Raw genomic sequence first — 57,671 nt, 5'->3', positions numbered from 1 at the left:
TCCAGCGGCCAACTGCCCAGCAGCACCTGGTACAGAATCAGCTCATCGCCAGCGCTGGGTATGTCGGCATCGCTGCGCAAGGGCGCGGCGAGGGTGCGCCAGTGCTCTACCTGCTCGACATACCATGGCGCGCACTCGCTGAGCACCGCCAGGCGCGCGCGGGTATCTTCGCCGCGCTTGTGGTCGTGGGTGGCGGTGGCCAGCAGGTTCTCCGGGAACGCCTGCAGGCGCTGTTGGTTGACCGCGTGAAATGCCTCCACCGGCGCGCTGAACTGCTCGGTGCTGAAGCCCACATCGTTGCGCGACAGCAGCACCACCGAGCGATAGAACGCGGTGTCTTCCACGGCCTTGGCAGCGGCCGGCGAGGTCAATTGCTGGAAGCGCACGCACGCATGCTTGAGGATCTTGCGTTCACGGCCCACCGGGCGATTGCGCCACGGCTGGCCGCCGAGCCACTGTTCAAGATGCTCGAGCACCGGCCAGTCGCTTTCGTTCAAGGTGCTGCGCGCACCGTCCATGGCCTGCTGGAAGATCTTGTCGTCGGCGGCGCTGCGGCCACGGGCACTGATGTAGGTGCGGTACACCGGGAAATGCACGATCAGTTCCTGCAAGGCCCGGCGAATGGCGCCCAGGGTCAGGTCGCGGGTCATTACGTCATCGCGCGCCACCTGCAACAGCGCCTGGGCCACGCTTTCGAAGTCGCCGCCCAGCGAGCCATTGAGGATCTGCTGGCGCGCCAGCCGGGCTTCCTCGATAAATGCCGAAGGCCGCTCGCTGTGACGCGTCCACAGCTCGGCCAGCGGTGCAAAGCCTTGCGGGTCGTGTTGCAGCAGCGACAGCTGGTTCATGAACTCGTAGCCGGTAGTGCCGTCCACTTGCCAGTCTTCGCGCACGGTTTCGCCGTCGCCGAGGATCTTCTCGACAAAGATCGGCAAGTGCCGGTCCGGCGCCAGTGAGTCCACGCGGCGACGCAGCTTGCGGCAGTAACCGCGCGGATCGGCCAGGCCGTCAATGTGGTCGATGCGCAGGCCGTCCACCAGCCCTGCGCTGATCAGCTCGAAAATCTTGCCATGGGTGGCTTCGAACACGGCCGTGCGTTCCACCCGCAGGCCGCCCAGCTCGTTGACGTCGAAGAAACGCCGCCAGTTGATATCGTCCGCCGCCGTGCGCCAGCTGGCCAGGCGGTAGGCCTGTTGTTCGAGCAGTTGGTGCAGGCGCTTGAAGCCGTCCGGTTGACGGCTGTCGAACGCGGCCAGACGCTGCTCGATGGCCGGCAGCACCTCGGTGGCCCGCTCGGCCAGGGCCTGCTTGAGCCAGGCGGCTTCGGCGTAGGCGTCGTCCTGATGGGCGAGGGCGCTGAAACGCTCGGCGAGCGGTTTGAGTGGCTCGTCATTGCCCAGGATCATCGCGTAGTCGCGCGGGCAGATCGGGAAGCGGTGCTCGTAATGCTCGACGTAGAACGCACCGTGCGCGGCGTCAAACAGCAACTTCAGGGTGCCGGTCTGCAGGGCTTCGCCGTAGTCGCTGCCCAGAAACGGCATCAGCAGCTGGCCCTTGAGCAGCGGGTCCGGCGAGTGCCACTGGATGTCGAAAAATTCGCTGTAGGGGCTCAGGCGCCCCCATTCCAGCAGGTCGAGCCACCAGGGGTTATCGGCACCGCCAACGGCCATGTGGTTGGAGACGATATCGAGGATCAGCCCCATGTCGTGCTCGCGCAGCGCCGCGACCAGCCGGCGCAGGGCCGCTTCGCCACCCAGTTCCGGGTTGACGCTGGTGGGGTCGACCACATCGTAGCCGTGCATGGAACCGGCGCGCGCGCTCAGCAGCGGCGAGGCGTACAGGTGGCTGATGCCCAATCGGGCGAAGTACGGCACCAGCGGCACCGCGTCATCGAGGGTAAAACCTTTATGGAATTGCAGGCGCTGGGTCGCGCGCAGGGGCAGTGCTTTCATCGGTCACGCTCATAGGCTTGGTTGCGCGCGACGGCCAGCAGCTCGAGGCGACGCGCGGCGCCGGCGTTGTCGAGCAGGCTCGCGGCCTCGCCCGGCAGGCGGCGGCGCCAATTGGGATGGGTATCGGTGGTGCCGGGCAGGTTGGGTTGTTCTTCGATGGCCAACGCATCCTCCAGAGGCAGCAACACCAGCGGCGCACGGGTGTGCCCCAGGTAGCGCACGCTGGCGTCGATCATGTGGTCGGTCTCGTTGCGGATCTCGTCGACGAAGTTCTGCGGGTCCTGGCCCAAGGCCTGGCGCAGCGCCTGGCGTTCACGCAAGCGATGCTCGCTCCATTGCTCCACGGTGGGCGCGTCGATCAGGCCGAGCTGAACGTTCCAGTCGATATCGCGGCTGTGCCACCAACCATTGAGGGTGGGCAGGTCGTGGGTGCTGGTGGTCGCCAGGGCGTTGTCCGGCCAGTCGAGAATCGGCGTGAACCGGCCCTCATGGTTCTGTTCGAACAACAGCACGCGCATGCCGAGGATGGAGCGGCTGCTGAGTTTTTCCCGCAGGCCGTCGGGCACCGTGCCGAGGTCTTCGCCCAATACGATGGCCTGGTGGCGGTGCGATTCCAGCGCCAGCAGGCGCAGCATGTCGTCCACCGGGAAATACAGGTAAGCGCCTTCGCGCGGCGAGGCGTCCATGGGGATCACCCACAGGCGCTGCAGGCCCATCACATGGTCGATGCGCAGGCCGCCGGCGTGGGCGAAGTTGGCACGCAGCATCTCGATGAACGCACGAAAGCCGTTGCGCTTGAGGCCTTCGGGGGAAAACGCGGAGATGCCCCAGCCCTGGCCGGCACGGTTGAGAATATCCGGCGGCGCGCCCACGGTGAGGTCGGCGAGCAGTTCATCCTGGCGGCTCCAGGCCTGGCTCCCGCCGCCGTCGGCGCCCACGGCCAGGTCGGCGATCAGACCGACGCCCATGCCGCTGCCACGTGCGGCTTGTTGCGCACGCGCCAGGCAGCGCGCGATCAGCCATTGGCTGAAGGCGTAAAAGCCGATTTCATCACGGTTGTCTTCGGCAAATTGCGCCAGTGCCGGGCTCTGCGGCGTGCGCCAGTCCTCGGGCCAATGGCGCCAGTCGAGGTCTTCGCCGGCAGCGGCGCGCGTCGCTTGTACGGCTTCAAAGCGGCAATGGTTTTCCAGGGCTTCGCCACCGGCCTGGCGAAAGCTCAGGAAGTCGGCGTGCTGCGGGTGATGGCCGTGGCGAAAATCTTCATACAGGGCGCGCAGCAGGCGTTGTTTGGCCTTGGCGGCGGCCGGCCAGTCGATCAGGGTTTCCTGTTCGAGCCGGTGCAGTTCTTCGTCCAGATCCAGGACCTCAATCGCGTTACGCACTTCCCGTTCGCCAAGGATGCTGGCGGGCGATGCGTAAAGGCTGTTGAGAAACAAGCGGCTGGACGGCGAGTAGGGGCTGTAGCTGCCGGTGTTGGCGCTGAACATCGCGTGCATCGGGCTGATCGCCAACGCATCGGCGCCGCGTTCGGCGGCGGCGCGCACCAGGTTTTCCAGGGCCAGGGTGTCGCCGAAACCGCCATCGCCGAGGCGCCGCAGCGAATACAACTGGGCACTGAGGCCCCAGGCGCGGGCAGGGCGGGTGTCGACTGCTTCGGCCACGCTGTAGCAATGGCGGGGCGCCACGGCGAGGGTGAATTGCTGATCGGCGATATGCACCTGGTGATACCCAAGAGCGATCACCCCCGGCAGCACGGCGTTGCCGTCCAGACGCAGTTCCAGGGCGTCACCCTGTTCCAGGTTCACGCGGCAGGGCGTGTCGGGCGCGAAGAAGTGCGCCAGGTCGAGGCCGTCGCCGCTTTCAACGGTGAGCAGGGGCGGCAGGTGTTTGTCGTTTTGTGCCTGTTCCAGTTCATGCAGGCTGGCGTCGATCTCGGCATCGTTGTCGGCCGGGTGACCGAGGCCTTTCAACACGGCACGCAGGGCATCGGCGCTGACGCGTTGCGGGCGGCCGTTTGCGTCGATCCAATCGACGGCCAGGCCCGCGCGGCTGGCGAGGATTTCCAGGTTCGCTTCGCTCAAGGGTGCTCTCCAACAGGGGATAAGGTGACGCGCGCGCTGCAGGGCGGCAGTTGCGCATCCTGGCTGGCCGGCGTTTGAAAGATAACCGGGCCTGACGCGGCGCAGGCCAGCGTCGTGGTGCCCAGGTTCAGGTCGATCTGCAAGGTGCTGCCATCGCCCAGACGCCAGCGCGCACTGACGGCGGCGTCGGCCAGCACCTGCGCGCCCAGGGCGACGGCGCCGGGCAGGTGCGGCACGATGTGCCGGTGGCGCAGGCGCAGCAGGTGGCGATACAGCTCGGCCTGTTCGTTGTCGGCAAAGCTGGGGGTCGACTGGGTGAAGGTCGACAGCGCATTCGGGTCGGGAATGCGTTCGCGCCGCTCGGGGTCATGGAAGGCGGCGAAATCGGCAAATTCGTTGCGCCGGCCTTCGCGCACGGCTTCGGCCAGGTCGCCATGGTGATCGGTGAAGAACAGGAACGGCTCGCTGGCGTTGACTTCGTCGCCCATGAACAGCAGCGGAATCATCGGCGACAGCAACAGCAGGGCCGTGGCCGCTTCGAGCGCCTGCGGCGAGCAGAGCTGGTGCAGGCGCTCGCCGAGGGCGCGGTTGCCGATCTGGTCATGGTTCTGCAAAAACGCGACGAAGGCGGTCGGTGGCAGATCGGCGCTGGGCTCGCCACGGGCATGGCCGTGGCGCGTGGTGTGGCCCTGGTAGATAAAGCCTTCGCCCAGGCAGCGTGCGAGTTTGGCGGTCGGGTCCTGTGCAAAGTCGCTGTAGTAGGCGTCGGTTTCGCCGGTGAGCAATACGTGCAGCACGTTGTGGAAATCGTCATTCCACTGCGCATCGAAATCCTGCCGCAACAGGCTGGCCTGATTCAGCTCGTTTTCCAGCATCAGCCACACGTGACGGCCGGTGTCCACCTGCTGACGCACGCGGTGCGCCAGTTCCTGCAGGAAGTCCGGGTTGTCGATGGCGTGCACCGCATCCAGGCGCAGGCCGTCGAAACGGTACTCCAGCAACCACATCAGCGCGTTATCGAGGAAGAAGTCCCGCACCTCGCGGCGATTGAAGTCGATGCCGGCGCCCCAGGGGGTGTGCACCTCTTCCTGGAAGAAGCCTGCGGCGTATTGGCCCAGGTAATTGCCGTCCGGCCCGAAGTGGTTGTAGACCACATCGAGGATCACGGCCAAGCCGTGTTCGTGGGCCGTGTCGATCAGGTGCTTGAGCTGTTCGGGGGAACCGTAGGAGGATTGCGGCGCGTAGGGCAGGACCCCGTCGTAGCCCCAATTGCGCTCGCCGGGAAACTGCGCCAGAGGCATCAGTTCGATGGCCGTGACACCCAGCTCGGCCAGGCGCGGCAGGTGTTGCTCAACCGCAGCGTAGCCGCCCAGTGCGCCCACGTGCAGCTCGTAGATCACCGCTTCGTGCCAGGGGCGGCCCTGCCACTGGCTGTGTCGCCACTCATAGGCGAGCGGGTCGACCACCAGGCTCCAGCCGTGTACATCGTCGGCCTGTGCCCTTGAAGCGGGGTCGGGTACTTCCATTTCCCCATCGATGTTGAAGCGGTAGCGTGTCCCCGCAGGGCACGCCACTTCTGTCTCGAACCAGCCATCTGCCTGGGGCAGCATGGCAATGGATTTACCGTGTTCCAATTCAACGCTGACATAAAACGCGTCTGGCGCCCACAGGGCAAAACGCGTGTGTTGCGCGTCCAGCATGATTGCGCCGTGGGGCCAGGTTTCCAGAGTCCGTAACGGCATCTACAAAAACCTCCCTTTGATTATTTAGCGGATTTCCCCAGTGCTTTAGCCACCAGTTGCTCATAGAGTTCGGCGTAGGGTTCCACCGCCTGGCTCCAGTTGAAAGGTCGTGTCATGGCCCGGCAACGCATGGCGTTAAGCAGGTCCGGGAAAGCGAATACCTTGAACGCGCGGCTCAGGGCTTCCTTGTAGCTGTCGACGGTCGATTCATTGAACAGAAAGCCGGTCACACCGTTTTCGATGGTGTCGGCCAGGCCGCCGGTGTTGCGCGCTACCGGCAGCGAACCGAAACGCTGGGCGTACATCTGGCTCAGGCCGCACGGCTCGTAGCGCGACGGCATCAGCAGGAAATCGCTGCCGGCGAACATGCGGCGCGCGTCGGTTTCGTTGAAGCCGATGCGCACACCGATCTGGCCCGGGAAGCGCAATGCCAGTTCGCGCATGGCGTTTTCTTCTTCCGGCTCGCCGCGACCGATGATCGCAATCTGACCACCTTGCTCGACGATAAAGCTGGCAACGGCCTCGGTGAGGTCCAGGCCTTTCTGGAACACCAGACGCGAGACCACCGCAAACAGCGGGCCGGTGGATTCGCTCAGGCCGAACAGGTCGCGCACTTGCCTGGCATTGACCGCCTTGCCTTCCCAGTCGCCGATGTTGAAGTTGTGGGTCAGGTGCGGGTCGGTGGAGGTTTCCCAGCTGTCTTCGATCCCGTTGGGAATGCCGCTGAGCAAGCCTTGCTGGGTCTTGCTGGCCAAAAAGCCATCGAGGCCGCAGCCGAATTCAGGGGTGGTGATTTCTTCGGCGTAAGTGGCGCTCACGGTGGTGATATGGCTGGAATACGCCATGCCGGCCTTGAGGAACGACATCTTGCCGTAGAACTCCATGCCTTCCTGTTGCAGGGCGTGGGGCGGAATGCCCAGCTCCGGCGTCGAGGCCAGGCTGACCACGCCTTGATAGGCCAGGTTATGGATAGTGAACAGGGTCGGGGTGCGTGACCCGCGCCAGTGCATATAGGCCGGAGCCAGGCCGGCAGGCCAGTCATGGGCGTGCACCAGGTCCGGGCACCAGTGAATCTGCGCGAGGTTGGCGGCCATGTCAGCGGCGGCCAGACCCAGGCGGGCGAAGCGAATATGGTTGTCCGGCCAGTCGCGGCCGTTGTTGGCGCCGTAGGGAGTGCCTTCACGCTCGTACAGTTCGGGGCAGATCAGTACATAGATGACCAGGCCATCCTTGAGGTCCATGCGCCCGATCTTGCACGGCGGCAGCGCGGCATGGCCACCCAGCTCGCCGACGATGTGGATGGGGTTGTCGCTTTCCATCACCTGCGGGTAACCGGGGATCAACACGCGCACATCATGCAGATGCGCCATGGCGCGGGGCAGGGCAGCGGAGACGTCACCCAGGCCACCGGTTTTCACCAGGTCGGCAAACTCGGAGGTGACAAACAGCACTTTCTTGCGATTTGGATTTTGACTCACGATCGGCCGCACAGTGCCGGGCAGGTCGGCCAATGACGTAGGCCCCCCTACCGGCTGACTAAAACGCTCTCCCTGAGTTACAACTGCGGCACTGATCATAATGCACTCCCCTTGATGTTGGTCGGCTAATAGCCCGCTGCCACTAGCTCGAATTGGCCGCTTCCTGCGGCCAGGCGCACAAGCGCTATACAAACTGGCAAGGCGTATGCCAGCTGCACGGTTATGTCGAAAAGATTGGATGGACGGCATCTGGCGGGAACCGCTGAACACGCCCTACCTGAAACTTGACCTATGGCAGAGTTTGAAAGTTTCGATTTTTTGCGGGGTTTTTATTTTGAAACGGACCCATGGGTCATCAGTCTAGGACATAACCCAGACACCGTAGGGATTTTGGGAAGATTTTGTAGGACAAAAGACTTGTAACAGGCTGGCGGACGGATATAAGCCGACGGCCGGTAGGGCTGACGCTGTGCAAAATGGGCGTTGTGGTTGCTAGATGCAGGCTGTTGTGGACCACGCTGTTGTGGCGAGCAGGCTTGCCCTGCGTCGGAGTGCGCAGCGCTCCCTCAGCGATCACACATTTGCAGAAGGGGCTGCTGCGCAGCCCAACGCAGGGCAAGCCTGCTCACCACAGTGGCCTGCTCATTCCGAATCAAGCCAGAGCTGCCCTGCAATGGTGCGGCGGACGGTTATGCCAGCACGCGAACGGGCGCACCTTCAGCCCAGGCCAGGATGTTTTCGATCATCTGCTGGTAGAACTGCCGGTAATTCTGCTCGCTGACATACCCAACATGGGGCGTCGCCAGCACATTGGGCAAGCGCCGGAAGGGGTGATCGACCGGCAACGGTTCCTCGCCATACACATCCAGCGCCGCCCCGGCCAGTCGCCCGGCGCTCAGGGCTTCGACCAGCGCCTGCTCATCCACAATCGGCCCGCGTGCGGTGTTTACCAGTCTGGCCGTCGGTTTCATCCAGCCCAGCGCCTCGGCGTCCACCAGCCCGCGGCTGCGGGCACTCAGCACCAGGTGCACGGTGAGGATATCGGCCTGCTCGAACAGCTGGCGCTTGCTCACCCAGGTCACGCCGACTTCGGCAGCGCGCTCGGGTGTGAGGTTTTCGCTCCAGGCGATCACGCGCATGCCGAACGCCTGGGCAAACCTGGCGACTTTCTGGCCAATGCTGCCCAGGCCGAGAATGCCCAGGGTCTTGCCGTGCAGGTCGCCGCCCAGGCCGACCTGCCAGTGACCGGCCCGCAGCGAAGCGGCTTCGGCAAGCAGGTTGCGCGTCGAGGCCATGATCAGCGCCCACGTCAGCTCCGGCGCCGCATGTTTATAGCTGTCGGTGCCGCACACCGGGATGCCCAGCGCCTTCGCGGCGGGAATGTCGATGGCGGCATTGCGCATGCCGCCGGTCACCAGCAGTTTGAGGTTGGGCAGGCCTTGCAGCAGCGCCTGGTCGAAGGCCGTGCGTTCGCGCATCAGGCAAATCACGTCGAAGGCCTTCAACCGTTCGATCATCACCGCGGTGTCCGCCGGGTAGTCATGCAGGAAGTGCACCTGCCCGACCTGCGCCAGCGCCGACCAATCCACCACGCCACTGGCCACGTCCTGCCAATCATCAATGACTGCGATCTGTACCGACATTCACGAGTGCCTCGAAAAAAGTTGGATTAAAGGCTGTTCAACCCCTGCAACAGCGCCTTGTGAAACCGAGCCGGTTCTTCCATCTGCGGCGCATGGCCCAGGCCCGGGAATTCCACCAGTGTCGCCTTGGGAATCAGCTTGGCCACTTGCTTGCCCAGCACGGTGTAATCGCCAAGCTTGGCCTTGACCTCGGGCGGGGCCACGTCCTTGCCGATGGCGGTGTTATCGGCCGTGCCGATCAGCAACAGGGTGGGCATCTTCAGGTTTTTGAATTCGTAATACACCGGCTGGGTGAGGATCATGTCGTAAATCAACGCCGAGTTCCATGCCACTAGCGTGTGCCCCGGGCCGTTGCTCAAGCCTGCGTACATGTCCACCCAACGCTCGTACTCCGGCTTCCAGCGCCCGACGTAATAGGTGTTGAGCTGGTAGTTGCGAATCCCCTCGGCACTGACTTTCAGCTCACGCGCGTACCACTGGTCAACGCTGATAGAGGGCACGCCCAGCGCTTTCCAGTCTTCCAGGCCAATCGGGTTGACCATCGCCAGCTGTTCGGTCTGTGCCGGGTACATCAGTGCGTAACGGGTGGCGAGCATGCCGCCGGTGGAGTGGCCGATGATCGTGGCCTTTTTCACGCCGAGCTGTTCCAGCAGTTGGTGGGTATTGGTGGCCAATTGCTGAAAACTGTATTGATAGTGCTCGGGCTTGCTGGAGGTGCAAAAGCCGATCTGGTCCGGGGCGATAACCCGGTAGCCGGCATCGCTCAAGGCTTTGATCGAGCCTTCCCAGGTGGCGCCGCAGAAATTCTTGCCGTGCATCAGCACCACGCTGCGGCCATTGGGTATGCCGTTGGCCGGCACGTCCATATAGCCCATCTGCAGGGCCGTGCCCTGGGATTCGAACTCGAAGTGCTTGAGCGGATAGGGGTACTGGAAACCTTGCAGTTCAGGCCCGTAGGTGGCGGCAAAGGCTGAGGCCGCGCCAGTGGCGAGCAGGCCGGTGATGAACATGTCGCGGATCAGAGGCATGAGCAATACTCCAGAAAAGGTGTCCGGATGCTGTTTACAGTGGATTAAGCAGGAATTAATACCCAGTGCAGCGTCACGGCAGCGAGTACACCATACCGCAGGCTTTTGGCGAGGGTGACCAGCAGCAGGAATCGCCACAGCGGCTCGCGCATGACGCCGGCGACGAGGGTCAGTGGGTCGCCGATGATCGGCACCCAACTGAGCAACAGCGTCCAGTGCCCCCAGCGTTGATAACTGTTACGTGCTTTTTCCAACTGCCTGGCGTTGACCGGAAACCAGCGCCGGTCCTTGAAATGGTCCACCCAACGGCCGAGCAGCCAATTGACCACTGAACCCAGCACATTGCCCAGGGTGGCGATAACCAGCAGCCACCCCAGTGCGTAGTCACCGCTCAGCAGCAGCCCGACCAGCACGGCTTCCGATTGCAGCGGCAACAGCGTGGCGGCGCCAAAGGCCGCGAGGAACAGGCCGAGGTAGCCGATCAAGTGCGAGGATTCATCGTGGGTTTCACCGTGGAGGGGTCAGGCATTCTCCAGCCGTTGCTTGAGCCGGTCCAGCGCAAGCGCCGACAGCTCGACCATGCGCGCATGCAAGGTGGCCAGTTGCAACTCGGTTTCGTAGGTGAGCACACGCTTGAACAGCGTGCCGTCGCGATAGGGTTGCAGGAAGTAGTGGATGGAACCGTCGACCGCCACCGAAGTAAATGCAGCCTTGAACTCGCCAGGGGGCTGGGCGATTTGCACGCGGTAGCTCAGGGGCACACGCACGCCGAGCAGGTCGATCATTTCGCCAAAGCGTGCGCCGGCGGCGAGGGAACCACGGGTGCCGGTGTCAGCGCTGAGGGAGGTAGGGTGCCATTCGTGCCAGTGATCCGGCTGGGTCACATAGTCGTAGACGGCGTCGATAGGGGCCTGGAGAAAGCGTTCCTGACTGATCCGCTCCAGACGGACCGAGCAATCGGCAGTGCGCATGGCACACCTCCTGTGTGGCGAAATCCTTGAGCTGTCAGAATAGTCCCACTCCCGCGCTGTGCACGGGAGTGTTTCATAAATTTATCACTGCACCTTGAAACGCCCCATCAGGCTGATCACTCGGCCATTGGCCTCCAGCAGGCTCTGGGTATTGGTTTCGGTGGCATGGCCGCTCTCTACCAGCTCTTCGACCATCTGTCGGATCTGCACCATGCTGCGGTTAATCTCCTCGGTCACTGCGCTCTGCTGCTCGGCGGCCGTGGCGATCTGGGTGCTGAGGTTGTTGATGTGCGCCACCGAACCGGCCATCTCATCCAGCCCGGTATTCACCCGCGCCGTGGCGTCCGCCGCCGACTGGCAGCTGGCCTGGGTATTTTCCATGGCCGCCACCGACGAGCTCACGCCGCTGGTCAAGCGGGCGAGCATTTCATTGATCTGCGAGGTACTGGCCTGGGTGCGTGCGGCCAGCGCCCGGACTTCGTCGGCCACCACCGCAAAGCCACGACCTTGCTCGCCCGCGCGCGCCGCTTCAATGGCCGCGTTGAGCGCGAGCAGGTTGGTCTGGCCGGCGATGGCGCCGATCACGCCGAGGGTTTCGGTGATGCGCGCCGCGTCCTGGCGCATGTTTTCCACGCTGTGGGTGGCGCTGGACACTTCGCCGATCAAGGCGCTGACGCTGGTGGATGCTTCGCCCACGACCACGCGGGAACGGTCGGCGTGTTCGTTGGCGCGCTGGGTGAAGGCCGCGGTTTCGGCGGCGTTTTGCGCGACGGTGTCGGCGGTGGAGCTCATTTCGGTGATGGCGGTGACCGTCTGGTCGGTCTCGCTCGCATGGCGCACCAGGATCTGGTTGGTGTGGGCCGAGGTCCGCTGCAATTGCTCAAGGCCCGACGACATGGCGCCGGTGGCCTGGGTCACTTCGCCGATCATGTTTTGCAGGTAGACGATAAAACGGTTCACCGAGTGGCCGATGGCGCCCATTTCGTCTTCGGCGCGGATGGTGATGCGCCGCGTGAGATCGGCATCGCCAGCGGACAGCGCGTCGATGTTGGACGTCAGCGACTTCATGCGCTGCACCAGTTGGCGGATCGCGTAGGCGGCCAGCAGCACCAGCAGCAACACCATGGGGATTTGCAGCAGGGCCAGGCTGCCGAGCACGTCATCGCGTTGTGCGGTGATCAGCGAGGTGGGCAGGGCGGTCGCGAGGAACCACGGTGTGCCCTCGATCGGGCGCATATAGAAGGTGCTGGCCACGCCGCCGTTGTCGAACTCGCTGCGCTGCAGGCCTTGCTCTCGTTGGCTCAGGGCCTTGCTGACCTGGGTGGCAAACGCCGAGGTGCCGGTCAGTTCGCTGATGTTCTTCAACACCACCGGGCTGCTGAAACGGGTGCTGTTGCTGATGATCTTGCCGTCGGCCTCGACGATCAGCATCTGCCCGCCGATGTCTTTTTCCTTGGCGGCCACCAGGTCGTTGAAGAACCCCAGGGTCACGTCGATGGTGGACACGCCATAGGCGGCGCCATCACGCTGGATCGCCATGGCGCAGTTGGTACGCGGCTCCTGGCTGGCGTCGTCCTTGTAGGCAGCGGCCCAGGCGCATTGGCCGGGCGGGGAGGCGAGGCCGCCCTTGTACCAGCTCTGATCGTAATAGTTGGGTGCAGGGTCGCTGTTCCAGAAGGTATTGACCGCCAGCTTGCCCGACGCATCGCGGTGCCAGAACGTACTGAATTTGTTGCGCCCCGGCGCGCGCTGGTTGGGCAACGGCCAGATGCCGCCGCCAAACACCTTCAGCTCGCCGTACTGGTCCACCAGGCCGGGCAGAACCTTGTCGATGGCATCGCTGTCGAGCAGGGGTATGGTCTGGGTGATGCTGCGTTGCTGGGCCTGGACCTTGTTCAGTTCGCCCTGGATACGTTCGGCCACTTGCGCGACACGGTTGAGCACCACCTGTTCTTCGGTATGGCGCAACGTGGGTGCGACCAACTGGCCGATACCGACCACCGTCAACACGATCAACACCAGAACGAACAGCAGCAGAAACAGGGTATAGCGGGCTTGGATGGAGCGCAGTGGGGGCATGGGGTCGTCCTTACGAAGCGTTTATTGTTGACGCGGCTTTTTTGGAGCTTCGTAGGGGTATCGGCTTGGTCTGTAGGAGCTTTAGGTACGATGGTGCAAGAAAATTCGTACCTTCCTCGCCGCCATCAGCGCGTCAGTCAGACAAGCCAAAGTTTTTCAGCGCCTGTAATATCCGGCCTCGGTGCAACATTCTTAACGTTTCAGGAACCCGTCATGACCCAAAAGCAACGCTTGAAGTACTCGATTCTGATCTCCCTGGTGGTACTGGGCTCGATGTTCGGCCTGTCCTACCTGCAGAACACGGGCGTGATCAGCGAAAAAACCTTTCAGTACCTCGCCATTGCCATCGCGGTGGTCGTGGTGGTGATCAACGGCATCATGCGTCGCAAGGTCAAGCCCAACTTCTGAGTGGAGTCAGGCGCGGCCTTCGAGCACTTTGGCGGCCTCTTCGTGGAGGCTGTAGCTCTTGTCGGCATTGAGGGTGATCACGCCCTCGCTGCACAGGCGCTTGAGCACCTCGCGCACGCTGAGAAACGACAGCGGGATGCCCAGCTCCAGCAGGTGGCCGTGCACCCCGCGCACGCCCAGGGTGCGCTGGTTGTCGGCGGCGGTGAGCAGGGCGTCGATGACCTTCAGCCGAATCAGGCTGGTACGCAGGCCAAAACATTTGAGCAAATGGCGAATACGCTGGTTGCCTTGCTGTTCGGGTGTCTTGCCGAACGCTTGGGTGCCGCTGCCGAACTTGGCATCGGTGGCCGATGAATGTCCATCCGTGGTCACTGGCGGGTTGTACATGCAAAAACTCCTTATCAGAGCCTGATCAGGAAAATGATGGCGCTCTTAGGTAATAAGACGAACGAGCGAGCAAAATCATGAAGTGGCGAATGTAGAAATTTTGTCGGTATCGGTTTTGTCACAAGGCAAACACACGGAATAAAGCGCTCCGGCGGCTAAATTGTGCACGGTCTTTTGCGTTCTTACGGAGGGGTGGTTACCCCCCGGTGAGGGTGTTCAATTTGACTGTGGAGTCTGCGTGATTATTACCAATGGGTTGTCCAGGGTGTGCATGGCGGGTCTGTTGCTGGGGGTGAGCCTGGCCGCATCGGCACGGGAGCAGGTGACGCAGGCGTCGGCCGATATCCGCCGCACCACCTACGGCGTGCCGCACATACGCGCCACCGATGAGCGCGGCCTGGGCTTCGGTATCGGTTACGCCTACGCCCAGGACAATCTGTGCCTGCTGGCCAATGAAGTGGTCACGGTCAATGGTCAGCGCGCAAGGTTCTTCGGTCCCGATCAGGCGACCCTGGAAGAGCGCAACAACCTCGCCAGCGATGTGTTCTTCACCTGGCTGAACACGCCGGAGACCGTCGCGGCGTTCTGGAAAGCCCAGAGCCCGGAGATCAGACAGCGTATTGAAGGCTACGTGGCCGGCTATAACCGTTATCTGCAAGAGCAGGGCGCGCCGGCGCAATGCCAGGGTGCCTGGGTGCGCCCGCTGGTAGCCGACGACCTGGTGAAGTTGACCCGCAGGCTGCTGGTGGAAGGCGGCGTTGGTCAATTCGCCGAAGCGCTGGTGGGTGCGACGCCACCCCAGGCCACCGCATCCGTACAGCCCGACGCCAAGGCGTTTGCAACGGTAGCGGCCAATCAGCAGCGTTTCAGTCTGGACCGCGGCAGTAATGCCGTCGCCGTGGGCCGTGATCGCTCATTCAACGGCCGTGGCATGCTGCTGGCCAACCCGCATTTTCCGTGGGTGGGCGGCATGCGTTTCTATGAGATGCACCTGACCATCCCCGGCCAGTTGGACGTAATGGGCGCCGCACTGCCGGGCCTGCCGGTGGTGAATATCGGTTTCAACCAGCACGTGGCGTGGACGCACACGGTGGACACGTCCAAACATTTCACCCTGTACCGGCTGACGCTCGACCCCAAGGACGCTACGCGCTACCTGTTGGACGGCAAATCCGTGGCCCTGAAGAAAACGTCGGTCACCGTGCAGGTCAAGCAGCCGGACGGCAGCCTCAAAACGGTGAACCACACCGTTTACAGCTCGCCGTTCGGCCCGGTGGTGCAGTGGCCCGGCAAACTCGATTGGGACGCCAGGTACGCCTTCAGCCTGCGCGACGCCAACCTGGATAACGACCGCGTGCTGCAACAGTGGTACGCGATGAACCGCGCCGACAGCCTCAAATCCCTGCAAACCTCGGTGCACAGCCTGCAAGGCATTCCGTGGGTGAACACGGTCGCCGCCGATGACCAGGGCCAGAGCCTGTACATGAATCTGTCGGTGGTGCCCAACGTCAGCGCCGCCAAACTGGCGCAATGCAGCGACCCCCGCGCCGGCCTGCAAATGATCGTACTCGACGGCGCCCACAGCGCCTGCGCCTGGGACATCGACCCGCGCGCGGCGCAGGCGGGCATTTTCCCGGCAGAGCAGTTGCCACAGTTGCAACGCACCGACTACGTGCAGCATTCCAATGATTCCGCGTGGATGGTCAACCCCAAGGCGCCATTGAGCGGCTTCTCCCCGGTGATCAGCCAGGACTCCATCGGCCTCGGCCCACGTGCGCGCTTCGCCCTCCAGCGCCTGCATGCCCTGGAGAAACAACCGATCAGCGTCACCGACCTGCAAGGCCTGGTGATGGACAACGAGGTGTACCTGGCCGGCCAGGTCATGCCCGACCTGCTGGCGTTCTGCGCCAAACAGCTGGGCGGCGACGCCGACGCGCTGCAACCGCTGTGCAGCAGCCTCAAGGCCTGGGACCAACGCGCCAACCTCGACAGCGGCGTGGGCCTGCTGCACTTCATCAACCTGATGGAACACCTGCAGCAAACCCCCGATGCCTGGCGCGTTGCCTTCGACCCCGCCAACCCCCTCACCACCCCGCGCGGCCTCGCCATCGACCGCGCGCCGGTGGCCAACGCCCTGCGCGAAGCCATGCTGGCCTCGACCGCAGCCGTCGGCAAACTCGGCGTGAGCCGTTGGGGCGACGTCCAGGTCTCCGGCCAAACCCCGATGCACGGCGGCCCGCAGGAACTCGGCATCTACAACGCCATGCAAACCGTACCCCGCGCCGACGGCAAGCGCGAAGTCGTCAGCGGCACCAGCTACCTGCAAATCGTCACCTTCGACGACAAAGGCCCGCAGGCACTCGGCGTGCTCGCGTTCTCCGAATCGAGCAATCCCGACTCGAAATATTCAAACGACCAGACCCAGGCATTCGCCGAGAAAAAGCTGCGCCCACTGCCGTTTACCGACGCCCAGATCCAGGCCGACCCGCAGTACCAGACCCAGCACATAAAGGAGTAGGGCAGGCGCGCAACCCCTTGATGCGACGCGAAATATTTTCCAAATCAAGGGGTTGCAGGCATGGGTAAATCGGTACATAATGGCGCCCATCGAACGCAACGAGGCGTTAAAAACCTCAATGTATTCAATAGGTTATAGTGAGTTATAGTTGTTCGAGTAGAGGCAGGCCCTTATAGCCCACTCAAGTTTTTATGCGGTGAATGTCGGTGGTAAAGGTATTCATCGTTTGAGGCCGAGTAGCAAAATGGTTATGCAGCGGATTGCAAATCCGCCTACGCCGGTTCGATTCCGACCTCGGCCTCCACTCTTGAAAACCCCGTAGATTAACGTCTACGGGGTTTTTTATTGGCTGGAAATTGACCCGAAGTCCTTGCGCCTTGCGCGTGGAACTAAAAAGCGGCGCCTGGTTAGAGTGCGCCGCCAAAGATTTGGTCCACTTATCCGCGAGCTTGCGAATCCAGCGGGATCGACTGAAAAGCCCCCTCCATACCTTTTTGGGCGGCGCCCAGCCACTGCTCAACTTGTTTGAGTTCCAGGTTGAATGTTTCACAAGCCTGTTTGACCGTTATCTTCTGACTCAGGATCTCGATCACAAGTGCCACCTTGTGCTGGGTCGTCCATTCCCTTGAATCGGCAGGAAGGCTTGGACCCGAGGGGGCGCTGAGGCGGCGGATAATCCGGCCACCATGGCGGGAAATCGGCGCTTCGAAGAATCGGTACATGAACATTGCTACCGCAATGGAAATAGCGATCCAGCCAAATCGCCACAATTCTGCGGTCCAGGCCGGCAGCTGCAGATAGGCTTGGGTGGCTTTAGAACCCACTATGGTGAAAATCCCCCAGTGGAACAGGTAGAGGCTGAATGAGCAGTTACCCGCGCTGTTCAGCATGGACACCGGGATTGCAATGGCTTTGTTTGTGCTGTGCAACCAGCCGCGCTGTTCAGTATTCAATAAAGCAACTATCAGGAGACTGGATGCCAGCGCGACCCCGACAACAATAAAGTACAACTCACCCGAGCCCAATGCCGCTGATGGCGCATTGATGATTCCTGCAACCGTGGCAATGGAAAGAGTGAAACCTGCCGCTGGATGAATCCATGCCAACTGTCGTTGATACAGGTAGAGCGCGATCCCTGTCGCAAATAGCAGTTGAAACGGCGAAAACAAGTGGTGCCCCAGTGCGCTGACGAGCCAGGGATGACTTGGAGAAATGGAATACAGGACAGCGCCGATACCGAACAGCAGCAGAAGGGTGAGCATCAATATCCTGTGGCTGTAGCGAATCAGCACCAAGGCCGAGACGAAGTAGAATAAAATTTCGAATATCAGCGTCCAACCTACTGAATTTATAGGCTTTATCGTGCTGGGTAATAACAGTAGCGAGTTGATATAGGACGTTATATTAAATGGAGTTCCGTATGAAAAAGAGACGTTGAATATATACACGCCAATTAATGCGAAAACAAAGGAAAGCCACCATATCGGATAGATCCTGATGATGCGCTTGCCTAGAAAAGGAAAGAGCTTGAATTTCTCTCCCGACGTGACGTGCGTAATAATAAAACCGCTGACTACAAAGAATAGATAAATCGCCCAATGCCCACGGGTATAGACGAAGGGTATATCAACTTTGTACCCGTCCGGCATCATGTCTATTGCGATATGAGAGTGAAACAAAACAACGAGTAGGGCGGCTATGCCGCGCACCATTTGAATGGAAATATACTGACTTTTTTTCTGTGCGATCATTTCGCTATTTTCGTCCTGTGGTATCCAGGCTGGAATCGTTCCAGGGCCCGCCTTGCGTAGCCCGGCAGTGTATAGAGGTCTGACAACCGCAGCCATCCAAACAGCCGAGATCGACCGAATGCAGATCCAGCAGCCAGCACTGCATTCAACAGATCAAAAACAAGCCAAACCTCGCTGATGAAACGTTTAACCCCCCGACAAAATGCACACGCAAGCGCTTGCGTAAGCAAATGTATCTGACTACAGTCGGCCCCACTCGATTACAAAAATAATAAATCCAGGAGCTCATCAATGAGCCTTGAACCCTTGCTTGAGATGCAGGGCATCAGCAAAACCTTCAACGGTTTGCGCGTGCTCAACAGTGTCGGCCTGAAGGTCTTCCCCGGCGAGATCCACGCCTTGATGGGGGAGAACGGTGCCGGAAAGTCCACGTTAATGAAGATCCTTTCCGGCGCTTACCAGGCCGATCCCGGCGGTGAAATCCGCATCGACGGCCAGCCCGTCCCCACCTTTACCCCCGCGACCGCCAAAGCCCTCGGCATTGCCGTGATCTACCAGGAACTGAGCCTGTGCCCGAACCTGAGCGTGGCCGAGAACATTTACCTGGGCCGTGAACTGCGCCGGGGCTGGACCATCGACCGCAAGGGCATGCAGGTCGGCTGCGTCGAGGTGCTGCAGCGCCTGGGTGCCGAGTTCACGCCAGCCACGCCGGTCAGCAGCCTGTCGATTGCCGAGCGCCAGTTGGTGGAGATTGCCCGTGCGCTGCATGCCCACGCCAGGATCCTGGTGATGGACGAGCCGACCACGCCGTTATCGTCCCGCGAGACCGACCGCCTGTTTGCGTTGATCAAGCAACTGCGCAGCCAGGGCCTGGCGATCATCTATATCAGCCATCGCATGGCCGAGATCTACGAGCTGTCGGACCGCGTTTCGGTGCTGCGTGACGGCCAATACATCGGCGAGCTGACCCGCGATGCGCTGTCGGCCGAGGTGCTGGTGAAGATGATGGTGGGCCGCGATTTGTCCGGCTTTTACAAGAAGGAACACGCCGCCTACAACCCCGGCAACGTGGTGATGCGCGTGCGTGACATGGCCGATGGCAAGCGTGTGCGCCATTGCAGTTTCGACCTGCACGCCGGTGAAGTGCTGGGCATCGCCGGGCTGGTGGGGGCAGGGCGCACCGAGCTGGCGCGGTTGATCTTTGCCGCCGACCCGCGCACCAGCGGCACCCTGGAAGTGGTGGGCAAAACCGTCACCCAACTGCGCAACCCGGCCGATGCGATTCGCGCAGGCGTGGTCTACCTCACCGAGGATCGCAAGGCCCAGGGCCTGTTCCTCGACATGAGCGTGGCCGACAACATCAACGTGTGCGCTTGCGTGCCGGATGCCCACGCCGGCGGCGTACTCGACCGTACGCACGCCGCGCAACGCTCGAATGACGCGATCAAGTCGCTGTCGATTCGCGTGGCGTCGGGCAAGGTCAGCGTGGGCTCGCTGTCCGGCGGCAACCAGCAAAAGGTGCTGCTGGCACGGCTGCTGGAGGTCAAGCCCCATGTGCTGATCCTCGACGAGCCCACCCGTGGCGTCGATATCGGCTCCAAGTCCGAGATCTACCGCATCATCAATCAACTGGCCCAGGCCGGCGTTGGCATCGTGGTCATTTCCAGCGAACTGCCGGAAATCATCGGCACCTGCGACCGCGTGCTGATCATGCGCGAAGGCCAGTTGGTGGCCGAAGTCGGCGGGGCCTCCGGCCACGCCATCTCCCAGGAACGTATTATTGACCTCGCCACCGGTGGCGATCAGGTGGTGGCGCATGGCTGAAGTGAATGTAGCGACAACGACAGGCAAGGCAGAACGGGTTCGCGAGCTGATGCGCACCGTCGGCATGCTGCCGGTGCTGGTCCTGCTGCTGGTGGGCTTTGCCCTGGCCAGCGAAAACTTTCTGACCCTGCAGAACCTCTCGATCATCACCCAGCAGGCCTCGGTCAACGTGGTGCTGGCGGCGGGCATGACCTTTGTGATCCTCACGGCGGGCATCGACCTGTCGGTGGGCGCGATCCTCGCAGCGTCCGCCGTGGTGGCCTTGCAGGCGTCAATGTCGCCGCAGTTCGGCATGTTCGGCATCGCGGCGGGCGTAGGCTTCGGCCTGTTGCTGGGCCTGGTCAACGGTGGGTTGATCGCCTTCATGCGCCTGCCGCCGTTTATCGTCACCCTCGGCGCGCTCACCGCCATGCGTGGTCTGGCGCGCCTGCTGGCAGATGACAAGACGGTGTTCAACCCCGACCTGCCGTTCGCCTTTATTGGCAACGATTCGATCCTCGGCGTGCCCTGGCTGGTGGTGATCGCCGTCGCGGTGGTCGCGCTGTCGTGGTTCATCCTGCGCCGTACGGTGATGGGCGTGCAGATCTATTCGGTGGGCGGCAACCCGGAAGCGGCGCGGCTGTCGGGGATCAAGGTGTGGAAGGTGCTGCTGTTCGTCTACGCCATGTCCGGCGCGCTGGCCGGGCTCGGCGCGGTGATGAGCGCCTCGCGCCTGTTTGCCGCCAACGGCCTGCAACTGGGGCAATCCTATGAACTGGACGCGATTGCCGCGGTGATCCTCGGCGGCACCAGTTTTACCGGCGGCGTCGGCACCATCGGCGGCACCCTGATCGGCGCGCTGATCATCGCTGTGTTGACCAACGGTTTGGTATTGCTGGGCGTCTCGGACATCTGGCAGTACATCATCAAAGGCATTGTGATCATCGGCGCGGTCGCGCTGGACCGTTATCGCCAATCCGGTGCGCGCACCTGAGTTTCCTCACACAACAATCACAAGAGAGACCCGCATGAACCTCAAACGCCTGTTTCCCGTAATGGCCCTGGCTGCCCTGATGTCCCAAGCCGTCGAAGCCCGTGAGCTCAAAGCACTCGGCATCAGCATGGGCTCGCTGGGCAACCCGTATTTCGTGACCCTGGCCGATGGCGCCACCGCGCGGGCCAAGGAGCTCAACCCCAACGTCAAGGTCACCTCGGTGTCGGCTGACTATGACCTGAGCAAGCAGTTTTCGCAGATCGACAATTTCATTTCGTCCAAGGTCGACCTGATCCTGATCAACGCCGTCGACCCGTCCGCCATGGCCTCGGCGATCAAGAAAGCGCGTGACGCCGGGATCGTCGTGGTGGCGGTGGACGTGGACGCCAAGGGCGTGAACGCCACGGTGCAGACCGACAACGTCGAAGCCGGCAGGCTGGCCTGCCAGTTCCTGGTGGACAAGCTTGGCGGCAAGGGCAACGTGATCATCCAGAACGGCCCGCAGGTCACCGCCGTGACCGACCGCGTCAAAGGCTGCAAAGCCGCACTGGCCGGCGCGCCGGATATGAAAGTGCTGTCCGACGACCAGGACGGCAAGGGCTCGCGTGAAGGCGGGTTGAACGTGATGCAGGGCTACCTCACGCGCTTCCCGAAAATCGACGGCCTGTTCGCGATCAATGACCCGCAAGCCATCGGCAGTGACCTGGCGGCCAAACAGCTCAAGCGCAGCGGCATCATCATCACCTCGGTGGACGGCGCGCCGGATATCGAGAACGCCCTGAAAACCGACACCCAGATCCAGGCGTCCGCCAGCCAGGACCCGTGGGCCATGGCGCAGACCGCTGTGAACGTGGGCAATGACCTGCTCAACGACAAGGCCCCGGCCGAAGCGGTCACCCAGCTCACGCCCAAGCTGATCACCCGTGACAATGTCGGCAGCTACAGCGGCTGGTCGAGCAAACGTTGATTGGTTGAGGGGAACCGCGCCGTGGTCACCATGGATGACGTCGCAAGCAGGGCGGGCGTGTCGACTTCGACGGTGTCCCATGTGCTCAACGGCACCCGCAAGGTCAGCCCGGCCACGGTGCTGGCGGTGCAGCAGGCAATCCAGGCGTTGGGGTACATCCCCAATACCCTGGCGCGCTCGCTCGCGCGGTCGAGCACCAGCACCATCGGCGTGGCGATTTCGGCGCTGTCCAACCATTACTTCAGCGAAACGGTGCACGCGATTGAAACCGAGTGCGCCAAGCATGGCTTCATGATGCTGTTCGTCGACACCCACGATGACCCGGAGCAGGAGCTGCGGGTGATCACGGCGCTGCACCATCGGCGGGTCGACGGCATTGTGCTGGCGCCTTCGAACGGCTCGATGGCCCTGGAATACCTGCGCGCCAACCGGATTCCGGCGGTGCTGGTGGACCGCATGATGAGCGGGCAGTTTGACCAGATCGGCGTGGAGAACACCCAGGCCACCCAAGGGCTGATTGCCCATCTGATCGAACACGGCCATCGTCGCATCGGCTTTATCGCCGGGCGTCCGGGTTTCAGCACCACCGATGAACGTGTCGAAGGCTACAAGGCGGCGTTACAGGCGGCGGGGTTGCCGTTCGATCCGCAACTGCTGGTCAACGGCGGCTCGAATACCGAGCCGGCGCGACTGGCGACCGTGCAACTGTTGGCCCTGGATTCACCGCCCACGGCCATCATGGCCGGCAATAACCTGATGACCCTGGGCGCCATGCATGCCCTGCGTGACGCCGGGCTGCAAGTGCCGACGCAGATGGCGCTGGTGGGGTTCGATGATTTTGACTGGGCGGATTTTTTCGTGCCGCGCCTGACGTTGATCGCCCAGCCGGTGCAGGCGCTGGGCACGCGCGCGGTCAACCTGTTGCTGCAACGCATGGCCACGCCTGGCGCGCCGCCGCAAAGCGTACGCCTGACGCCGAGCCTGCAGGTGCGCAATTCATGTGGCTGTCATTGATTGGAATCACGTGCGTATGAGCAGTCCTGTTTCTCTCGGTATTGACCTGGGTACATCGGAACTCAAAGCCATCCTCATGGATGCATTGGGCAACGTGCTGGCTCAGACAGGCGTGCGCTTGAGCGTGTCGCGCCGTCATAGCGGCTGGTCCGAGCAGTCTCCGCAAGACTGGTGGCAGGCCTGCTTACAGGCGCTGGGCAGCTTGCGCACCCATGAGGCCTTCGGCCGCGTGGCCTGTATTGGCCTGTCGGGGCAGATGCACGGTGCGGTATTGCTGGGGGACGATAACCGCGTGTTGTACCCGGCGATCCTGTGGGACGACTCCCGCGCGGTGGCCGAGGCCGAGCAACTGGGCGCAGGCTTTGCCGACATCACCGGCAGCCTGCCGATGGCCGGGCTTACCGCGCCCAAACTGCTGTGGCTGCAACGGCACGAACCCGAGGTGTTCAAGGCGATTGATTGCGTGCTGTCACCCAAGGATTACCTGCGCCTGCGCCTGACAGGCGAGCGCATCAGCGATATGTCGGATGCGGCAGGCACGCTGTGGCTGGACGTCGCGCAACGCCAATGGTTTGCGCCGATGCTTCACGCCACTGGTCTGACGCTGGCACACATGCCCCGGCTAGTGGAAGGCGGCGCAGCCAGTGGTGTACTGAATGCCAGGGGGTTGGGCCTGCCGCCCAGCGTGGTGATTGCCGGGGGCGGCGGCGATAACCCGGTGGCGGCGGTTGGCATCGGTGCGGTCAATGCCGGTGACGGCTTTATTACCTTGGGCACCAGCGCGGCCATCGTCGCCATCACCGACCACGCCGCCGGCAACCCGGCCAGTGCCGTGCACAGCTTCTGCCACGCTTTACCCAACCGCTGGTACACCATGGGCGCGATGCTTGCCGGTGCCAGCTGCCTGCGCTGGGTGACACGCCTGACCGGTACCGCGGATGAGCAAACACTGTTGGACCTGGTGCAGGCGCAGTTGCCTATCACCGAGAGCGTGCCGCTGAGCACCCCGCTGTTTTTGCCTTACCTGGCGGGTGAACGTACGCCCCACAACGACCCGTTGCTGCGTGGCGGTTTCATGGGCCTGGGCCATGACTGCACACCGGCGATGCTGGGGTATGCGGTGATGGAAGGGGTCGGTTTCGGCCTGCTGGACGCGTTGCATGCAGTGCAGTCGAGTGGTGCGGATGCCAGCGCATTTGCGTTGGTAGGCGGCGGGGCGCGTAGTGAATACTGGGCGCAGTTATTGGCCAATATTCTAGAACGGGAGATCTACACCTTACACGGCAGTGAACTGAGCGCGTGTATTGGCGCGGCGAAACTGGGGTTTATGGCGAAAGGGCAGAACGCAGAGTTGTTGCAGGTGGGAATGCCTGTAAAAACACGATACTTTCCCGATGTGGCTCAACGTTCACTCCTGCAAATCCGTTATCGACAGTTTCGGGGGCTCTTGGCCGCTGCCAAAAAATTATCTGCCTGAATGGTTTTTATAGGCTTGATACAATGATATCTCATGGCTATCATTCTCGATGTGTTGGCATTTGGATTAGGGAAAGTCATGGGATATTTTGTAACGGTCACCTTTGATTTGAAGGCTGTAGGTACGTCACCCAATGGAACAAATGTTTATAAGAAGATTTCTAGGGACCTAGACGACCTTGAATACTCAAAGGTCGTTTCCGGGAAGAAGAAAAAAACTCTTAAATTGCCTTCAAATATTTATGTTGTAGAGTTTGAAGATAAATTCAAAGATCGCACGAAAGTTATTGAATTTGTCGAGTCAGAGCTGAAAAAAATCTTTAAGCGTCACACCGTTGCAGGGAAGTACTTTATTTTCGCGGGGAAAGACTGGGCGTGGAAAACAGGGAAGTTCAGTCGCAGAACTGCAGAATGATGATCACCTCTCTCAGGTTGTCGGGCCGATAGTACAAGGAGAACGAGTGATTAAAAAAATGGATTGGTTTGACATTAATGTCGATGATGAACGGCTGAGTGAAAAATTCAAATTTCTTCTGGATGTTCCCTATGCGGCAGAGAGGACTATATTATCCTCATGGATAAAAAAGTTCTTGGTCAAGGACGGCTTGAAAAAAACAATAAATGAATTTCAGACTACCTTCCACACGGTATTTTGGGAGATTTATCTTAACGAGCTTTTTCTCGAAGAGAACATCGCAATACTGCCGGGCGCAGTATCACCTGACTTTCATCTAAAGAGAGGGAGTAGCACGTTTTTTGTTGAGGCCGTGGTTGCAAATATTGCCAACGGGGCAAGAACAGAAGAGGAGCGAACTACAGAGGAAATATATGGCGTAAACGAGTATCCGGAAATAATGGATGAATCCATTGTGAGAATATCTAATGCCATATCTTACAAGTTAGGTGTTTTCAAGGAAAAGTACAAGGCGCAGGTAACAAATAACTCGTTTGTCGTGGCCGTCGGAGATTTTGGTCAGGTTAACTACGGGCAGTCCTACTACTTACCGATGCTCGCACTACTGTACAATGCCTACTATGATCCAGAGGATACGCAGAATTTATTGATTCTAGGTGAGGATACTTATGGTAAGGAGTATAAGTATCTCGAGTCGTTTATTAAATCAAATGGCTCGCCGTTGACGCTGGGTTTGTTTTCCGGGAGGGAAAATTCGCATGTTTCAGCAGTGATTTATTCTTGCATGTTAACCCTTGGTAAGCTGTCCAGTTTGTGCGAGAGTCATAGTCCACTTGAAAAATACATAAGGGTCACCAAGGAGAACTATTATGGTACGCTTGACATCTCCCGGTACAGCGGAAGTTCTCCTGATGAAACGCTCGGCGATGGACTTTTTGTCTTTCACAACCCTTTCGCAACGAACAAGCTAGATTCAGAAATCCTACAAGGCAAAGGCATAACGCATGTCTTTTTTGACCCTGAAAGTGGAGAAATAGAGATTGATACGAAAGGGGGAATGACATTAATGCGTAGATATGTATGCATGAAGGCCGATGCGCCTTTCTTGATCCCTGACTTTGATGAAATCAATTGGATTCCGGTACGCCGCTCCGATGCTGAATCCTCATAAGTCAGTTGCGTTGTATCTCGGCTTGGCTGAGGCCAAGCCATCTTACAAACCACGCTGTCATTCTTGAGCGTTCGGCACTTTCACATCGGTGGGTGCTGTTCCACCAACTCCCGTAGCACCTTTAGCGTCGGGTTTCCATCTTCAGCACCTCCGCCTGCTCCCAGCAGATCCAGCCTTCATTGAGCTTATCAATCATGCGCATACGCGGTAACGCATGTCGGGCGCCTTGTGCGCGCAGCAGGAAAGCCCGGCTCCCGACGGCAGCAGGATAAACACACCCATCGCGCCCTTGAACGCCTCGGTCAACGACTGGGCACCTCCCATATGAGCCAGTGTGACCTGGCAACCCAATTCTGCCCAATAACCCGCCTTGTTGGCATCGCGAACCAGCCCGCGTACGGGTTGTTTCGCGTCAAGTAGGTTACGCGCAAGGGCACCGCCTACCGGTAATCACGTACATGCGCTTTAAACCTGGCGTCCCAAACGGTGGAACACGCATAAAAATCGGCCAGTGTTGACGAGAATACTTATCTCGTCATTGCACTGACTGGTCATTTGGCCTCCATGATGGTTATTCCGTAGCTTCTTGCCTATGGGATGAGGTGCGTGTCAAACCATTTCAAGAGGTAATATGACATCGGGTGTTCATATGGAGACAGAATGTATACACTCGGGTTTTTGAGTTTGCATTATGAATCATCTGCACTCGGGTCATATTCTGGCGACTAAGAAAACAGAGTCATTTTCACAGTATCCAGCGTTTAAGCAAGCACTGCTCACTTTTATTGAAGACTCTTTCAAACTGCACAGAGGCACCATTACTCTTGATAAGAAAGGACGTATGAAGGGGGCGCTAGCCATTTTCAAAAAATTTAACGCCAGTGAACTTCACGTCCATAATATTCGGTTTCCAGGCGGTATTGACGGTGCACGGCTGTTTGATATTTTTGAATGCTTTGGTCGCCTTCAGTTTACCCAATGTTCATTCGGCGTGCGAAATATACTTTTGAAAAGTCCCAAAGTTTCTTTTTTTGATTGTCAGTTTTCCGCCAAGTATGAAGTTTTAGATATGCACTTGAGAAAAGATAAAGCCTATGGTGATTGCTTATACCAGAAGTGTAGGTTTTTAGACGAGGTGCGCTGTGGTAGTCATGAAAAAAAAGAACGTTTGGTCATAAGTCATCCGCTCTTTGCAAACTGTAACTTCAAGGGGAGAGTGACCTTGGAGAATGCTGAGTTAAGGGGCTATTTTTTAGACGGTGATAGTCAGGACTTGTCTGTGTTATCAAATCTGCGAGCCAAAAATTGCATATTTCATAGCGGCTTTTATGTTAATCGCCAAAAAACCCAACACATGCTTCTCCGTTCATGCGTGTTCAAGGGCAAATTTGAACTCAAAGAAAACTCTATAAGGAAGGTGGTGATAGTAAACTGCAATTTTGAGAAGGTTTCGGATTTTTATAAGACCAGTGTAGTTGATTTTACCTTGCGTAAAAGCGTATTTGATACATTTGCTGGCTTCGAGGAGTGTCAATTTGGCAGCCCTAAGAGCGTGGAGCTTAGCGCGGGCCGTAACCCGACTGCAGCAGCTTCAGCAAACTTTACCTATGTGACTTTTATGCAGTTTGCAAGTTTTCGCGGTGCGACTTTTCATACTGGGTTGGACCTTGAAAAAATAAACACTATAGAGCAGCCAAATTTCCACCGCGCCAAGGTGAGTTATGATGGAACGCCAAGGGAAACGTTCAGGATAATAAAGCATGCGCTTGACAGCCATGGCGCTCACATTGAGGCCAATTACTTTTTTGCACTGGAAATGAAAAGAAGACAGAAAGAACTTTCAGAGGGTCGAGGGTCCAGGCTGGATAAGTGGGTATACCTAAGTAATCAGTGGGCGTCAAATTTTGGGCAAAGCTATGTAAGGCCTTTGATCTGGATCGCGGCTCTTGCTTTGCTGTTTCATTGGTTGACGGTAAAACAAAAAGAAAACTATCTGTATAGTCTCTACCCAAGTGCCAATGGGGCGATAGAAAACATATCTGACTTTTTGAATGATGTTGCCGCCGGTGTAATTCCGTTTAAACAATTTTTACATCCAGGAATGGAGTTTGTCAGCCTTATCTTTTATGTGGGGTTTGCCGTTTTAATTTGGCAGGTAATAGTTTCACTAAAACGTTTGATTAGGCGCTGATGGGTTAGAGCTGATCTGTGAACACCAAGACGTTGTTGAGCGGTCGTCGGGGGGCGCACGTGAATGCGTGAGACCAATTATTAACCGGCCAGCGGCGGCAAGCGCCGTTTTACCGGGGTTTTCTTGACGATGGCCGTGTTGGTTTCGGCATAGGTGTTGAGCCGATCAAGCAGGGTGTCCAGCTGTTCCATGGTGCGCACATGCAGGCGGGCGATGAAGCAATCGTCGCCGGTGACCTTGTCGCATTCGGTGAATTCCGGGATCGCCTGGACCTGGCGCTCCACCTCCTGCAATTTGCCAGGCAAGGGGCGAATGCGCACGATGGCTTGCAGCAGGTAGCCGAAGTGCCGGGCGTCGATATCGACTGTGTAATGGGTCAAGACACCGCGCTCCTCGAGGCGACGCAGGCGTTCGCCGACACTGGGGGACGACAGCCCGGTGATGCCGGCCAGGGCCTTGAGGGACAGGCGCGAGTCGTCCATCAAGGCGGCGATCAGTTGCTGGTCGATAGTGTCAATCATGCTGTTCACCTAATAAGAACAGGTAATTCCGCCGTCTGGCCTTTTTTAGTCGCTGGAGCGGCTGCGCGCCAGCTTGCCATAATTGAGCCTCACTTGAGGAGCTGCAAACATGGACGCATCCATCCGTCGCGGGTCGTGGGAAATGGTCGCCGCCATGCTGATTTCGGGCACCATTGGCTGGTTTGTGCTGGTGTCTGGTGTGTCGGTAATCGAAGTAGTGTTCTGGCGCTGCGTGATCGGTGCGCTGACGCTGCTGCTGGTGTGTGCGCTGCTTGGCTACCTGCGCCTGGATCTGCTCAGTTGGGCCAAGCTTGGCCTGGCGGTGCTCAGCGGCGTGGCCATTGTCGGCAACTGGCTGCTGCTGTTCGAATCCTACTCGCGTGCGTCCATCGCCATCAGCACGGCGGTGTACAACGTGCAGCCGTTCATGCTGGTGATGCTGGCGGCGGCGTTTCTCGGCGAGAAGATCACCGTGCAGAAGCTGGCGTGGTTGAGCGTGGCGTTCCTGGGGATGCTGGCGATTGTTACCGCCCATGGCGAACAGCAGGGCGGCGGGGATTACCTGGCCGGTATCGCACTGGCGCTGGGCGCCGCGTTTCTGTATGCGATTGCGGCACTGATCATCAAGCGTTTGAAGGCCGTGCCGCCGCATTTGATGGCATTGATCCAGGTGACCACCGGCGCAGTGTTGCTGGCGCCGCTGGTACCGTGGAACAACTTGCCCGTGGCAAACACTGCCTGGGCTGCGTTGATCACCCTAGGCGTGGTGCACACCGGCTTGATGTATGTGCTGTTGTACGGGGCGATCCAGAAATTGCCGACCGCCATCACCGGGGCGTTGTCGTTTATCTACCCGATTGCGGCGATTTTTGTGGACTGGATTGCCTTTGGTCACCGCCTGGGCTGGCTGCAGTGGCTGGGGGTGGCGGCGATTCTGCTGGCGGCTGCCGGGTTGCAGCGAGGCTGGTGGTGGCCACTCAACCCAGGTCGGAGCGAGCTTGCTCGCGAAGAACGCCAACGGTAACGCTGGCGTTCTGGTTAAACGCGGTGTTTTTGCGTTTTTCGCGAGCGAGCTCGCTCCTACAGAGGTGTTAGTGCGTGCCTTGGAAGATGATGTTTTCCGGATTGAAATGCTCCACCACGCTGCCCGGTTGCGGCAACCCCAGGATATGCCCCTTGATCTTGCCAACGACGTGCATTTCGCAGGGCTTGCAGTCGAACTTCAACGTCAGCACTTCATCACCGTGTATCAACTGCATCGGCGCCACTTTGGTTTTCACACCCGTCACGCCCTTGGCCTGTTTGGGGCACAGGTTGAACGAGAAACGCAGGCAGTGCTTGGTGATCATCACCGGCACTTCGCCGGTTTCTTCGTGGGCTTCGAAGGCGGCGTCGATCAGCTTCACGCCGTGACGGTGGTAGAAGTCGCGGGCCTTCTGGTTGTAGACGTTGGCCAGGAACGACAGATGCGCTTCCGGGTACACCGGCGGCGGTGTGGTCTCGGCCTTGCGCCCGCCACGAGGGTGCGCGGCAACACGGGCAGCGGTGAGGGCTTCGATCACTTCACGGCGTAAGGCCTTGAGTTGCGAGTTGGGGATGAAGAACGCCTGCGGTGCATCCAGCGCGATATCGGTGGCGTGGTACTCGGTGGTACCGAGCTGGCCGAGCAGGTCACGCAGGGTGTCCAGCGCCTGTTCCGGCTTGTTGGCCACGCCAAACGGGCCGGGCAGGGTGATGCTGGCGCGGATGCCTTCTTCGCTGGTGGCAGTGACTTCAAGCTGCTCTTCGCGCAGGCGCGCCACCCAGGCCAGGCCGATACGGCGTTCGGCCGAGGTCTTGAGCAGGGCCTGTTGCCAGTTGTGGTCCAGGTTGCGGTTCAGCGGATGGTGCGGGCGCAGTTGATGCAGGCCGGCGGGCATCTCGTTCGGCTCGACGCGGTAGCGGTAGCGCTTCTGCCCGTCTTCCTCGAACTCGCCCTTGGGCTCGGCGATGTTGGCGCGAAAGCCCACCACTTCACGCTTGACCAGCACATTGAGTCCGTCGCCGTTGGACAGCGGTTCATGGGTCACCACCTGCAAGTCGCGCTTGCCGGCCTTTTCCACGGTGCCCACCGGCAGGCCGGTGAAGGTCGGGGTGTCGAAGGCGCCGATGTCGATCTTGCGGTCGCTGACAAAGTAATCGGTGCTGCCCCGGTGAAAGGTCTTTTCCGGATCGGGCAGGAAGAAATGCACGGTACGCCCGCTGGACGCGCGCGCCAGATCGGTGCGGTCTTCGAGCACATCGTCCAGACGCTGGCGGTAATAGGCAGTGATGTTCTTCACATAGCCCATGTCCTTGTAGCGGCCTTCGATCTTGAACGAGCGCACGCCGGCTTCGACCAGGGCGCGGATGTTGGCGCTCTGGTTGTTGTCCTTCATCGACAGCAGGTGTTTTTCAAAGGCCACGACGCGGCCCTGATCATCCTTCAAGGTGTACGGCAGGCGGCAGGCCTGGGAGCAGTCGCCACGGTTGGCGCTGCGGCCGTTCTGCGCGTGGGAGATATTGCACTGCCCGGAAAACGCCACGCACAAAGCGCCGTGGATGAAGAACTCAACGGCTGCCTCGGTCTCGTCGGCAATCGCGCGGATTTCCTGCAGGTTCAGCTCGCGGGCCAGCACCAGCTGCGAGAAACCGGCCTGATCGAGAAATTTGGCGCGGGCCAGGGTGCGGATATCGGTCTGGGTGCTGGCGTGCAGCTCGATGGGCGGGATATCCAGCTCCATCACGCCCAGGTCCTGCACGATCAACGCGTCGACGCCGGCGTCGTAGAGCTGATGGATCAGCTTGCGCGCGGGCTCCAGTTCGTTGTCATGCAGGATGGTGTTGATCGTGGTGAAGACGCGCGCGTGGTAACGATGGGCGAATTCCACCAATTGAGCGATATCGCTCACCTCGTTACAGGCGTTATGGCGGGCGCCGAAGCTTGGCCCGCCGATGTAGATGGCGTCGGCGCCATGCAGGATGGCCTCGCGCGCGATGGCGACATCGCGGGCCGGGCTGAGCAATTCAAGGTGATGCTTGGGCAAGGACATAGTTTTTTTAGTCAGGCTTGTCACGGTTGAGGCGCGCATTGTAGCCGTGAAATGCCTGACCGGCATCTACCGCAGGGCTGTCAGGCCTTGGCGGCCATGGCGGTGACTTCCACGCGCATGCCTTTGACGGCCAGTTCAGCCACGCCGACTGCCGCACGCACCGGCCATGGCTTGGCGAAAAAGCGCGTGTACACCGCGTTGAAAGCGGCGCGGTCGGCCATGTCGGTGAGGTAGATGGTCAGGTGCATCACCCGGTCCATCGAACTGCCGGCCTTCTCCAGCGCCACTTTCAGCGCTTGCAGGGTGCATTCGCTTTGCAGGGTGATGTCGCCCAGTTCCAGGCTGCCGTCGGCGTGGGTCGGGATCTGGGTGGACACCAGGATGCCGTTGAAGCCGATAACGTCCGAGGAAATCGAGTCGGCGTCGGGATCAGGGGTGAAGGACAGGTCGTGATTGGCCATGGGCGCCTCTTGTTGGCAAAAAAACAGAGGCGCCATGGTCCCTGAAAAGCCCCGCCGGGGCAAACCCGGGCAGCCGTTGCAGGCGCTTATTTTGACGTCAATAAATAAACAGGCCAGCCGCTTAAAGTCGCGTATTTCGCGGCCGATAGCGGCATTGATACAACTGTTTATCCGCGCGCTGAGGGCACGTCATGTTCAACAAATCACTCAAGACAGAACTGGCGGCCAGGACGGCCGAAGTCACCGAGTACAAAGGACTGATTGCTGCGCTCGAGCGCTCCATGGCCGTGGTCGAATTCGATCTCAACGGCAAGGTGCTGCGCGCCAACGAAAACTTTCTGCGGACCCTGGGCTACAGCGCCGCGCAATTGGCCGGCAAGACCCACCGCGATTTCTGTCTGCCGGCGCTCACGGGCAGCCCGGCCTACGCCACGTTCTGGCAGGACCTCAGGGCCGGCAAGTTTGTGTCGGGCACCTTCAAACGGGTGGACGCAAACGGCAAGGTGATCTGGCTGGAGGCCAGCTACAACCCGGTGCTGGATGAGCGTGGCCAGGTGCTCAAGGTGGTCAAGTACGCCCTGGACGTCACCGCCAACGTTGAGCAGGAGGCCGCCACCCGCAGCAAACTGGTGGCGCTGGACCGCGCGATGGCCGTGATCGAGTTCGACCTCGGCGGCCAAGTACTCGACGCCAACCCCAACTTTCTCAACGTGATGGGCTATTCACTGGCAGAACTCAAGGGCAAGCATCACCGCCTGTTCTGCGAGCCGACGTTGATCAACAGCAACGAATACACCGACTTCTGGCGTCGGTTGAACAACGGCGAGTTTTTCACCGGCCAATTCAAGCGCCTGGGCAAGCATGGCCGCGTGGTGTGGCTGGAGGCCAGCTACAACCCGGTGTTCGACAGCGACGGCAAACTGATCAAGATCGTCAAGTTCGCCAGCGACATCACCGAGCGGGTGGAGAAGTTCGAGGAAGATTCACGCGGCGCCTCCCGGGCCTATCACATCTCGTCCGAAACCGAGCGCTTCGCCGAGCACGGCACCCAGGTGATTCACGACACCGCCACGGAAATGCGCCGCATCGCCGAAAACATCGGCGCTTCCGCCAAGCTGGTGGGGCAGTTGGGCGAGCGTTCCGAGCAGATCACCGCCATCGTCAACACCATTCGCGGGATCGCCGACCAGACCAACCTGCTGGCGCTCAACGCCGCCATCGAGGCCGCGCGGGCGGGGGACCAGGGCCGTGGGTTCGCAGTGGTGGCCGATGAGGTCCGGCAACTGGCCGGGCGCACCAGCCGCTCCACCGCCGAAATTGCCGAAATGATCGGCATGATCCTCTCGGAAACCCGCGATGCGGTCTCCAGCATGAATTCCACTCAGGAAGGCGCGCAACGTGGCGTCAGCCTGGCCGACCAGGCCGGTTCGGTGATCCTGCAGATCCGCACCAGCACCAGCGACGCGGTGCAGGCGGTGAGCATGTTTGCCTCGAAACTGGACGAGTCGGAGGTGATTCCGAAGACCGCCGTGGGCTGGATGGGCTGATCAGCGTGTGCCAGTGAGGGCGCCTAGACCGGCTGCCTCACCGCGCGGCGTACCCATTCCACCTCGTCGCGCAGCTCCAGCACCTGCCCATGAAACCGCTCCAGCGCGGCATTGTGGCCAACGCTGATGAGGATCGTCTGCGGCAGCGTTGCCTTGAGCAACTGGTAGCAACGCGCTTCGTTGGCCGCGTCCATCGCCGCGCTGCTCTCGTCGAGAAACAGCACCGCCGGCCGCGCCAGCAGCGCACGCACAAAGGCGCAGCGCTGTTGCTCGCCGATGCTCAGGGTCTGCGCCCAGTCGCGCTCCTCGGCCAGTTGCGTGCCCAGGTGCGCCAGGTCGAGCTGGTCGAGGAACCGCTGTACCACCGCGTCCTGCTCGGCCGGTGCGGGGTTGGGGTACCAGAGGGTTTCGCGCAGGCTGCCCAGGGGCAGGTAGTTCTTTTGCGAGAGGGTGAGGGCGCGCTCACGGTCATAGGCGACCGACCCCGAGGCATGGTGCCAGAGCCCGGTGAGGGCGCGAATCAGGGTGGACTTGCCATAACCGGACGGCGCGCGGATCAGCAGGCTGTCGCCGGGCTTGAGCGCAAGGTTGAAGCCGCTGAACAGACGGCGGCCGTCCGGCAGCCAGATGTCCAGGTTGCGCACCTGCAAGCCGTCGTGCTGTTGCGTCAGCACGACGGCGGAATCGACCTTGACGTTATCCAGACGCTTCTGGAACCCGTGCAGCCGGTCGATCACCGACTTCCATTCGGCCAGCTCCGGGAATACGCCCACCAGGTAAGCCACGGCCGCATGCACTTCGCCAAAGGCGGCGCTGATCTGCGTCAGACGGCCAAGGGTAAAGACCCCGGCAAAGAACTGCGGCGCCATGATCAACATCGGAATCACCGTGGCGCTGCGCAGGTAGAACGTCGAGTAGCCCATGATCAGCTTCTGCTTTTTCACCAGCACCCAGAAATTCTGCAGGGCGGCTTCCAGGCGCTGATTGAAGCGCTGGTTTTCCACCGCTTCGCCACGGTATTGGGCCACCGAATCGGCGTTCTCCCGCAGGCGCATCAACGAAAATCGAAAGTCGGCCTCGCGCCGCTGCTGCATGAAGTTCAGGTGAGGCAGGGCGCGACCGAGCCAGAAGGCGAAGCCGGTGCCCGCCAGCGCATACACCAGCGCCACCCACACCAACAGGCCGGGAATCACCAGGCCGCTATCGCCCAGGGGAATGCGGATCAGGTCGGAGGCCTGCCAGAGGATATTGAGGAACGAAAACAGCGACACCACGGCCGTCAGCAGCCCCAGGCTGAGCTTGAGCGACTTGATGATGAACAGGTCGATGTCTTCGGCGATGCGCTGGTCGGGGTTGTCGACCTCGGTTTCGCTCATTTTCAGCTTCTGGTAGCGCTGGCTGCCCAGCCACTGGTCGAGCGTGTTGCGCGTGGCCCAGCGCCGCCAGACGATGGTCAGCTTCTGCTGGAAGTGAAACGCCCCCACGGTGAACACGGCGAGGGCCACCTGCAGCAGGATGAACTGCCCCGTACCGAGCATGAAACCCGGGTAGTCCTTGGCCTGCAGCGCATTGTAAAAATGCAGGTTCCAGAAGTTGTTGAGGATATTGACGCCCACCAGGCACAGGTTCATCAGCACCGTGCCCAGCAGCAACCGCAGGGCCGGGTATTTCTGTTCCGAGGTCCAGAACGGTCGTGCCAGGCGCCAGAAATTGCGAAGTGTATGCATGGGGGCTGAAGATGTCCGGTCGTTGGCGACGTTGAGTTTGCAGGGGAGGGAGGATAGGATCCGCCAATGCTAATCGCTTGCATTCATAAGGGAAAGCCACAGGAGCATCGGTATCGAATTTCCAGAATGGCTCAAGCAGGCGTGGCCGCCGATTCAGCGGGTCATCCAGCTTGACGCGAATGACCAGCCTTTTCTCGCGCTGAGCCGCGTCGCCGAGCCGGCGTTGCTGCAGCCGGTGCTGGCCGAGTTCGCCCTGCGTTACCCCGGCGTCAACAACGCGGCGGTGGTGTCGCAGTGGTCGATGAACTACATGAGCATCGTGGTGCCGGCCACCCTGGCCTGCGTGCTCACCCGCGAGCAGGCCATCGACTTCTGGAGCGACGACAGCGTGTTGCGCCTGGACGCCGGTCAGCCGCTGGCGTTGCACTTTGCCACGCGCTTGCCAGCCCTTGCCGCCGCCGAGCGGGCCGACTACTTTTCGCGCTGGGTGCACGAGCACCTCGCGCCCCTGTTCGCCACCCTGGCGCTGGCCGGGGGCCTGGCGCCGAAGATCCTGTGGGGCAATTTTGTCGCGATCTGGGACGGCGCCTTCGCCCGGCTCGACCCGGACCTGTCCCGCCCAGGCTTTGCCGAAGCGCACCGCTGGCTGGAACCGGTCAGCGTCAACCACGGCCGCCTGAAATTGCGCGGCCTGCAACGCCAGGTGCCGTCGCCCGCCCCCGAGATTTGCCCGCAGCTGCCGCTGCGTCGGCATTGCTGCCTGCACTATCAACTGCACCCGCTGGTGGAAGGTGAGCCGCTGGTGCTGTGCGAATCCTGCCCCAAACTGCACCGTTTGCCACTGGCCGAGCAGGTCAGTTACCTGCACTCGCTCTACGACTGAGCTTCCAGCGCCACGCCGGCTGCCAGCGGCGCCTCACTCAGGCGCCCGTGTTCGATGCGCAGCAGGCGGTCGGCGAGGCCGAAATACGCGTCGTCATGGGAAATCACGATCACCAGCTTGCCCCGTCCACGCAGGTCGGCCAGGATCCGCGTGTAGAAAAAGTGCTTGAACACCGGGTCCTGATCCGCCGCCCACTCATCGAACAGGTAGCACGGTCGGTCATCCAGATAGGCACTGAGCAACGCCAGGCGCTTGCGTTGCCCGGTGGACAGCGCCAGCGTGGTCAGGCGGCCCTGTTCGATCTGCACTTTGTGATCCAGTTGCAAGTGCACCAGGTAATCCTGCGCCTGCTGCACCAGCTTCGGGTTGTCACCGTCGAACAGGTTTTCGAATAGGCAGAAGTCGGTGAAAATCGCCGAGAAGTGCTGGCGAAAATGGTGGTTGTCAGCGCTTGAAGACACTTGCTCGTCCAGCATCACCTCACCGCTCTCCGGGCGATACAGGCCGGTCAACAGCAGCGCCAGGGTGGTCTTGCCGCTGCCATTACCGCCAGCGATGAACACCACTTCGCCGGCCTTCAAGGTGACGTTGATCGGCCCCAGGGTGAAATGCCCGTCCTCGCGCTCGCGGTAGTAGGTGTGGGTGACGTCACGGCACACCAGGTTGCGCACACGCGTCGGCGCGAAGGTTTCCAGGCTTTCCTCGGCGCTGTGCATCTGGCCCTCGAGCGCGCGGATCTTGTTCAGCGCAACGCTGGCGCGGCCCAGGGTCGGCACCGCGTGCATCAGTTCCGATAGCGGCGTGATCATGTACAGAATCGCGAGGATATAGCCCGTCACCAGGCTCACGCTCAGGTCGATAAAGCGCGGCGCCACGAACAGCACCACGCCGATCAGCAGGTAGAACACCGCGTTGCCCCAGTTGAGCACCACCGCGTAAATGCTCATCCCACGCACGAAGTCGCGCCGGTATTGCTGGCTGGTCGGCAGCAGCAGGCGGCTGAAAAAGTGCTGGCGACGCGGATGGTTCAGCTGCAGCTCCTTGCTGCCATCGGTGAGCAGCCGATAGTGCTCGAACAACTGGTCCTTGAGCTCGCGCGCGCGGGAGATCGAGGTCAGCGCCTTGCGCTGCGGCCAGTTGAAACTCAGGCTGCCGAGCACGATCAGCAACACCGTGAGGCCCAGCAACGGCAGGCTCAACCAGCCCAGGTAACCGAGGCAGGCGAGGATGATCCCGCCGTTGACCAGCAGCACCGGCACCAGCTCCACCGCCTGGCTGATGGTTTGCGTGTCGTCGGTCAGCACCGCCAGCAGCCGGTGTTTGCCCAGGCGCTGCAATTGCGCGTAGGGCGTGTCGATCAGTTTGGCGCTCAGGTGCAGGCGCATATCGTTGACCGCCGCCTGGCCCAGGCGCAGCAGGCTGATGTCGGAAATGATCCGTGACACCGCCACCAGCAGCACCAGCGCGCCGAAGTACAGGCCGTCCATCGGGCGCAACTGGTCGAACACCGTGAGGCTGTGGTTGATCATCGCGATCAACCCGGCCGCCGCGAGGCCGCAGGCCAGCCCGGTCAGCGTTGCCACCAGCAGGGCGCGCCACGAGCGCTTGGCCATGAGTATCAGCAAATCCATTCAAACTGCTCCGTCTGTCGCCAGGGCCGCAAGGCCGGCCGCCAGCTGTTGATGCACCGAGGGTTGCGCAAGGATGTTCAAGTGCTGCGCCTGCGCCACTTCACGGGTGTACGCGCCGCTGCTCAACTGTTGCCACTGCGGGTCGACAAAATCCGCCGCGCCCAGCGTGGCGTCCGCCCACCACACCTGTACCGGGCAGCGCAGCCGTGGCGGCTGGAAGCTGGCGAGCAGCTGGCGGGTCTGTTGCTGATGGCCAAGCCGCGTGTGCAGGTGTTCCCAGCTGTCGCCGTCGAGCTGCAGACCTTGCTGCTGCGCCCATTGCGCGAGGGCGGGCAGGCGCTGCGCGGTGGGCAGGGCAGCCAGTTGCGCGGTCAACTCGGCCGTTGCCGGCGCCGGTAAGCCGCGCAGTAGCGCCTGGCTGTTTGCCGTGAGCGCCTGCGTGGCGTCGGCCAGCAAGGTCTCGATGCTGTCTTCATCGGCGCTGCGCGCGTACTGCGAGTCGAGGATGCCGAGAAACGCCACCTGTTCGCCGCACCGCTCCAACTGCGCTGCAGCGGTGATCGCCAGCAGCCCGCCGAGGGAAAAGCCCAGCAAGTGATAGGGCCCGTGCGGCTGCTGAGCACGCATGTGCTCGATATAGCGCGCCGCGAGCCCTTCGATATCGCCGCCGTCCACCGTGTCGTCGTCACCCAGTTTTTGCAACCCCCACAGCTGCCAGTGCGGCAGATGGGGCAGCAGCGCGCGGTAATCCTGCACATGCCCGGTGGACGGGTGAAAACAGAACAGATTCGCCCCCGCGCCCGGTGCCGACAGGCGCACCAGTGGCGACAGCTTGAATTCGGCCTGCACCAGTGCGGCAAAGGTCGCCACGCTCGGTGCATTGAACACCGCGTTCACCGTAACCGGCGCCGCCAGTACCGTCTGCAGGCGGCTGGCCAGGCTGACCGCCGCCAACGAATGCCCGCCCAAGGCAAAGAAATCATCTTCAATGCCCACCCGCTCCAGGCCCAGCACCTGCGCCCAGGTCTCGGCCAGCAGCGCCTCCAGCGGCGTGCGCGGCAATGCACCGCCGACGCCGCCCTGCACCTGATCGGCCCATTGCTGCAGGGTCTTGCGGTCGAGCTTGCCGTTGCCCATCAGCGGCAACGCCTCGACGATGCGCAGGCTCGGCAGCATGTAGTCCGGCAGGCGGTCCTGGGCCTGGCCATGCAATTGCGCCACGCTCACCGAGTGCCCCGGCGCCAGGGTCACGAAGGCAAACAGCTGCTGGCCCAGTTCGCCCTTGGGCAGGCACTCCACCGCCGCCTGGGCCACGCCCGGCAGGCCGGAAAGCTGCGCCTGGATCTCGTCAAGCTCGATGCGAAACCCGCGCACCTTGACCTGGCGGTCGCTACGGCCGGTGATTTCCAGGCTGGCGTCGTGGCGATAGCGCGCACGGTCGCCGGTGCGGTACAGCCGCTCGCCGTCGCGCTCGATAAAGCGCTCGGCGGTGTGGGGCGCGTCGAGATAGCCGCGCGCCAGGTGCGGCCCGGCGATATACAGTTCGGCGTGCCGCCCCGGCGCCGCGAGTTGCTGCTGTTCATCCAGCAGATACAAACGCATGCCGTCGAGCCGATCATCCAGCGGCAGGCGGCGGTAGTCACAGGCCGGGTCCAGCCTGTGCATGGCCACGCCGACGGTGGCTTCCGTCGGCCCGTAGTGGTTGAACAGCGTCAGCGTCGGCGCGAACTGGCGGATCGACTGCAGCAGGCGCCGCGAACAGCTCTCGCCGCCGAGGATCAGTTGCCTGCGCGGCAGCACGGCGGCGCTTTGTGCGTGCATCAGCCAGGCATCGAGCAGCGACGGCACGATTTTCAGATGGTCGACCGGGTACTGCGCCTGCCAGGCGGCCCAGGCCTGGGCGTCCATCGCGGTGGTCTTGTCCAGCAGGTGCAGTTCGCCGCCGCTGAGCAAGGCGGGAAACAGCAGGGTGTAACCCAGGTCGGCGGCCAGGGAGGTGACCACGGCGCTGCGCTCACCGGCTTGCAGCTGCAGGCGCGCGGCCACGCTGGAGACATAACTGGCCAGTTGCGCGTGCTCAATGATCACGCCCTTGGGCACGCCGGTGCTGCCCGAGGTGAACAGCACATAGGCCGCATCCGTGGGCAGCACGTCGTCGCCCAGGTCGGTCATGGGCGCCTGTTGCCACACGGCGGTGTCGCGCAGGTCGAGGCTGCCCATCGACGCCAGCAGCGGCGCGCTGCCGGCGGCCCCGGTCAGCACAAAGCGCGGCTGCGCCTGTTGCAGGATCGCCAGGGAGCGTTGCGCGGGCTGGTGCACGTCCAGCGGCACAAAGGCCGCGCCGCTCTTGAGCACGGCGAGCATCGCCAGCACCATCGGCGCCGAACGGTCGAGGTACAGCGCCACGCGGTCCTCACGGCCGATGCCCTGGCCGCGCAGGTAATGCGCCAATTGGTTGCTGCGCGCGTGCAGCTCGGCGTAGCTCAGGTGCTGGTGCGGATCGCGCAGGGCCAGGTGTTCGGCAAAGCCTGCGGCGCAGGCGTTGAAGCGCGCCGGCACGCTGGCGAATGGCGGCGTGACGCGCTGATGGCGTGCCGCGAGTGTCGCCGCAAAGCCCGGCGCCGCCAGCGACAGTTCGCCCAGCGGCGTGGCGGGGTGGGCGAGGGCGTCCAGCAGCAGCGATTGCAGTTGTTCCAGCAGGGTTGCAGCGGCCCGGGTGCTGTAACGATTGGCCTGATGGCAGAGCGTCAGGCGCTGATCTTCGGCGATCAGCAGCAGCTCCATGCCGGCCGGGATTGCACACACTTCCAGCACCTTGAACGGGCTGGCGGGCGCATCCAGCGCCGGGCTCCACTGGAAACCATAAGGTGACGCGATGTCGGCCGGCGAGTATTCCTGCCATTCGCCGACGTCCTCACAACGTCTTTGCAGCGCCGCCAGGGCCTCGCCGAACGGACGCTCCAGCGCCGGCTGCCACGGCAGCGGCAGGGCCTTGGCGAACAATCCCCAGCAGTCGGCCAGTTCTTCGTAGTCGTCACGGCAGTCATGCACCCAGTTAAGGGTGAGAGCCGGGCTGTCAGTGGCGCTCAACCGCTGCAACAGCACGCCCCAGGCGGCCATCAGCAGGTGTTCGGCGGGGGCGGCCTGGGCGTGCAACGCAGCGCTCAACGCGGGGTCGAGCATCACGCAGGTGGTCAATGGCGTGTCGGCCTTGTCGTTGCGCACTTCGCGGTACAGCAGCTCGGTGCCGGCCTGTTGGCCCAGGGCCAGATCGGCCCAGTACTGGCGTCCCTGCGCCGCGTCGTCATCCGCCTGCAGGTCGTGAATCCAGGCGCTGTATTGGGTGTAGGTCATCGCCTCGGCGTCAGCCAGCGGCGGCTGCGCCAAATCCAGTGCCTGCGCCGAACCCAGCGCCTGCGCCAGGCGCAGCAGCGTGCCACGGTCGGCCGCCAGCGCGGGCAGTTGCACGGTCACCCGTTGCACCTCGGCGTCCAGCGCCTGCACGTCGATGCTGACCACGCTTGCGGCGGCGACGCGTTGCAACGGCACCTGCATCCCCGGCTCGGGCCGAGTGTGCAGGCGCAAGGCGTCATGCACCTGCGCCAGCGCCGCCAGCCGTTCACGCAGTTGTGCCAGCGCGGTGGCGCCACGCACCCCCAGCACCAGGCGGGCCGGCGGCGCATTCGCCAGCCATTGGCTGCGTTGCTGTGGCGACAGGGCGAACGCTGCCTCGTGGTTGCTCATGGCTGTTCCCCCAGTTGTTCGCGGTTCATCATCTGCCCCATGGCCACGCAGATTTTGCGCTCGCCTTCAAACGGGTCGCGGGCATGGGCCACCAGCATATTGTCGAGCATCACCATGTCGCCCTTGTGCCAGGCAAAGCGCACCGCACAGGCCTCGTACGCGGCGCCGATCACGTCCATTACCGCGTCTTCGATCACGCTGCCATCGCCGTAATACACGTTGCGCGGCAGGTTGCCGGCGCCGAACAGGTTGATCAGGTTGCTGCGCACCTCCGGCTCCAGGCACGCGCTGTGGTGCAACTGCACCTGGTTGAAAAACGACGCTTCGCCGGTGTCCGGGTGCGCCACAATCGCCGGGCATTGCTGGGCGATCTTCAGGTTGTCCGCACCCAGCCACTCCCACTGCATGCCCGCTTGGCGGCACTGACGCTCGACCTCTTCGCGCTGCTCGGTCTTGAAGAAGTCCTGCCAGCGCACGTCCAGCTTGTCGGTGAAGTGCCGCACATACAAAAGGCCCAGGGCCTTGAAGCGCTCGACGATGTCCGGCGGCAACTGCGCCAGCACCTGGCGGCAGTCGACGATCGGCGTGCAACCGCCCCGTGGCGCCGGGATCTCGCAGAAGAACCACTGCTTGCGCGGCCATTGCGCCATGTGCGAGCTCTCGTTGTGGAACAGGATCATGTGCTGTTCCGGGTACGGTGTGGAGTGGTAGATATTCTTGCCGGATTTATTCTTCGGCAGGTCGCCGTAGGTGCCGTACAGGTCCGGCTCGATGGCCTGGGCGAACTGCTCGAAAGCGGCGGCATCCGGCAGATTGAACCCGCGAAACAGCAGGCCGCCGTGGGTGCGCAACTGCGCATTGATCCACTCGCGCGCCTGCACCGCCCAGTGCACCGGGTCGAGGTCTGCCAGCAACGGTTCGATCACCAGCGGCAGCGGTTGCGCCTCGCCCAGGGTGCGGGTGCGCACCTGTTCGTGGGCCAGTTGGCTGACGGCGGTGGCGCGGGTGTTCTTCAGCTTGCTCATTTTCGACTGCTTGCGCTCGCTGCGCGCTTGGGTCTCATCGATGGCCGCCGGGGCGTCCGCGTGCAGGCGCCACGTCCAGTCCTGCAACGTCAGGCTGTCGAGCAGTTGCGCAAAGCCTTGCTCCAGGCGTTCAACGGTGTGCGCCTGCAACACACTGGTGCGATACACCCAGCGCACCTGCAGGCCGCTGTCGTCTTCCTCGACAAACACGGCCAGGTCGAACTTGCTGGTCTGCTGCTGCGGCGCCAGGTGTTCCACCGCCAGGTCCGCCAGGCTGGCCGTGCCCTGCGGGGTGTTCTGCATCACGAACAGCACCTGCACCAGCGGGTTGACGCCTGGAGTGCGCGGCGGTTGCAGCGCCTCCACCAGCTTGTCGAACGGCACCTGCTGGTGCTGGAACGCGGCCAGGCAATCCTCGCGCAGGCGTTGCAGGCGGCTGTCGAAGGTATCGCCGGCATCCAGCCGTGCGCGGATCGGCAGCACGTTGACGAAGAAACCGATCAGGTTTTCCAGCGCCGCCTGCTCGCGGTTGGCCAGGTCCGTGCCGACGATAAAGTCATTGGTGCCCGTGGCCCGCTGCAACAGGCTGTTGAACGCATTGAGCAACAGCATAAACAGCGTCGCCTTGTGGGCCTGGGCATACGCCTTGAGCACCTGGGTCTGGGCCGGGGTGAAATGCTGGGTCAACAGCGCGCCTTGATAATCCGGCTGGGCCGGACGCGGCGCATCCAGCGGCAACGGGATCAGCATCGGCGCGCCGTCGAGCTGGCGCCGCCAATAGTCGATGGCACGCGCCAATTGGCGCTGTTGCGCTTCACTGCGCTGCCACTGGGCGTAATCGGCGTACTGGATCGGCAACGCGGTAAACACCGGCGTGGTGCCGCTGGCGTAGGCCTGGTAACCGGTGATCAATTCCTGCATCAGGATGCCCATGGACCAGGCGTCCGTGGCGATATGGTGCAGCACCAGTTGCAGCACATGGTCATCCGCGCCCAGGTGCAGCAAATGCGCGCGCAACATCGGCGCCTGCTGCAGATCAAACGGCTGCGCCGAGTGTTGATCGATCATTGCCTGCAGGGCTTGCGGCTGCACCGTGAGCGGCGTGAGGTCGAGCGTCGGCGCCGGATGGATCACCTGGCACGGCTGGTCGCCGTGCAAGTCAAAGCGGGTGCGCAGCGATTCATGGCGTTCCAGCACCCGCTGCAACGCCTGTTGCAAGGCGGCGATATCCAGTGCGCCACGCAGGCGCACCACGCTGGACATGTTGTAGGCCGCGTTCGGCCCCTCGAAACGGTCGAGGAACCACAGCCGTTGCTGGGCGTAGGACAGCGCCAGCGGTCGGTTGCGCGGCACCGGCACGATCTCGTCCTCGTCGGCCACCTGGGCCTGTTGATCCACCACCTGCGCCAGGTGCTCAAGGGTGCCGCCTTCGAACAGCACGCGCAGCGGCAGGCTGACGTGCAAGCGGCGGCGAATGCGCGAGAGCATCTGCGTGGCCAGCAGCGAGTGGCCGCCAATGGCAAAGAAGTCATCGTGCACGCTGACACTGGGCACGCCGAGAATGGCCTGCCACAGCTCGGCCAGCACTTTTTCGGTCGGCGTGCGCGGGGCAATCGACACGCCATCGGCGGCTGCGGCATGGGGCAGATCCAGCGCGGCGAGAGCCCGGCGGTCGACCTTGCCGTTGGCATTCAGCGGAAGCTGCGCCAGTTCCACCCAGCGCGCCGGCACCATGTAGTTGGCCAGTTGCGTGGCCAAATGGGCGCTCAGGACCGACTGCGCATCGCCATCAACGGCGCTGTCGAGCACATGGAACGCCACCAGTTGCAGCGCACCACGGGCATCCGGCAGGGCCAGCACCGCGGCGCTCTGCACGGCCGGGTGCTGCATCAGGCGGTTTTCGATCTCGCCCAGTTCGATGCGATGGCCACGAATCTTCACCTGCTGATCGCGCCGGCCCAGGTATTCGATCACGCCATCGGCGCGCAGGCGGCCGATATCGCCGCTGCGGTAGAGGCGCGCGCCCGGCTCGAACGGATGGTCAACGAAGGCTTCGCGGGTGCGTTGCGGGTCGCGCAGGTAGCCACGGCCGACGCCGACGCCACCGATGCACAGTTCGCCCGGCACGCCGATGGGCACGCTGCGCAGCGCGCTGTCGAGCACAAACACCTGGTTGTTCGCGGTCGGTCGGCCAATCGGCATGTGCAGGCAGTCAGCGTCCGGTGCCTGGGTGATCGGGTAAAACGCCACGTCATCCGAACACTCGGCAGGGCCGTAGGCGTTCATCAACGGGATCGTCGGGAAGCGCGCAAACCAGTCCCGGGCCAACGCCGGCGGCAGTGCCTCGCCGGTCGGCAGCAGCCAGCGCAAGCTGGGCAGGCGGTGCTCGTCGCGGGCTTCCTGCAACAGGCCGCGAATCAGCGCGGGCACGGTTTCCAGCAGGGTCAGCTGCTGCGCTTGCACCGCATCGAGCAAGGCCTGCGGGTCATGGGCCTGGGCGTCCGGCAGGATATGCACGGTGGCGCCCGCCAGCGGCGCGGCGAGGAACTGCCACACGCAAATATCGAACGCGGCGGAGGCGGTCTGGGCGATGCGGTCGTGTTCGCCCAGGCCCAGGGCCGGCACCTTGCCGAAGATGTTATTGAGCATGCCGCGCTGTTCCACCATCACGCCTTTGGGCGTACCGGTGGAACCCGAGGTGAAAATCACATAGGCCAACTGGTCGGGGTTGTGCGCGTAAGTCACCGCGGGCCGGGCCTCGCCTTGCCACAGCGTTTGCGCAACCAGGCAGGTCGGCTGCTTGAGCACCTGCGGCAGCACGCCCTCCAGCACGCCGCTGGCGCTGTCGCACACCATTAAAAGCGGCGCTTCGCCCAGGTTCAGCAGCTCGGCCAGGCGCGCGGCCGGCTGCTGGATGTCCAGCGCCTGGAACGCAGCACCGGCCTTGAGCGTGCCGAGCATCAGGGTCAGCAAGCTCAGGCCGCGCTCGGCAAACAGCGCCACCAGGGTTTCCGGGCCGGCACCGGCGCTGTGCAGAGCATGGGCGACGGCGTTGGCGCGGCGGTCCAGTTCGGCGTAGGTCAAGGACTCCTGCCCGTGCACGGCGGCGATCTGCTGCGGCCGGCGGCGCACCTGCTCGGCGAACAAGGCGGCGTAACCCTCGGTCAGCGGGAAGTCGACCGCGCTGCGGTTCCACTCCACCTGCAGTTGCTGACGCTCGGCGGGCGCCAGCATGTGCAGGCTGCCCAGCGTTGCCTCGGGGGCCTCGAGCATGCTCGACAACAACTGCACCAGGTGCCCGAGCATGCGCTGCACGCTGTCGGCGCTGAACCGCTGGCTGTCATAGGACAGGCGAATGCCCAGGCGGTCGCCGGGGTACAGCACCACGGTCATCGGGAAGTTGGTGTGCACGCGGTCTTCATAGATGTCGATGCTGAAGGCGTCCAGCTGCACGCTGCTGATGTCCAGCGGCGCGTTTTCGAACACCACCAGGCTGTCGAACAGCTGCTGCCCGCGCGGCACGCCGCTGCTGCGCTGGATATCCACCAGCGAGGCACTTTCGTGTTCACGCAGCCGCGCATTGTGCGACAGCAGCGCCTGCAACCAGCCGGCGACCGGCGCTTCGGGGTCGACGTCGAGGCGCAGCGGCAGGCTGTTGATGAACAGCCCGACCATTTCCTCGACGCCGGCAAGCTCGGTGGGGCGACCGGCCACGGTGACGCCGAACAGCACGTCGCGATTGCCGCTGTAGCGCGACAACAGCAAGGCCCAGGCGCCCTGGATCCAGGTGTTGGGCGTCAATTGGTAGTGCTGGCACAGCTGCTGCAACCGTTGGGTCTGGCTGATGCTCAGGGTCTGGTCGAGGTCGCCGACCGCTTCCGGTGCTTGTTCCGCGCGGGCCAGGGCGCTGTCCAGGTGCAACGGCGTGGGCTCGCTGAAACCGGCCAGGTCCGCTTGCCAGAATGCATGCGCGGCGGCCATGTCCTGGCGTTCCAGCCAGCTCATGTAGCCGCGGAACGAGCGAAAGCGCGGGCGCGCCAGCGGTTCCTGATGCACAACCGCCTGATAGATCGCCAGCAGGTCCTCCATCAACAGGCCGAAGCACCAGGCATCGGTGAGGATATGGTGGAAGCTGCGCACCACGGCGAATCGGCGCTCATCGAGCTGGAACACGCGCAGGTGCGTCAACGGCGCCACGGCCATGTCGAAACCCTGCACGCGCTGGGCCTCCAGCGCCTGGTCCATGGCCAGGCGTTGCTGCGCATCATCCAGGTGCCGCAGGTCCTGCCAGTCGAACGCCGGCGCGGTGTGGCGGTACACGCACTGCAACGGCTCGTGGTCGTCCTGCCACCGGAACGCGGTGCGCATCATCGGGTGGCGGTCGAGGAAGACCTGCCAGGCCGTTTCCATGGCCGCGCGTTGCAGCACGCCGTCCCAGCTGTAACGCTGCTGCATCAGGTAGATGCCGCTGTGGGGCTGCAGCAGGGTGTGCAGCAGCATGCCCTGTTGCATCGACGACAACGGGTAGACGTCTTCGAGGTTCGACCAGTCCAGCGGCTCGGCGGCGAGGGTTGCGGCTTGCCGGTGGCACAGCGGGAAGGCGTCGCTGTGGGGACGCAGCTCAGGCGCGGCCGCAAGTGCAGCAAGGCTTGCCAGGCGCTCGGCGAGTGGCGCGGTCCAGTCGGCGGCCAACCGGCCTTCGCAGCGCAGGTGCAGTTGGCCATCCTGCCAGTGGGCTTCGATGCGAAGGGCATGGGCCGTGGCCGCCGGCAGGTCGGCGGCGGTGACCTGCGCCAGCGCGCCGTGGGCTTCGCGGTGGCTGTCGAGGTCGCCGCGCCAGTGAATCGCGATATCCGCCGTGGGCAGATCGCGCAGCGGTTCCTGCAGGTAGGTGTTGTCCGACAGGTAGCGCAGCACGCCATAGTCGGCGCCGTGTTGCGGGTAGGCACGCAGTTGCGCGGCCACGGCGTGCAGGCGTTGCAGCGCGGTGACGGCGTCGGTGTGCAGGAACACCGGCACCGGCAGGTCCAGCGCGCCGATGATGCGTTGCGGCTCAAGATCGGCGAGGGCGATGGGCGACTGCACCGGCAGGCGCTCAATGGCCGGGCGCGCAGTGTACAGCTCCAGCGCCAGCAGGCCGTTGCCGCACTGTTCGGCCACGGCGGTGGCCAGCAGGCTGTTCCAGTCCAGGTGCAGCACCTCGGCCAGGCGTTTCAAGGCGCCGGAGGTCTGGCTGCTCAGGCTGTGGTCGATCACCTGGCTCGGTTGCTGGCTGGCGGGCAGTTGCAGCGTGTCCATCCCGGCAAATTGCAGCCAGTGTTCCCAGGCGTCATCGAGGGCATCGCTGTGGGCGTGGTCTTGCTGATGGCGCGCCCAGGGGGTGAAGTTGCCGCCGTGATAGGACAGCCGCACCGGCCGTTGCAGGCGCAACTGGCTCAGCGCCAGATTGAGGTCGGTGAGCAACAACGGCCACGAGGCGTCGTCCACGCACAGCGGATGCGCGGCCAGCAGCAGGTGCGCGTCGCCCAGCAGGCTGGCGTGCAGGCTTTGCCCGGCGTGCAGGTCCAGTGCGTCGACTGCGGCCTGGGCCAGGGCCTGTAATGAGTGCGGCAGGTATTCGCCGCTGCTGATCGCGGCCGCCTTGGGCGCTGCCAATACGCGCTGCTGCCAGTCCGCGTCGAACCCCAGGCGCAGGGCCTGATGATGCTGCTGCAAGGCGCCCAGGGCCTGGCCGAGCAAGGCACGGTCCAGCGGCTGCGCCAGGGCCACGCAGCGCCAGGTGGCGGTCAGCGGGCCTTGTTCCAGACGCGCGCGCTGGCCGGCGCCGAGGGGCAGCGCATAGCCGTCGGCTTGCTGCTGCGCCACGGTGTGGCTGGCATCGGCGCCGAGCACACGGGCGATGTCGGCGACGGTGCGGTTCTCGAACAGTTGCCGTGGGGTGAGCTTGAGGCCTTGCTGGTTGGCTCGCGCGATGATCTGCAGGTTCAGAATCGAATCGCCGCCGATGGCGAAGAAGTTGTCGTTGACCCCAACCTGTTCGCGCTTGAGCACGTCCTGCCAGATCGCCGCCAGCAGGCGTTCGACGTCGTTGCGCGGCGCCACATAATCGGCGTTGTCGTCGCGGGTGGCGTGGGGCAGTGGCAGGCGTTGCACATCGACCTTGCCGTTGCGCGTCAGGGGCAGTTCATCAAGGGTGATGAAGTGCGCCGGCACCATGTAGTCCGGCACGCGGCTGCCCAGGTCGTTGCGCAGCTTGAGCGCCGACAGTGACTGGCTGGCCACCAGATAGGCGACCAGACGCAGGCTGCCTTCCAGCTCGAGCGCGCGCACCACCACCTGTTCGATCAGCGGCGACAGGCGGCGGATCTGCGCCTCGACTTCGCCCAATTCCAGGCGATTGCCGCGAATCTTCACCTGACTGTCAACGCGGCCGAGGAACGCCAGTTGTCCGTCAATCAGCCAGCGCACGCGGTCACCCGTGCGGTACCAGCGCTGTTGGCGGGCATCCAGGTGGAAGCGTTCGGCGGTCAGGTCGTCGCGGTGCAGGTAACCACGGGCGAGGGCGCCGCTGATCAGCAGTTCGCCGCTGATGCCGGTGGCCACGTCGCGCCCCTGGGCGTCGACTACGCGCAGTTGGCGGTTCGGCAGCGGCCGGCCGAGGGCAATGCGTGGCTGGCCCGCCGTGAGTTCGGTGGCAATCGCACCCACCGTCGCCTCGCTCGGCCCATAGTGGTTGAACACCCGCAGGCCGGGCGCCAGCGCGTTGACCTGAGCCAGCAGCGCCGGGCTCAGGGCGTCGCCGCCAAACACCAGCAGGGCCGTGGGCAGCAACCGTGCATCCGGCAGTGCCTGCAACAGCCCGCTGAGGTGGCTGGGGGTGATTTTCAGCACGTCCACCGGGAACTCGCTGAACAGCTGCGCCAGGGCCAGCGGGCTGAAAGCGCTCTCGTCATCCACCAGCAACAGGCTGGCGCCGCTGCACAGCGCGCCGAACAGCTGGGTGTGGCCGAGGTCGGCGGCAATGCTCGACAGCAGGCCATAACGCGCGGCGGCGGGCGGCTGCAGCACGCTGTGCACCGCGCTCAGGTAATCGACGATGGCGCGGTGTTCGACCACCACGCCCTTGGGCGTGCCGGTGGAACCGGACGTGTAGATCACGTAGGCCGCGTCATCCAGGCGGTGGGAAACCACTGGCGCGCTGGCCGGCTGGGCGGCAATCGCTTCGGCCTGTGCGTCCAGGCACAGCAGCGGCGTGTGCTCACCCAGGCGGGTCAGCAGGGGCGTTGCCGTGGCGCCGATCAACAGCGCGGCGCGGCTGTCCTGCAGCACGTCGGCCAGGCGTCCGGCGGGTTGTTTGAGGTCCAGCGGCAGGTAGGCGGCGCCGGCCTTGAGGGTGGCGAGCAGGGCGATCACAAAATCGGCGCTGCGCTCCAGCGCCAGCGCCACCAGGCTGTGACGGCCGATGCCCTGGGCGCACAGATGCTGGCTAAGGCGATTGGCGCGCTGATCGAGTTCGCCGTAGCTCAGCACACTGTCGCGGTCGCGCAGCGCCGGTTGCTGCGGTGCGGCGGCGGCCTGCTGTTCAACGCGCTGATGCAGGCACAGGTCGGGCACCGCAAGCGCCGCACCACGGCCGAGGGCTTGCAGTTGCTCGCGCTCCTGCGTACCCAGCCAGTCGAGATCCGCAACCCGGCACTGCGGCTGCGCGGCCATGGCCAGCAGCACCGTGCGCAATTGCGCCGACAGCAGGGCGATTTCCTCGTCGCTGAAACGGCTGCGGTTGTAGCTGAACAGGTAATGCAGTTGCTCGCCCGGCACCACGATCAGCGACAACGGGAAATGGTTGCGCCCCTGGGTCAGGGTCAGGCCATCGCTTGCGTGCTCGCGGTTCGGGTCGGCGAAGCTCAGGCCACCGGCGTCCTGGTTGAGCGCATCGGTGACCGGGAAGTTCTCGAACACCAGGATCGAGTCGAACAGCGCCTGCTCGGCGGCGATGCGGCTCATCGACTTGAGCTTGCCCAGCGGCAGATAGGCGTGGTGGCGCAGGTCGCTGTTGGCTTGCTGCAACTGTTGCAGCCAGTCCACCAGCGCCGGGCCTTCGGACCATTGCACGCGCAGGGGCAGGGTGTTGATGAACAGGCCGACGGTGCTGTCGATGGCGGCCAGGTTTTCCGGGCGACCGGCCACAGTGACGCCGTAGATCACGTCATCGCGCCCGGCGTGCTGGCCCAGCAGCAGCGCCCAGGCGCCCTGGATCAAGGTGTTGAGGGTCAGGTGATGGCGGCGGGCGAACTGCGCCAGTTGCTCGGTTTCCTCGATGCTCAGGCGGTGTTCGCGTTCGGCGCACGGCGCGTCGGCAGGCGGGGCCAGGCGCAGGCCGAAGTCGGGCAGCGGGGTCGGTTCGCTGACATCCTGCAACTGCCCGTGCCAGAAGCTTTCGGTGGCGGCCATGTCCTGCTCGGCCAGCCAGGCGATGTAGTCGCGGTAGGCGCGGGTCGGCGGCAGATTGGCCGTGCGGCCGTGGGCGTGTTCGTAGTAGAGCGCCAGCCATTCCTGGATCGCGATGCCCACGCTCCAGCCGTCCATGATGATGTGATGGAAGGTCCAGATCAGGTGCCAGCGCTGCGGTTCGAGGCGCACCAGGGCCAGGCGCATCAGCGGCGCGTCGTTCAGCTCCAGCGGTTCGGCGCGTTGTTCAAGGGCCAGTTGCGGCAGGGCGGTGTGGCTGTCGCTGCGGCCCTGCCAGTCGAGTTCGCTCAACGGCAGGTTCAGCTCGGACTGCACCACCTGATAGGCATCGTCGAGGTCTTCCCACAGAAACGCGCTGCGCAATACCGCGTGGCGTTGCATCAGGGCCTGCCAGGCGGCGCGAAACGCCGGCAGTTGCAGCGGGCCATGCATGTCCAGGCTCAGTTGCTGGTAGTACACCCGCGAATCGGGCTCGACCACGCTGTGAAACAGCAAACCGTGCTGGGTCGGCGACAGGGAGTAGATGTCTTCGATGTTGTTCATGGTTGTGCGATCCATTTCAAATGCTTGGAGAGAACGGCGCGCCGTTCTCAGGAATTCGGTTTGCTCTTGAGCTTGCCCAGCAACGTGTCGAGGGACTTCTGATTCAGTGCCTTGGCCAACGGAAAGTCGGACGGCATCAGCGCGCCCGCCTGGGGATCGAGGCAATGGTCGAGCAGCGCTTGCAGGTGCGTCAGCAGGCGCGCGGGCAGGTCGCGGTCGGCCTCGGCGCTGATGCTGTGCCAATGCAGCTGCAACACGCCGTCCTCCAGCCACGCCACCACTTCACGGGCATGGCTCACACGGTTGGCAGGCGCAACCTCCGCCGGCGCCGCCAGGGTGCTGGCGCGCAACCAGCCGGCTGGCGCTTGCTCATGGCCCAGGTAGTTGAACAGCACGTCACCGTTGCCGGCCGGCAGCGCACCGCGCAGGCGCAGCAAGCCGTATCCCAGGCCCTGTCCGGGCACCGCGCGCAACGCTTCCTTGGCCTGGCGCACCCAGTCGCCGGGCGTGCCTCGGGCATTCACCCGCAACGGGAACAGGGTGGTGAACCAGCCAACGGTGCGGCTCACGTCGAGCCCTTCGAAGCCCGCATCGCGACCATGGCGCTCCAGATCGACGACGATGTCCTGGCGCTGCTCGGCTTCGGCGAGGGTCGCGACCAGGGCGGCGATCAGCAGTTCTTCCGGCTGGGTACGGTAGGCGGCGTGGGACTCGGTCAGCCATTGCTGGGTGCGCGTGGCATCCCAGCGCGCCGAGAGGGTCTGGCGCTCGGCCACCGTGGCCTGCGGCATCGGCGTGACGGCGAGCTGGCGCGCCCAGTAAGGCTGCTCGACGGCGGCACTGGCGGCCCGCCCATGCAACTGCTCGGCCCATTGCCGGTAGGACGTGGTTTTCGCCGGCAGCACCACGGGCGCGCCGCTTTCCAGCGCGGCATACACCTGCTGGAAATCTTCCAGCAACGGCCCCCACGACACGGCGTCGATCACCAGGTGATGAGCCACCAGGTACAGGCGCTGTGGCGTGCCTTGCAGCAGCGCAGCGGCGAACAGCGGGCCGTGTTGCAGGTCCAGACTGCCCGCGACTTCGTGTAATTGCTGCGCCTGGCTTGCCAGGGTCAGCCGCGCCGGTTCGACCGCTGCAATCTCCGCCTGCCACTGGCCGTGCGCAGCGTTGAAGCGCAGGCGCAGGGCGTCGTGATGGGCGACCAGATGATCGAGTGTCTTCTGCACCAGCGCCGCTTGCAGTGGACGCGCGCTGTCGGCCAGCACCGATTGGTTCCAGTAGGCAGGCTGCGCTTGCTGCTGGTCGAAGAACCATTGATGCAGCGGCATCAACGGCATCGCACCGCGGACTTCGCCTTGCTCGGCCACGGCCAGCAGCGGCGTGATCAACTGCGCCAGGCCCGCCGGGGTCTGGGCGCGGAACAGGTCCTTGGGCGTGAGGGCATAACCGTGGTCGCGCAACTGCGAAATCAGCTTGAGGCCGAGGATCGAGTCACCGCCCAAGGCAAAGAAGCTGTCCGCGGTGCCGACCGCGCGGCCGCCGGTGAGGCTGTCGCCGAGCAAGTCGCTGAACAGCTGGCACACCAGGCCTTCCAGGGCATTGCGTGGTGCGACCGACGCCTGTTGGCGCTGCGGCAGAGGCAGCGCCGCCAGCGCTTTGCGGTCGAGCTTGCCATTGGTGGTCAGCGGCAGGCTTGGCAGTTGCACCCACACGACAGGCACCATATAAGCCGGCAGTTGACCGCTGAGTGCGGCGCCCAGCGCCGTCTCGGCTGCAGCGCCGCTGTAGAACGCCACCAGGCGATTGTCGACCACCAGCGTGCAGGCGCCGCTGACGCCCGGCTGACCGAGCAGCGCGGCATCGATTTCGCCCAGTTCGATGCGTTGGCCGCGCAGCTTGACCTGATGGTCGAGGCGGCCGAGGTAATCGATATTGCCGTCAGGCAGGAAGCGGCAGCGGTCGCCGGTGCGGTACAGGCGTTCGCCGTTCACCGTGAGGAAGCGTTCGGCGGTCAGGTCGTCACGCTTCAGGTAGCCGCGCGCAACGCCGACGCCACCGATATACAGCTCGCCGATGCTGCCAATCGGCAACGGCTGCTGCTGCTCATCCAGAATGTGCAGGCGCAGGTTGGCGATGGGCTTGCCGATCGGCACGACAAGGTCGTCCACCGAGCAACGCCACACCGACACGTCAATCGCCGCTTCGGTCGGGCCATACAGGTTGACCAGCGCCGCCGGGTGGCGACGCATGAAACGCTGCACCAGATCCGCCGGCAGCGCCTCGCCGCTGGCGAACACCTGACGCAGGCTGCGGCAGGCGGCCAGGCTCGGTTCTTCGACAAACGCGCGCAGCATCGACGGGACGAAATGCAGGGTGGTGACCTGCTCCTGCTGGATCAACTGGCTCAGGTAAGCCGGATCACGGTGCCCATCGGGACGCGCCACCACCAGCGTGGCGCCGGTGATCAGCGGCCAGAAGAATTCCCACACCGACACGTCGAAGCTGTACGGCGTCTTTTGCAGCACGCGGTCGTCAGGCCCAATCGCAAAGGCATCCTGCATCCAGTGCAGGCGGTTCATCAGCGCGCCGTGTTCGTTCATCACGCCTTTTGGCTGGCCGGTGGAACCCGAGGTGTAGAGCACATAGGCGAGGTCGTTGGCCTGCACGTTCAGCGGTTCGACGTTGTCAGCCGCGGGCAGTGAGTCCAGCGTCCAGGCGGTATGGTTTGCGGGCAGGTGCGACAGCCACTGAGGTTGGGTCAGGGTGACCCGGGCATCCGCATCGTCAATCAAAAACGCCAGGCGCGCGGCCGGCAGTTCCGGATCGAGCGGCAGCCAGGCAGCACCGGCATGCACGATGCCGAGCAAGGCCACCACCATCTCCACCGAGCGCTCCATGCACACCGGCACAATTGACTCGCGACCAATGCCGGCCGCGCGCAGGGCACGGGCGACGTGTTGGGCGCGCTGGTCCAGCTCGGCGTAGCTCAGGCGCTGGTCTTCGAACACCAAGGCTGGCGCATTCGGCGTGAGTGCGGCCTGTTGGCTCAGGGCCGTGTGCAGGTCGGTCGGGCCAGGGTAATGCCGCTCGGTGGCGTTCCATTGCGCCAGCTGCGCCTGATCCTGCTGCTGCGGGAACAGCTCGACCAACGCGCGCTCCGGCGTTGCCACCAGTGCATCGAGCAGCGCACACCATTGTGCGCTCCAGCGTTGCATCGTGGCGGCGTTGAACAGCGCGGCCTGGTATTCCAGCGCCAGGGTCATGTCGCTGCCGTCGTCGTGCACTTCCCAGCTTTGTTCGAACTTGGCGTCGATGGCCGGCAGGGTGCGTTCTTCAAGGGCCAGCCCTGGCCATTGGCGGCTGTCCATATGGCCGTGATTGAGGGAGAACAGCACCTGGAACAGCGGCGTGCGGTTGAGGTCGCGGCGCTGGGTCACGGCGCTGACCAGGCTGGCGAACGGCAGGTCGGCATGGGCCTGGGCCGCGCGCAGATCGGCTTCTATCGCAGCCAGCAGGGTTGCGGCCGGGGCCTGTTGGTCGACGTTGCTGCGGATTACCAGGGTATTGACCAGGCAGGCCAGCAGGGTCTGGGTTTGCGGTTGGTCGCGCTGGTCCGCCGGAGTGCCCAGGCGAATATCGCGCTGGCCGCTGTAGCGGGCCAGCAGGGCGCTCAAGGCGCTGGCGAGCACCACGTACGGTGTGGTGCCGCGCTGCCGCGCGAAGTGGCGAATCGCTGCCGAACGTTCGCGGCCCAGGCTGAGATTCAGTTGACCGGCACGCCGATCCGCTTCAGCGGCGCGTGGCTGGTCCAGCGGCAGTTCGAGGCGGTAGTCGTCCTCGCCCAGGTGGTTTTTCCAGTACGTCAGGCTGGCCGCGCGCCGGGCCTGGGTGTGCGGATGCTGTTGCCACAGGGCGAAGTCGACATAGTCGATGGGCAGTGGCGTCCAGTCGGGCGCCTGCCCGTGCAGCCCGGCGCGGTACGCCTGGGCCAGTTCGTCGATCAGCAGGCGCATGGCCCAGCCATCGGTGGCGCTGTGGTGCAGGCACACCAGCAGCAGGTGCTCGTCGCGGCCCTGGCGGTGCATTAAATGCGCGCGCCAGGGGGCGGCGTTTGCCAGGTCGAAAGGGGCCATCAACTCGGTCTGCGCGCGGTTGCACGCACTGTCCCAGTCGCGCTCGGCAACCGACGTCACCTGCAGCGCCGGGCCTTGCGCATCGATCAGCAACTGCGCCTGGCCTGCGACTTCCCTAATGCGGCTGCGCAGCACCAGATGGCGCTCGCTGAGCTGATCAAAGGCGGCGCGCAAGGCCGGCAGGTTCAGCGCACCGGTCAAGGTCAGCGCGAACGGCATGTGGTATTCGCGCGATTGTGGCACCAGTCGGCTGAGCATCCAGAACCGCTGTTGCGCCAGGCCCAGCGGCAGGGCAGCCGGACGTGGCTGCGGCGTGATCTGTTCACCCGGCAAGGCGTCGTCCAGCTGCGCGGCCAGGGCCGCGACGGTCGGCTGGGCAAATACCCGTGCCAACGGCAACGTTACCCCCAGGCGTTCCCGCACCCGGGCGACCAGTTGCGTGGCCAGCAGGGAATGACCGCCAAGCTGGAAGAAGTGGTCGTCGATGCCCACCTGCGGGCATTGCAGCACTTCGCTGAACACCTCGCACAGCAGCGTTTCGTTGGCGTTGCGCGGCGCACGGTGCGGCTGCTCGCGACTTGCGTCGGGCAGGCGGATGGCGGCGAGCGCCTTGCGGTCGAGCTTGCCGTTGGGAGTGAGCGGCAGGTGATCGAGCTGCACCAGCAGGCTCGGCAGCAGGTGGGACGGCAGTTCGCGGGCGAGTGCCGCGCGCAGTTCGGCTTCGCTGGCGTCACCGCTCCAGAAACTCACCAGGCGTTGGTCGAGCAGCAGAGTGGCGGCCTCGCGTACCTGCGGCCGGGCCAGCAGAGCAGCGTCGATTTCGCCGAGTTCGATACGCTGGCCGCGCAGCTTGACCTGATGGTCGAGGCGGCCGAGGTAGTCGATATTGCCGTCAGGCAGGAAGCGGCAACGGTCACCGGTGCGGTACAGGCGTTCGCCGTTCACCGTGAGGAAGCGTTCGGCGGTGAGGTCGTCGCGTTTCAGGTAGCCGCGCGCAACGCCGACGCCACCGATATACAGTTCGCCGGCCGTACCGATGGGCAACGGCTGCTGGTGGTCATCCAGAATATGCAGGCGCAGGTTGGCGATGGGCTTGCCGATCGGCACCACAGGGTCGTCGACCGAGCAACGCCACACCGACACGTCAATCGCCGCTTCGGTCGGGCCATACAGGTTGACCAGCGCCGCCGGGTGGCGGCTCATGAAGCGCTGCACCAGATCCGCTGGCAGCGCCTCGCCGCTGGCGAATACCTGACGCAGGCTGCGGCAGGCGGCCAGGCTCGGTTCTTCGGCAAACGCGCGCAGCATCGACGGCACGAAGTGCAGGGTGGTGACCTGTTCCTGCTGGATCAGTTGGCTGAGGTAGGCCGGGTCACGATGGCCATCGGGACGCGCCACCACCAGCGTGGCGCCAGTGATCAGCGGCCAGAAGAATTCCCACACCGATACGTCGAAGCTGTACGGCGTCTTTTGCAGCACGCGATCGTCAGGCCCAATCGGATAGGCATCCTGCATCCAGTGCAGGCGGTTCATCAGCGCGCCGTGTTCGTTCATCACGCCTTTGGGCTGGCCGGTGGAGCCGGAGGTGTACAGCACGTAGGCGAGGTCATTGGCCTGCATCTTCAGCGGTTCGACGTTGCCCGCGTCGGGCAGTGCGTCCAGCGTCCAGGCGCTATGGCCTGCGGGCAGGTGCGACAGCCACTGGGGCTGGGTCAACGTGACCAGAGCATCTGCATCCTCGATCAGGAATGCCAGACGCGCGGCCGGCAACTCGGGATCGAGCGGCAGCCAGGCGGCGCCGGCATGCACGATGCCGAGCAAGGCCACCACCATGTCCACCGAGC

General features: G+C 63.1%; 33 protein-coding genes, 1 tRNA gene and 1 pseudogene (2 of these 35 cut by a window edge). 14 read left to right on the top strand and 21 right to left on the bottom strand.

The features are described 5' to 3' along the window. From ACXX81_RS10860 to ACXX81_RS10815, 10 genes and pseudogenes are all read right to left on the bottom strand, one after another. A protein-coding gene (locus ACXX81_RS10860; protein ID WP_458571655.1) for a malto-oligosyltrehalose synthase crosses the window boundary here: on the bottom strand, nt 1-1,952 show its 5' portion. The gene continues 799 nt to the left of window position 1, outside the view; 1,952 of the gene's 2,751 nt are visible here — the first part of the coding sequence; it begins with the start codon at nt 1,950-1,952; its stop codon lies beyond the left edge, outside the window. Next, nucleotides 1,949-4,033, bottom strand: coding sequence for a 4-alpha-glucanotransferase (malQ, locus tag ACXX81_RS10855; protein WP_458571654.1), 2,085 nt, complete (start codon nt 4,031-4,033; stop codon nt 1,949-1,951). Before malQ ends, ACXX81_RS10860 begins: the two co-directional genes overlap by 4 nt. Continuing rightward, nucleotides 4,030-5,775 (bottom strand): malto-oligosyltrehalose trehalohydrolase, encoded by a 1,746-nt coding sequence (treZ, locus tag ACXX81_RS10850; RefSeq protein WP_458571653.1) that lies wholly within the window; start codon nt 5,773-5,775, stop codon nt 4,030-4,032. The genes malQ and treZ overlap by 4 nt, the downstream gene beginning before the upstream one ends. Nucleotides 5,776-5,795: 20 nt before the next feature. After that, nucleotides 5,796-7,352, bottom strand: a complete 1,557-nt coding sequence (gene glgA / locus ACXX81_RS10845; protein WP_231421204.1) for a glycogen synthase GlgA — start codon at nt 7,350-7,352, stop codon at nt 5,796-5,798. Nucleotides 7,353-7,942: 590 nt separating this feature from the next. Further along, nucleotides 7,943-8,896 carry a D-2-hydroxyacid dehydrogenase family protein gene (locus ACXX81_RS10840; protein ID WP_231421206.1) on the bottom strand — a complete coding sequence of 318 codons (954 nt, stop codon included), beginning with the start codon at nt 8,894-8,896 and terminating at the stop codon, nt 7,943-7,945. Between the two features lie 26 nt (nt 8,897-8,922). Beyond that, complete coding sequence (locus tag ACXX81_RS10835) at nt 8,923-9,924, bottom strand: alpha/beta fold hydrolase (RefSeq protein WP_458571652.1); 1,002 nt, start codon at nt 9,922-9,924, stop codon at nt 8,923-8,925. 44 nt (nt 9,925-9,968) lie between these two features. Then, nucleotides 9,969-10,406 carry a YqaA family protein gene (locus ACXX81_RS10830; RefSeq protein WP_209990326.1) on the bottom strand — a complete coding sequence of 146 codons (438 nt, stop codon included), beginning with the start codon at nt 10,404-10,406 and terminating at the stop codon, nt 9,969-9,971. Nucleotides 10,407-10,445: 39 nt separating this feature from the next. Next, nucleotides 10,446-10,895 carry an SRPBCC family protein gene (locus ACXX81_RS10825; protein ID WP_209981766.1) on the bottom strand — a complete coding sequence of 150 codons (450 nt, stop codon included), beginning with the start codon at nt 10,893-10,895 and terminating at the stop codon, nt 10,446-10,448. An 84-nt stretch (nt 10,896-10,979) separates the two neighbouring features. Beyond that, complete coding sequence (locus ACXX81_RS24730) at nt 10,980-11,792, bottom strand: methyl-accepting chemotaxis protein (RefSeq protein ID WP_502317193.1); 813 nt, start codon at nt 11,790-11,792, stop codon at nt 10,980-10,982. Between the two features lie 48 nt (nt 11,793-11,840). Continuing rightward, nucleotides 11,841-12,974, bottom strand: a pseudogene (locus ACXX81_RS10815) (HAMP domain-containing protein); the annotation flags it as partial. 213 nt (nt 12,975-13,187) lie between these two features. Between ACXX81_RS10815 and ACXX81_RS10810 the strand changes: the two are divergent. Beyond that, entirely contained in the window at nt 13,188-13,382 is a 195-nt protein-coding gene (locus ACXX81_RS10810; protein WP_209981770.1) for a hypothetical protein, read from the top strand. Nucleotides 13,383-13,388: 6 nt separating this feature from the next. Here ACXX81_RS10810 and ACXX81_RS10805 read toward each other — a convergent pair whose 3' ends face one another. Further along, on the bottom strand, nt 13,389-13,769 hold the full coding sequence (locus tag ACXX81_RS10805) for a fe2+ zn2+ uptake regulation protein (protein ID WP_209981772.1): 381 nt from the start codon (nt 13,767-13,769) through the stop codon (nt 13,389-13,391). A gap of 238 nt (nt 13,770-14,007) precedes the next feature. On the opposite strand from ACXX81_RS10805, the gene pvdQ reads away from it, so the two are divergent. Beyond that, nucleotides 14,008-16,287 carry a bifunctional acylase PvdQ gene (gene pvdQ, locus ACXX81_RS10800; protein ID WP_458571651.1) on the top strand — a complete coding sequence of 760 codons (2,280 nt, stop codon included), beginning with the start codon at nt 14,008-14,010 and terminating at the stop codon, nt 16,285-16,287. Nucleotides 16,288-16,517: 230 nt separating this feature from the next. After that, a tRNA-Cys gene (locus ACXX81_RS10795) sits at nt 16,518-16,591 on the top strand. Nucleotides 16,592-16,724: 133 nt separating this feature from the next. On the opposite strand, the gene ACXX81_RS10790 is transcribed toward ACXX81_RS10795, so the two are convergent. Then, the gene (locus ACXX81_RS10790; RefSeq protein ID WP_458571650.1) at nt 16,725-18,038 is read right to left on the bottom strand and encodes an acyltransferase family protein; all 1,314 of its coding nucleotides are present in this window, start codon (nt 18,036-18,038) and stop codon (nt 16,725-16,727) included. Between the two features lie 291 nt (nt 18,039-18,329). On the opposite strand from ACXX81_RS10790, the gene ACXX81_RS10785 reads away from it, so the two are divergent. From ACXX81_RS10785 to ACXX81_RS10755, 7 genes are read left to right on the top strand one after another with little or no spacing between them, the layout of a single operon-like run. Further along, nucleotides 18,330-19,862 (top strand): sugar ABC transporter ATP-binding protein, encoded by a 1,533-nt coding sequence (locus ACXX81_RS10785; protein WP_458571649.1) that lies wholly within the window; start codon nt 18,330-18,332, stop codon nt 19,860-19,862. Then, complete coding sequence (locus ACXX81_RS10780) at nt 19,855-20,835, top strand: ABC transporter permease subunit (RefSeq protein WP_057009817.1); 981 nt, start codon at nt 19,855-19,857, stop codon at nt 20,833-20,835. Before ACXX81_RS10785 ends, ACXX81_RS10780 begins: the two co-directional genes overlap by 8 nt. Nucleotides 20,836-20,869: 34 nt before the next feature. Then, on the top strand, nt 20,870-21,802 hold the full coding sequence (locus ACXX81_RS10775) for an ABC transporter substrate-binding protein (RefSeq protein ID WP_209981784.1): 933 nt from the start codon (nt 20,870-20,872) through the stop codon (nt 21,800-21,802). A 21-nt stretch (nt 21,803-21,823) separates the two neighbouring features. Next, nucleotides 21,824-22,816 (top strand): LacI family DNA-binding transcriptional regulator, encoded by a 993-nt coding sequence (locus tag ACXX81_RS10770; protein WP_458571648.1) that lies wholly within the window; start codon nt 21,824-21,826, stop codon nt 22,814-22,816. Between the two features lie 16 nt (nt 22,817-22,832). Further along, the gene (gene xylB / locus ACXX81_RS10765) at nt 22,833-24,293 is read left to right on the top strand and encodes a xylulokinase (protein WP_458571647.1); all 1,461 of its coding nucleotides are present in this window, start codon (nt 22,833-22,835) and stop codon (nt 24,291-24,293) included. Between the two features lie 33 nt (nt 24,294-24,326). Beyond that, the gene (locus tag ACXX81_RS10760) at nt 24,327-24,707 is read left to right on the top strand and encodes a hypothetical protein (RefSeq protein WP_458571646.1); all 381 of its coding nucleotides are present in this window, start codon (nt 24,327-24,329) and stop codon (nt 24,705-24,707) included. Nucleotides 24,708-24,753: 46 nt separating this feature from the next. Next, nucleotides 24,754-25,878, top strand: a complete 1,125-nt coding sequence (locus ACXX81_RS10755) for a hypothetical protein (protein ID WP_458571645.1) — start codon at nt 24,754-24,756, stop codon at nt 25,876-25,878. Nucleotides 25,879-26,070: 192 nt separating this feature from the next. On the opposite strand, the gene ACXX81_RS10750 is transcribed toward ACXX81_RS10755, so the two are convergent. Beyond that, on the bottom strand, nt 26,071-26,268 hold the full coding sequence (locus tag ACXX81_RS10750) for a hypothetical protein (protein ID WP_245229187.1): 198 nt from the start codon (nt 26,266-26,268) through the stop codon (nt 26,071-26,073). 301 nt (nt 26,269-26,569) lie between these two features. Between ACXX81_RS10750 and ACXX81_RS10745 the strand changes: the two genes are divergently transcribed. Continuing rightward, on the top strand, nt 26,570-28,069 hold the full coding sequence (locus ACXX81_RS10745; RefSeq protein ID WP_458571644.1) for a hypothetical protein: 1,500 nt from the start codon (nt 26,570-26,572) through the stop codon (nt 28,067-28,069). An 80-nt stretch (nt 28,070-28,149) separates the two neighbouring features. Here ACXX81_RS10745 and ACXX81_RS10740 read toward each other — a convergent pair whose 3' ends face one another. Beyond that, nucleotides 28,150-28,590 (bottom strand): Lrp/AsnC family transcriptional regulator, encoded by a 441-nt coding sequence (locus ACXX81_RS10740; protein ID WP_458571643.1) that lies wholly within the window; start codon nt 28,588-28,590, stop codon nt 28,150-28,152. Nucleotides 28,591-28,699: 109 nt separating this feature from the next. Here ACXX81_RS10740 and ACXX81_RS10735 point away from each other — a divergent pair, with 109 nt between their 5' ends. Continuing rightward, entirely contained in the window at nt 28,700-29,614 is a 915-nt protein-coding gene (locus ACXX81_RS10735; protein WP_458571642.1) for a DMT family transporter, read from the top strand. 67 nt (nt 29,615-29,681) lie between these two features. On the opposite strand, the gene ACXX81_RS10730 is transcribed toward ACXX81_RS10735, so the two are convergent. Continuing rightward, nucleotides 29,682-31,661, bottom strand: coding sequence for a peptidase U32 family protein (locus tag ACXX81_RS10730; protein ID WP_458571641.1), 1,980 nt, complete (start codon nt 31,659-31,661; stop codon nt 29,682-29,684). Nucleotides 31,662-31,741: 80 nt separating this feature from the next. Further along, nucleotides 31,742-32,122, bottom strand: a complete 381-nt coding sequence (locus ACXX81_RS10725; RefSeq protein WP_338480970.1) for a RidA family protein — start codon at nt 32,120-32,122, stop codon at nt 31,742-31,744. A gap of 191 nt (nt 32,123-32,313) precedes the next feature. Between ACXX81_RS10725 and ACXX81_RS10720 the strand changes: the two genes are divergently transcribed. Then, nucleotides 32,314-33,669, top strand: coding sequence for a methyl-accepting chemotaxis protein (locus tag ACXX81_RS10720; RefSeq protein WP_322213532.1), 1,356 nt, complete (start codon nt 32,314-32,316; stop codon nt 33,667-33,669). Nucleotides 33,670-33,692: 23 nt separating this feature from the next. Here the strand turns inward: ACXX81_RS10720 and ACXX81_RS10715 are convergent, their stop codons facing one another. After that, nucleotides 33,693-35,396, bottom strand: a complete 1,704-nt coding sequence (locus ACXX81_RS10715; protein WP_231421240.1) for an ABC transporter ATP-binding protein/permease — start codon at nt 35,394-35,396, stop codon at nt 33,693-33,695. A 226-nt stretch (nt 35,397-35,622) separates the two neighbouring features. Here ACXX81_RS10715 and fhuF point away from each other — a divergent pair, with 226 nt between their 5' ends. Next, complete coding sequence (gene fhuF, locus ACXX81_RS10710) at nt 35,623-36,279, top strand: siderophore-iron reductase FhuF (protein ID WP_231421400.1); 657 nt, start codon at nt 35,623-35,625, stop codon at nt 36,277-36,279. Here fhuF and ACXX81_RS10705 read toward each other — a convergent pair. The 4 genes in view from ACXX81_RS10705 to ACXX81_RS10690 are tightly spaced (at most 47 nt apart) and all read right to left on the bottom strand, a layout consistent with a single transcriptional unit that may run on beyond the window. Continuing rightward, the gene (locus ACXX81_RS10705; protein ID WP_458571640.1) at nt 36,270-37,910 is read right to left on the bottom strand and encodes a cyclic peptide export ABC transporter; all 1,641 of its coding nucleotides are present in this window, start codon (nt 37,908-37,910) and stop codon (nt 36,270-36,272) included. The genes fhuF and ACXX81_RS10705 overlap by 10 nt on opposite strands. Beyond that, nucleotides 37,911-41,654, bottom strand: a complete 3,744-nt coding sequence (locus ACXX81_RS10700; RefSeq protein ID WP_458571639.1) for a non-ribosomal peptide synthetase family protein — start codon at nt 41,652-41,654, stop codon at nt 37,911-37,913. Next, nucleotides 41,651-51,691, bottom strand: a complete 10,041-nt coding sequence (locus ACXX81_RS10695; protein ID WP_458571638.1) for a non-ribosomal peptide synthetase — start codon at nt 51,689-51,691, stop codon at nt 41,651-41,653. The genes ACXX81_RS10700 and ACXX81_RS10695 overlap by 4 nt, the downstream gene beginning before the upstream one ends. Before the next feature lie 47 nt (nt 51,692-51,738). Next, nucleotides 51,739-57,671: the final stretch of a non-ribosomal peptide synthase/polyketide synthase gene (locus ACXX81_RS10690; RefSeq protein WP_458571637.1), read on the bottom strand. Its footprint extends 7,963 nt past the window's final position; only the last 5,933 of its 13,896 coding nucleotides appear in the window; its start codon lies off the right edge, out of view; the stop codon is at nt 51,739-51,741.

The organism is Pseudomonas sp. GNP013 (genome assembly GCF_054343995.1).
The sequence above is the reverse complement of the archived record's forward strand: the minus strand, read 5'-3'. Positions and strand labels throughout refer to the sequence as shown.

Coding starts and splice junctions, on each gene's coding strand:
- treZ (WP_458571653.1), bottom strand. CDS start 5,775: ATGCCGTTACGGACTCTGGAAACCTGGCCCCACGGCGCAATCATGCTG.
- glgA (WP_231421204.1), bottom strand. CDS start 7,352: ATGATCAGTGCCGCAGTTGTAACTCAGGGAGAGCGTTTTAGTCAGCCG.
- ACXX81_RS10840 (WP_231421206.1), bottom strand. CDS start 8,896: ATGTCGGTACAGATCGCAGTCATTGATGATTGGCAGGACGTGGCCAGT.
- ACXX81_RS10835 (WP_458571652.1), bottom strand. CDS start 9,924: ATGCCTCTGATCCGCGACATGTTCATCACCGGCCTGCTCGCCACTGGC.
- ACXX81_RS10825 (WP_209981766.1), bottom strand. CDS start 10,895: ATGCGCACTGCCGATTGCTCGGTCCGTCTGGAGCGGATCAGTCAGGAA.
- ACXX81_RS24730 (WP_502317193.1), bottom strand. CDS start 11,792: ATGTCGTCGGGCCTTGAGCAATTGCAGCGGACCTCGGCCCACACCAAC.
- ACXX81_RS10810 (WP_209981770.1), top strand. CDS start 13,188: ATGACCCAAAAGCAACGCTTGAAGTACTCGATTCTGATCTCCCTGGTG.
- ACXX81_RS10805 (WP_209981772.1), bottom strand. CDS start 13,769: ATGTACAACCCGCCAGTGACCACGGATGGACATTCATCGGCCACCGAT.
- ACXX81_RS10790 (WP_458571650.1), bottom strand. CDS start 18,038: ATGATCGCACAGAAAAAAAGTCAGTATATTTCCATTCAAATGGTGCGC.
- ACXX81_RS10785 (WP_458571649.1), top strand. CDS start 18,330: ATGAGCCTTGAACCCTTGCTTGAGATGCAGGGCATCAGCAAAACCTTC.
- ACXX81_RS10780 (WP_057009817.1), top strand. CDS start 19,855: ATGGCTGAAGTGAATGTAGCGACAACGACAGGCAAGGCAGAACGGGTT.
- ACXX81_RS10775 (WP_209981784.1), top strand. CDS start 20,870: ATGAACCTCAAACGCCTGTTTCCCGTAATGGCCCTGGCTGCCCTGATG.
- xylB (WP_458571647.1), top strand. CDS start 22,833: ATGAGCAGTCCTGTTTCTCTCGGTATTGACCTGGGTACATCGGAACTC.
- ACXX81_RS10760 (WP_458571646.1), top strand. CDS start 24,327: ATGGCTATCATTCTCGATGTGTTGGCATTTGGATTAGGGAAAGTCATG.
- ACXX81_RS10745 (WP_458571644.1), top strand. CDS start 26,570: ATGAATCATCTGCACTCGGGTCATATTCTGGCGACTAAGAAAACAGAG.
- ACXX81_RS10740 (WP_458571643.1), bottom strand. CDS start 28,590: ATGATTGACACTATCGACCAGCAACTGATCGCCGCCTTGATGGACGAC.
- ACXX81_RS10735 (WP_458571642.1), top strand. CDS start 28,700: ATGGACGCATCCATCCGTCGCGGGTCGTGGGAAATGGTCGCCGCCATG.
- ACXX81_RS10730 (WP_458571641.1), bottom strand. CDS start 31,661: ATGTCCTTGCCCAAGCATCACCTTGAATTGCTCAGCCCGGCCCGCGAT.
- ACXX81_RS10725 (WP_338480970.1), bottom strand. CDS start 32,122: ATGGCCAATCACGACCTGTCCTTCACCCCTGATCCCGACGCCGACTCG.
- ACXX81_RS10720 (WP_322213532.1), top strand. CDS start 32,314: ATGTTCAACAAATCACTCAAGACAGAACTGGCGGCCAGGACGGCCGAA.
- ACXX81_RS10715 (WP_231421240.1), bottom strand. CDS start 35,396: ATGCATACACTTCGCAATTTCTGGCGCCTGGCACGACCGTTCTGGACC.
- ACXX81_RS10705 (WP_458571640.1), bottom strand. CDS start 37,910: ATGGATTTGCTGATACTCATGGCCAAGCGCTCGTGGCGCGCCCTGCTG.
- ACXX81_RS10700 (WP_458571639.1), bottom strand. CDS start 41,654: ATGAGCAACCACGAGGCAGCGTTCGCCCTGTCGCCACAGCAACGCAGC.
- ACXX81_RS10695 (WP_458571638.1), bottom strand. CDS start 51,691: ATGAACAACATCGAAGACATCTACTCCCTGTCGCCGACCCAGCACGGT.